Annotated in this window: 45 protein-coding genes and 2 pseudogenes; 26 read left to right on the forward strand and 21 right to left on the reverse strand. The window is 70.9% G+C overall.

Annotation, left to right across the window (positions count from 1 at the left end; genetic code table 11):
* Positions 1 to 97: 97 nt before the first annotated feature.
* Together ABZZ74_RS39960 and ABZZ74_RS39965 are read right to left on the reverse strand one after the other, a co-directional pair.
* Positions 98 to 694: pseudogene (locus tag ABZZ74_RS39960) on the reverse strand (DUF305 domain-containing protein); the annotation flags it as partial.
* A 1-nt stretch (position 695) separates the two neighbouring features.
* The gene (locus tag ABZZ74_RS39965) at positions 696 to 1,367 is read right to left on the reverse strand and encodes a DUF3105 domain-containing protein (protein ID WP_356949067.1); all 672 of its coding nucleotides are present in this window, start codon (positions 1,365 to 1,367) and stop codon (positions 696 to 698) included.
* Between the two features lie 162 nt (positions 1,368 to 1,529).
* On the opposite strand from ABZZ74_RS39965, the gene ABZZ74_RS39970 reads away from it, so the two are divergent.
* The 3 genes from ABZZ74_RS39970 to ABZZ74_RS39980 all read left to right on the forward strand — a co-directional run bounded on the left by ABZZ74_RS39970 (position 1,530) and on the right by ABZZ74_RS39980 (position 4,968).
* Entirely contained in the window at positions 1,530 to 1,967 is a 438-nt protein-coding gene (locus ABZZ74_RS39970; protein ID WP_356949106.1) for an Rrf2 family transcriptional regulator, read from the forward strand.
* Between the two features lie 351 nt (positions 1,968 to 2,318).
* Entirely contained in the window at positions 2,319 to 3,680 is a 1,362-nt protein-coding gene (locus ABZZ74_RS39975; protein WP_356949068.1) for a glutamine synthetase family protein, read from the forward strand.
* 397 nt (positions 3,681 to 4,077) lie between these two features.
* On the forward strand, positions 4,078 to 4,968 hold the full coding sequence (locus tag ABZZ74_RS39980) for a G1 family glutamic endopeptidase (protein ID WP_356949069.1): 891 nt from the start codon (positions 4,078 to 4,080) through the stop codon (positions 4,966 to 4,968).
* A 143-nt stretch (positions 4,969 to 5,111) separates the two neighbouring features.
* Here the strand turns inward: ABZZ74_RS39980 and ABZZ74_RS39985 are convergent, their stop codons facing one another.
* The 4 genes from ABZZ74_RS39985 to ABZZ74_RS40000 form a co-directional block, all read right to left on the reverse strand.
* Positions 5,112 to 6,329, reverse strand: a complete 1,218-nt coding sequence (locus ABZZ74_RS39985; RefSeq protein ID WP_356949070.1) for an MFS transporter — start codon at positions 6,327 to 6,329, stop codon at positions 5,112 to 5,114.
* Positions 6,330 to 6,426: 97 nt separating this feature from the next.
* Positions 6,427 to 7,476, reverse strand: a complete 1,050-nt coding sequence (locus ABZZ74_RS39990; protein ID WP_356949071.1) for an endonuclease/exonuclease/phosphatase family protein — start codon at positions 7,474 to 7,476, stop codon at positions 6,427 to 6,429.
* Between the two features lie 195 nt (positions 7,477 to 7,671).
* Positions 7,672 to 8,301: a TetR/AcrR family transcriptional regulator gene (locus ABZZ74_RS39995; protein ID WP_356949072.1), complete on the reverse strand. Its 630-nt coding sequence runs from the start codon at positions 8,299 to 8,301 to the stop codon at positions 7,672 to 7,674.
* Between the two features lie 64 nt (positions 8,302 to 8,365).
* A complete protein-coding gene (locus tag ABZZ74_RS40000; protein WP_356949073.1) occupies positions 8,366 to 9,955 on the reverse strand; it encodes an MFS transporter in 1,590 nt (529 codons plus the stop codon).
* 255 nt (positions 9,956 to 10,210) lie between these two features.
* Here ABZZ74_RS40000 and panB point away from each other — a divergent pair, with 255 nt between their 5' ends.
* The 3 genes from panB to ABZZ74_RS40015 all read left to right on the forward strand — a co-directional run bounded on the left by panB (position 10,211) and on the right by ABZZ74_RS40015 (position 13,106).
* Positions 10,211 to 11,077, forward strand: coding sequence for a 3-methyl-2-oxobutanoate hydroxymethyltransferase (panB, locus tag ABZZ74_RS40005; RefSeq protein WP_356949074.1), 867 nt, complete (start codon positions 10,211 to 10,213; stop codon positions 11,075 to 11,077).
* A gap of 191 nt (positions 11,078 to 11,268) precedes the next feature.
* Positions 11,269 to 12,294: an ATP-binding cassette domain-containing protein gene (locus ABZZ74_RS40010; protein ID WP_356949075.1), complete on the forward strand. Its 1,026-nt coding sequence runs from the start codon at positions 11,269 to 11,271 to the stop codon at positions 12,292 to 12,294.
* A complete protein-coding gene (locus tag ABZZ74_RS40015) occupies positions 12,291 to 13,106 on the forward strand; it encodes an ABC transporter permease (RefSeq protein WP_356949076.1) in 816 nt (271 codons plus the stop codon). The genes ABZZ74_RS40010 and ABZZ74_RS40015 overlap by 4 nt, the downstream gene beginning before the upstream one ends.
* Before the next feature lie 3 nt (positions 13,107 to 13,109).
* Here the strand turns inward: ABZZ74_RS40015 and ABZZ74_RS40020 are convergent, their stop codons facing one another.
* Positions 13,110 to 16,634: a BTAD domain-containing putative transcriptional regulator gene (locus tag ABZZ74_RS40020; protein ID WP_356949077.1), complete on the reverse strand. Its 3,525-nt coding sequence runs from the start codon at positions 16,632 to 16,634 to the stop codon at positions 13,110 to 13,112.
* Positions 16,635 to 16,823: 189 nt separating this feature from the next.
* On the opposite strand from ABZZ74_RS40020, the gene ABZZ74_RS40025 reads away from it, so the two are divergent.
* Complete coding sequence (locus tag ABZZ74_RS40025; RefSeq protein ID WP_133043013.1) at positions 16,824 to 17,624, forward strand: site-2 protease family protein; 801 nt, start codon at positions 16,824 to 16,826, stop codon at positions 17,622 to 17,624.
* On the opposite strand, the gene ABZZ74_RS40030 is transcribed toward ABZZ74_RS40025, so the two are convergent.
* The 3 genes from ABZZ74_RS40030 to ABZZ74_RS40040 form a co-directional block, all read right to left on the reverse strand.
* Positions 17,614 to 17,793 carry a hypothetical protein gene (locus ABZZ74_RS40030; RefSeq protein WP_133043014.1) on the reverse strand — a complete coding sequence of 60 codons (180 nt, stop codon included), beginning with the start codon at positions 17,791 to 17,793 and terminating at the stop codon, positions 17,614 to 17,616. The genes ABZZ74_RS40025 and ABZZ74_RS40030 overlap by 11 nt on opposite strands.
* Positions 17,794 to 17,880: 87 nt before the next feature.
* Positions 17,881 to 18,597 carry an NADPH-dependent F420 reductase gene (gene npdG / locus ABZZ74_RS40035; RefSeq protein WP_356949078.1) on the reverse strand — a complete coding sequence of 239 codons (717 nt, stop codon included), beginning with the start codon at positions 18,595 to 18,597 and terminating at the stop codon, positions 17,881 to 17,883.
* Between the two features lie 37 nt (positions 18,598 to 18,634).
* The gene (locus tag ABZZ74_RS40040; protein WP_356949079.1) at positions 18,635 to 19,708 is read right to left on the reverse strand and encodes a sialidase family protein; all 1,074 of its coding nucleotides are present in this window, start codon (positions 19,706 to 19,708) and stop codon (positions 18,635 to 18,637) included.
* Positions 19,709 to 19,832: 124 nt separating this feature from the next.
* On the opposite strand from ABZZ74_RS40040, the gene ABZZ74_RS40045 reads away from it, so the two are divergent.
* The gene (locus tag ABZZ74_RS40045; protein ID WP_356949080.1) at positions 19,833 to 20,435 is read left to right on the forward strand and encodes a hypothetical protein; all 603 of its coding nucleotides are present in this window, start codon (positions 19,833 to 19,835) and stop codon (positions 20,433 to 20,435) included.
* 60 nt (positions 20,436 to 20,495) lie between these two features.
* Positions 20,496 to 21,809: an MFS transporter gene (locus tag ABZZ74_RS40050; protein ID WP_356949081.1), complete on the forward strand. Its 1,314-nt coding sequence runs from the start codon at positions 20,496 to 20,498 to the stop codon at positions 21,807 to 21,809.
* Here ABZZ74_RS40050 and ABZZ74_RS40055 read toward each other — a convergent pair whose 3' ends face one another.
* Positions 21,810 to 22,040, reverse strand: a complete 231-nt coding sequence (locus ABZZ74_RS40055; RefSeq protein WP_356949082.1) for a hypothetical protein — start codon at positions 22,038 to 22,040, stop codon at positions 21,810 to 21,812.
* Positions 22,041 to 22,098: 58 nt separating this feature from the next.
* Here ABZZ74_RS40055 and map point away from each other — a divergent pair, with 58 nt between their 5' ends.
* Positions 22,099 to 22,956 (forward strand): type I methionyl aminopeptidase, encoded by an 858-nt coding sequence (map, locus tag ABZZ74_RS40060; RefSeq protein WP_356949083.1) that lies wholly within the window; start codon positions 22,099 to 22,101, stop codon positions 22,954 to 22,956.
* Positions 22,957 to 22,970: 14 nt separating this feature from the next.
* Here the strand turns inward: map and ABZZ74_RS40065 are convergent, their stop codons facing one another.
* Positions 22,971 to 23,627: a PhzF family phenazine biosynthesis protein gene (locus ABZZ74_RS40065; protein WP_356949084.1), complete on the reverse strand. Its 657-nt coding sequence runs from the start codon at positions 23,625 to 23,627 to the stop codon at positions 22,971 to 22,973.
* Positions 23,628 to 23,845: 218 nt separating this feature from the next.
* On the opposite strand from ABZZ74_RS40065, the gene efeO reads away from it, so the two are divergent.
* From efeO to ABZZ74_RS40085, 4 genes are read left to right on the forward strand one after another with little or no spacing between them, the layout of a single operon-like run.
* Entirely contained in the window at positions 23,846 to 24,997 is a 1,152-nt protein-coding gene (gene efeO / locus ABZZ74_RS40070; RefSeq protein WP_356949085.1) for an iron uptake system protein EfeO, read from the forward strand.
* 13 nt (positions 24,998 to 25,010) lie between these two features.
* Entirely contained in the window at positions 25,011 to 26,300 is a 1,290-nt protein-coding gene (gene efeB, locus ABZZ74_RS40075; RefSeq protein WP_356949086.1) for an iron uptake transporter deferrochelatase/peroxidase subunit, read from the forward strand.
* A gap of 3 nt (positions 26,301 to 26,303) precedes the next feature.
* Positions 26,304 to 27,176 carry an iron uptake transporter permease EfeU gene (gene efeU / locus ABZZ74_RS40080; protein ID WP_356949087.1) on the forward strand — a complete coding sequence of 291 codons (873 nt, stop codon included), beginning with the start codon at positions 26,304 to 26,306 and terminating at the stop codon, positions 27,174 to 27,176.
* A complete protein-coding gene (locus ABZZ74_RS40085) occupies positions 27,136 to 28,128 on the forward strand; it encodes a hypothetical protein (RefSeq protein ID WP_356949088.1) in 993 nt (330 codons plus the stop codon). Before efeU ends, ABZZ74_RS40085 begins: the two co-directional genes overlap by 41 nt.
* 11 nt (positions 28,129 to 28,139) lie before the next feature.
* Here ABZZ74_RS40085 and ABZZ74_RS40090 read toward each other — a convergent pair whose 3' ends face one another.
* Genes ABZZ74_RS40090 through ABZZ74_RS40110 form a run of 5 tightly spaced genes read right to left on the reverse strand, consistent with a single transcriptional unit; the run spans position 28,140 to position 33,047 of the window.
* On the reverse strand, positions 28,140 to 28,874 hold the full coding sequence (locus ABZZ74_RS40090; protein ID WP_356949089.1) for a bifunctional DNA primase/polymerase: 735 nt from the start codon (positions 28,872 to 28,874) through the stop codon (positions 28,140 to 28,142).
* Positions 28,875 to 29,570, reverse strand: coding sequence for a TetR/AcrR family transcriptional regulator (locus ABZZ74_RS40095; RefSeq protein ID WP_356949090.1), 696 nt, complete (start codon positions 29,568 to 29,570; stop codon positions 28,875 to 28,877).
* Positions 29,571 to 29,595: 25 nt separating this feature from the next.
* Positions 29,596 to 30,591 (reverse strand): small ribosomal subunit Rsm22 family protein, encoded by a 996-nt coding sequence (locus tag ABZZ74_RS40100; RefSeq protein WP_356949091.1) that lies wholly within the window; start codon positions 30,589 to 30,591, stop codon positions 29,596 to 29,598.
* Between the two features lie 12 nt (positions 30,592 to 30,603).
* Positions 30,604 to 31,797, reverse strand: a complete 1,194-nt coding sequence (locus tag ABZZ74_RS40105; RefSeq protein WP_356949092.1) for a serine hydrolase domain-containing protein — start codon at positions 31,795 to 31,797, stop codon at positions 30,604 to 30,606.
* Complete coding sequence (locus tag ABZZ74_RS40110) at positions 31,749 to 33,047, reverse strand: multidrug effflux MFS transporter (protein WP_356949093.1); 1,299 nt, start codon at positions 33,045 to 33,047, stop codon at positions 31,749 to 31,751. Before ABZZ74_RS40110 ends, ABZZ74_RS40105 begins: the two co-directional genes overlap by 49 nt.
* A gap of 86 nt (positions 33,048 to 33,133) precedes the next feature.
* Between ABZZ74_RS40110 and ABZZ74_RS40115 the strand changes: the two genes are divergently transcribed.
* Positions 33,134 to 34,162 (forward strand): Gfo/Idh/MocA family oxidoreductase, encoded by a 1,029-nt coding sequence (locus ABZZ74_RS40115; RefSeq protein ID WP_356949094.1) that lies wholly within the window; start codon positions 33,134 to 33,136, stop codon positions 34,160 to 34,162.
* Here the strand turns inward: ABZZ74_RS40115 and ABZZ74_RS40120 are convergent.
* The gene (locus tag ABZZ74_RS40120) at positions 34,149 to 35,792 is read right to left on the reverse strand and encodes an alkaline phosphatase D family protein (protein WP_356949095.1); all 1,644 of its coding nucleotides are present in this window, start codon (positions 35,790 to 35,792) and stop codon (positions 34,149 to 34,151) included. The two genes, ABZZ74_RS40115 and ABZZ74_RS40120, sit on opposite strands and share 14 nt — an antisense overlap.
* Positions 35,793 to 35,923: 131 nt before the next feature.
* Between ABZZ74_RS40120 and ABZZ74_RS40125 the strand changes: the two genes are divergently transcribed.
* Positions 35,924 to 36,682 (forward strand): SDR family oxidoreductase, encoded by a 759-nt coding sequence (locus ABZZ74_RS40125; RefSeq protein WP_356949096.1) that lies wholly within the window; start codon positions 35,924 to 35,926, stop codon positions 36,680 to 36,682.
* A 242-nt stretch (positions 36,683 to 36,924) separates the two neighbouring features.
* Here ABZZ74_RS40125 and ABZZ74_RS40130 read toward each other — a convergent pair whose 3' ends face one another.
* A complete protein-coding gene (locus ABZZ74_RS40130; protein ID WP_356949097.1) occupies positions 36,925 to 38,064 on the reverse strand; it encodes a serine hydrolase in 1,140 nt (379 codons plus the stop codon).
* Positions 38,065 to 38,264: 200 nt separating this feature from the next.
* Here ABZZ74_RS40130 and ABZZ74_RS40135 point away from each other — a divergent pair, with 200 nt between their 5' ends.
* Both ABZZ74_RS40135 and ABZZ74_RS40140 read left to right on the forward strand, forming a co-directional pair.
* The gene (locus tag ABZZ74_RS40135) at positions 38,265 to 39,731 is read left to right on the forward strand and encodes an FtsX-like permease family protein (RefSeq protein ID WP_356949098.1); all 1,467 of its coding nucleotides are present in this window, start codon (positions 38,265 to 38,267) and stop codon (positions 39,729 to 39,731) included.
* A 77-nt stretch (positions 39,732 to 39,808) separates the two neighbouring features.
* Positions 39,809 to 40,519 (forward strand): ABC transporter ATP-binding protein, encoded by a 711-nt coding sequence (locus ABZZ74_RS40140; RefSeq protein ID WP_356949099.1) that lies wholly within the window; start codon positions 39,809 to 39,811, stop codon positions 40,517 to 40,519.
* Between the two features lie 13 nt (positions 40,520 to 40,532).
* Here the strand turns inward: ABZZ74_RS40140 and ABZZ74_RS40145 are convergent, their stop codons facing one another.
* Together ABZZ74_RS40145 and ABZZ74_RS40150 are read right to left on the reverse strand one after the other, a co-directional pair.
* Positions 40,533 to 41,519 carry an aldo/keto reductase gene (locus tag ABZZ74_RS40145; protein ID WP_356949100.1) on the reverse strand — a complete coding sequence of 329 codons (987 nt, stop codon included), beginning with the start codon at positions 41,517 to 41,519 and terminating at the stop codon, positions 40,533 to 40,535.
* A 95-nt stretch (positions 41,520 to 41,614) separates the two neighbouring features.
* Positions 41,615 to 41,941 carry a nuclear transport factor 2 family protein gene (locus tag ABZZ74_RS40150; protein WP_133043036.1) on the reverse strand — a complete coding sequence of 109 codons (327 nt, stop codon included), beginning with the start codon at positions 41,939 to 41,941 and terminating at the stop codon, positions 41,615 to 41,617.
* 130 nt (positions 41,942 to 42,071) lie between these two features.
* Here ABZZ74_RS40150 and ABZZ74_RS40155 point away from each other — a divergent pair, with 130 nt between their 5' ends.
* From ABZZ74_RS40155 to ABZZ74_RS40190, 8 genes and pseudogenes are all read left to right on the forward strand, one after another.
* Positions 42,072 to 42,641 carry a DoxX family membrane protein gene (locus ABZZ74_RS40155; RefSeq protein WP_356949101.1) on the forward strand — a complete coding sequence of 190 codons (570 nt, stop codon included), beginning with the start codon at positions 42,072 to 42,074 and terminating at the stop codon, positions 42,639 to 42,641.
* Positions 42,642 to 42,664: 23 nt separating this feature from the next.
* Complete coding sequence (locus tag ABZZ74_RS40160; RefSeq protein ID WP_356949102.1) at positions 42,665 to 43,039, forward strand: MazG-like family protein; 375 nt, start codon at positions 42,665 to 42,667, stop codon at positions 43,037 to 43,039.
* Between the two features lie 114 nt (positions 43,040 to 43,153).
* Positions 43,154 to 44,770 (forward strand): MFS transporter, encoded by a 1,617-nt coding sequence (locus ABZZ74_RS40165; RefSeq protein ID WP_356949103.1) that lies wholly within the window; start codon positions 43,154 to 43,156, stop codon positions 44,768 to 44,770.
* 138 nt (positions 44,771 to 44,908) lie between these two features.
* Entirely contained in the window at positions 44,909 to 45,619 is a 711-nt protein-coding gene (locus ABZZ74_RS40170; RefSeq protein ID WP_356949104.1) for a DUF4232 domain-containing protein, read from the forward strand.
* A gap of 209 nt (positions 45,620 to 45,828) precedes the next feature.
* On the forward strand, positions 45,829 to 46,326 hold the full coding sequence (locus ABZZ74_RS40175; RefSeq protein ID WP_356949107.1) for an aldehyde dehydrogenase family protein: 498 nt from the start codon (positions 45,829 to 45,831) through the stop codon (positions 46,324 to 46,326).
* Positions 46,327 to 46,347: 21 nt separating this feature from the next.
* Positions 46,348 to 47,114: pseudogene (locus ABZZ74_RS40180) on the forward strand (TIM barrel protein).
* A 283-nt stretch (positions 47,115 to 47,397) separates the two neighbouring features.
* Positions 47,398 to 48,414 carry a Gfo/Idh/MocA family oxidoreductase gene (locus tag ABZZ74_RS40185; RefSeq protein ID WP_133043044.1) on the forward strand — a complete coding sequence of 339 codons (1,017 nt, stop codon included), beginning with the start codon at positions 47,398 to 47,400 and terminating at the stop codon, positions 48,412 to 48,414.
* Positions 48,411 to 49,280, forward strand: coding sequence for a sugar phosphate isomerase/epimerase (locus ABZZ74_RS40190; RefSeq protein WP_356949105.1), 870 nt, complete (start codon positions 48,411 to 48,413; stop codon positions 49,278 to 49,280). Before ABZZ74_RS40185 ends, ABZZ74_RS40190 begins: the two co-directional genes overlap by 4 nt.
* The last annotated feature ends 103 nt before the right edge of the window (positions 49,281 to 49,383 follow it).

The raw sequence follows: 49,383 nt of genomic DNA on the forward strand, positions 1-49,383 counted from the left end.
CAGCAGCGCCGCACCCCGCCACCCCGTCGGCAAACACCGGCATAAAAAGGACACCCATCGACCCGGAGGACCGAGGGGAAACCTTTAATTTCAAGTTGAGCATGTCCGCCATCAGCTTGATCTCGGACTGCTGCGCGTCGACCATGCCCTGCGCGAGCTGCTTCTCCACGCCGACCTGGCACTTGGCCACACAGCCCTCGGCCATGTGGATGCCGCCCTTGTGATGGTCCGTCATGAGCTGGAGGTAGAAGATCTCGGCCTGCTTGCCGTTGAGGGTGCCGAGCTTCCTCATCTCGGTGTCTGTCGCCATGCCGGGCATCAGCGAGCCGTCCCCGCGCTCGGGCATGTCTCCCATGCCCATCCAGGACATCGGCGGCTTCGCCGACACCTTCGGCAGCCCCCACAGATCCAGCCAGCCCAGCAGCATCCCGCGCTGGTTGGCCTGCGTCTGCGCGATGTCGTAGGCGAGGCGCCGCACTTCCACGTTCTTCGTGCGGTCGCGGACGATGTACGACATCTCGACGGCTTGCTGGTGATGGATCGCCATGTCGCGGGCGAACCCCGCGTCCGCGGACTCCGCGGCCGGCGTGCCCGCGCTCGAGCCGCCGTCCTCGGCGACCGCGTAGGTGATCGCACCGGCCGCGACGAGCGCCGCCGCGGCGGTTCCCGCGATCCAGCCGATGTGCTTCCTCATGTCACATCGTCCCGCCCGTGCACGAGGCACCCGGCTCCGGCGTCTGCTTCCCCTGGACGTACGTCTCGAAGAACTTGGCGACCTTCGGGTCGTCCGCGCTCGTCACGCCCAGCTGGTGGCCCCACGCCGTCAGCTCGATCGGCGAGGTCTGGTTGGTGTACGGGCTCATCAGTGAGTACGGCGTCTGCTTCACCTTCGCCGCGAGCGTGTCCACGTCGGACTTCTTCGCCTTGTCGGTGTACGTCACCCACACCGCGCCGTGCTCCAGCGCGTGCACGGCGTTCTCGTCCTTGACGGCCTTGGTGTAGACGTTGCCGTTGCAGTTGAGCCACACCGGGTTGTGGTTGCCGCCGACCGGCGGGTGCATCGGGTAACTCACCGTCCCCGGAACGTGGTTGCGGGACAGCTTGCCCGCCCAGGTCTGCACGCCGTCCTTGCCGGTGGTGAAGTGCCCGGAATCCCCGGAGCTGCCACCCTTGGCGTCGCTCGCGGTGTCGCTCTTCTTGTCCGACTGGTTGTTGACGAGGACCACACCGCCGACGACGAGGCCGGCGACGACGACCACGCTCGCGCCGATGACGAGGATGCGATTGCGCCGCTCACGGGCCTTCTCGGCGCGCCGCATCTCCTCTATGCGCGCCTTGCGAGCGGCACTGGTGGTCTTCGAGCCCATGGCGGGTGTCCTTATAGGGGGAAGGGACGTCGGGTGGGCTGATCGTAATGGGGACGGAGGGGCGATTCGCAGGCAGGGCACAGGAAAGGCCGGATCGATACGTATCCGACAGGAAGCGAGCGATAATTTGAACCACAGATGCGCATTATCTACGCTGCCCGTATGCGGCTGCTGCGCTCCACCGACCTCGCCCTGCGCGTCCTGATGCGGCTCGCCGTCGCCGGCGAGTCCAGACCGACGACCCGCGAGGTCGCGGCGGACATGGACGTGCCGTACACGCACGCGGCGAAGGTCGTCGCCGAACTCCAGCACCAGGGTCTGGTCGACGCCCGCCGCGGCCGGGGCGGCGGGCTGTCGCTGAGCGCGAAGGGCCGTACGGCCTCCGTCGGCGGTGTGGTGCGCGCCTTCGAGGGCGACGGTGACGTCGTCGACTGCGAGGGCGGCGCCTCCCCCTGCCCCCTGAGCTCCGCCTGCCGCCTCCGGGGCGCCCTGCGCCGGGCCCAGGAGGCCTTCTACGCCTCGCTGGACCCGCTGACGGTGGCCGACATGGTCGCCGCCCCGACCGGACCGCTCCTGCTGGAGATCGGCCGCGCCTCCTAGCCCCCGCGAGGAGGGCCGGGGCTGGTCAGGTCTGGGCGGCGAGCCAGGGGTCCGTCAGGCCTGGGCGACGAGCCAGATGCAAAGTAAGCGGGCGTGGCGATGGTCACGTGCGAGGCGGGGCGGGGCATTACGGAGGCGGGGCGGGGCATTACGGATGTCAGTCCGAGCAGGCAAGATGGGCGGCAGAGCCGTACACCTGGCATACGTGAGGCGTTCAGGCCGAGGTCGCTTCGACGATCAAGGTCCGCAACGCGCATGAAATGCTGTTGTGGTGTGATGCTCAGGTGCCCGACCGCCTCCTGTGGGACAGGGAGACAGGCGGCCTGACCAGCAAGGATGGGGAAGCGGAAGATGGACAAGCAGCAGGAGTTCGTGCTCCGGACGTTGGAGGAGCGCGACATCCGGTTCGTACGCCTGTGGTTCACGGACGTGCTGGGCTTCCTCAAGTCCGTAGCCGTGGCCCCCGCCGAGCTCGAGCAGGCGTTCGATGAGGGCATCGGCTTCGACGGTTCGGCCATCGAGGGCTTCGCCCGTGTGTACGAGTCCGACATGATCGCCAAGCCGGACCCGTCCACCTTCCAGGTCCTGCCCTGGCGCGCCGAGGCCCCCGGCACGGCGCGGATGTTCTGCGACATCCTCATGCCGGACGGCTCCCCGTCCTTCGCCGACCCGCGCTACGTCCTCAAGCGCGCCCTCACGCGCGGCTCCGACCTGGGCTTCACCTTCTACACGCACCCGGAGATCGAGTTCTTCCTGCTGAAGGACCGCCCGCTCGACGGCACGCGCCCCACCCCCGCCGACAACTCCGGCTACTTCGACCACACCCCGCAGAACATCGGCATGGACTTCCGCCGTCAGGCGATCACCATGCTGGAGTCGATGGGCATCTCGGTCGAGTTCTCCCACCACGAGGGCGCCCCCGGCCAGCAGGAGATCGACCTGCGCTACGCCGACGCCCTGTCCACGGCCGACAACATCATGACCTTCCGCCTGGTCATGAAGCAGGTGGCGCTGGAGCAGGGGGTGCAGGCGACCTTCATGCCGAAGCCCTTCTCCGAGCACCCCGGCTCCGGCATGCACACGCACCTGTCCCTCTTCGAGGGTGACCGCAACGCCTTCTACGAGTCCGGCTCGGAGTACCAGCTCTCCAAGGTCGGCCGCTCCTTCATCGCGGGCCTGCTGCGCCACGCGGCGGAGATCTCCGCGGTCACCAACCAGTGGGTCAACTCCTACAAGCGCATCTGGGGCGGCTCGGAGCGCACGGCCGGCGCCGGTGGCGAGGCTCCCTCGTACATCTGCTGGGGCCACAACAACCGCTCGGCCCTGGTCCGCGTCCCGATGTACAAGCCCGGCAAGACCGGCTCCGCGCGCGTGGAGGTCCGCTCCCTGGACTCCGGCGCCAACCCGTACCTGGCCTACGCCGTCCTGCTGGCCGCCGGCCTCAAGGGCATCGAGGAGGGCTACGAACTCCCTCCGGGCGCCGAGGACGACGTCTGGGCCCTCTCCGACGCGGAGCGCCGGGCGATGGGCATCGAACCCCTCCCCCAGAACCTCGGCGAGTCCCTGACCCTGATGGAACGCAGCGACCTGGTCGCCGAGACGCTGGGCGAGCACGTCTTCGACTTCTTCCTGCGCAACAAGCGGCAGGAGTGGGAGGAGTACCGGTCCGAGGTGACCGCGTTCGAGCTGCGGAAGAATCTGCCGGTGCTGTAGGGGCAGGTCAGGGTGGTTTCACGCTGATTCGGCAAGTGAGGCCGACGGTCCACGACCGTCGGCCTCATTGCGTCTCACTGACTCTGGGCCGTCTCTGAGCCGTCCGGCGCCGGATCGGTGCCCTCGTAGAGGCACGACCGTCGCGTGGTAGCGCTCCGGCAACGCTGCGGTACGGCCTGCTCCAACTCGCTGCGCCAGTCTCGGATGTGTTCCGGCTTGCCGCTGTCCAGGTTGCGCATAGCGGGCAGCAGTGTTCCGGTAGAAGTGATGGGGTGACCCCATGTGGTCTGAACCGAATGAGCGCGGGGCTTCGTGATCCCATAGAGGCTCATCCGTGAGCGGCGGACACTCAATCTCCCCAACCGCTTGTGCGGAATTCCCGAATCGGAATTGTGCCATGAAGTGTCGAATCTTTCTGGCCAGCGCAACAGCAGCTCTTCTTTTTTTGGCTTCTGCACCTGCAAGCGCAACAACGGAACCAGTTCCGAACCCGGAATGGGCTGGCCTCGAGATAGCCAGCCCGCAAGCCCAGTCGGTTGAAGGATCCTGGCGGGTCTCCAAGGTGAGGTGCCCTAACGTGCATAACCCCGATCACCAGCCCAGTTTCGCCGTATGGGTTGGCCTGGGCGGAGCAAAGAGGGTTAACAAGGCTGGAGAAACCGAACCGCTCATCAAAGCAGGGACAGTCACCGTTTGCCTGGCCGGCATAGCATTCCACCAACTCGTCTATGAATGGATCGACCGCACGGGGGCTCACGGTGAGACGCTGGGTGGCGTAGACGCGAATGCTCGAATCTCAGCAAAGATCGAGCACGTAAAGGACGCGAAGGGAAAATGGACCTATAGATTCGATGTAACAAAGAATGGGGAAAGCGTCGAGATCCCACCCGTGGCGATCGCACGAGACAAGGGAAGAGCCACTTCCTCAAAGGAGTGGATTGTGGAAAGACCCCACGGTGCTGAATGGTTTGGCTATGGTAGTCCGAATTGCCGGGATGTGCTGCCTGACTTCGGAAGCATAACGATTCACCGTGGACCGGGAGGCACTGGAACACGGAAACAGTGGGAGATCACCGATGACTCGAGTGATCCAAGTTCCACTCCTGTCTTGGCTGCGCCTGCGACGAAGCCGAGCGACTCGGACGTCACGGTAATCCATAAGGCCAAGGGATCTGAGCACATCTGCTCGAAGGTGTCGATCAGCAAGTCGTCGAGCGCCAAGCCATCCAAGCGCGGTAAACGTGGGCCGTCGAAGGACGGCCCACAGCGGTGTACCGCTCCGAGGTGACCGCGTTCGAGCTGCGAAAGAATCTGCTGGTGTTGTAGGGGCAGGTCACAGCGAAGGCACAGCTGGGCACGGGGGCGGTCCGGCGGGAGTGGCGCGAGGGGCTTCGTGCCGTTCCGGCGGCATGTGCACGGTCGAAGTGGGCGTCAGCGGTGCAGTGCTTCCGACGCCTCCGGCAGGTGTACAGCGACGAGTCGGCCCGTCCCGCTCTGCGGAACCCGGCGCCGGTCCACCCCGTAAGCAACCCCCGCCACGCCCAGCCCCAGCACCGCCAGCATCGCGCCCGCCAGTGACGGAGATGTCACTCCGAAGCCCGCGGCCAGGGCGACGCCGCCGATCCAGGCGCCCCCGGCGTTCGCCAGGTTGAACGCGGCCTGGTTCGCGGAGGACGCGAGGGACGGGGCCGCCGACGCCTTCTCCATGACCATCAGCTGCAGGGGCGAGCCGGTGATGAAGGCCGCCGCGCCGAGCAGGGCGACCGCCAGCGCGGCGCTCCACCGCGCGTGCATCAGGAGCGGGAAGAGGGCGAGTACGGCCGCCAGGGAGACCAGGCCGCCGAAGAGCGTGCCCCGCAGGGAGTGGTCCGCGAGGCGGCCGCCGACCAGGTTGCCGGCCGTCGCGCCGACGCCGAACAGGGCCAGCAGCAGGGTGACGCTGGACTCGGCGTATCCGGCGGCGCCGGTGAGCATCGGGGTGATGTAGCTGTAGGCGGCGAACAGCGCGCCGAAGCCGGCGACCGTGGTGCCGAGGGCGAGCCAGACGGGGAGCGAGCGCAGGGCCGACAGTTCGCGGCGCAGTCCGGCGGCGGGTGCGTGGGTGTGGTCGTGCGGGATCAGGGCTGCCAGCGAGGCGATCGCGGCCAGGCCGATCGCGCTGACGCCGAGGAAGGTGGCGCGCCAGCCCAGGTGCTGGCCCATGAGCGTGGCGACGGGCACGCCCGCGATGTTGGCGACCGTCAGGCCCAGGAACATCAGCGAGACCGAGCGGGCCTTGCGCTCCGGCGCGACCATGTTCGTCGCGACGACGGCGCCGACGCCGAAGAAGGCGCCGTGCGGCAGGCCGCTGAGGAAGCGGGCGGCCAGCAGGGAGTCGTAGCCGGGGGCGAACGCGGACAGCGCGTTGCCGGCGACGAACAGCGCCATCAGGCCGATCAGGACCGTGCGGCGCGACATCCGGGCGGTGAGCGCGGCGAGGAGCGGGGCACCGATCACGACGCCCAGCGCGTACGCCGAGACCAGATGCCCGGCGGTGGGGATCGAGATGTGCAGGTCGTCCGCGACGTCGGGCAGCAGGCCCATCATCACGAACTCGGTGGTGCCTATGCCGAAAGCGCCGACGGCCAGTGCGAGCAGGGCCAGGGGCATGAAGGGGCCTGTTCCTTTCGGGGGTGGAGGGGCGTGTGTTCCGCCCGTGTATGTTCACTGACGGAACAAAGCCTCTCAGGCCCGGTATTCCAGCGGGTTACGAGCTGGTGTCGAGGTTCACACGGGCGGCCACCGGAAGGTGGTCGCTGCCGGTCGCGGGCAGCGTCCAGGAACTCACCGGCTCGATGCCCTGCACCATGATCTGGTCGATCCGCGCCATCGGGAACGAGGCCGGCCAGCTGAACCCGAAGCCGTTGCCCGCCGCGCCCTGGGTGGAGCGCATCTGGGAGGTGACGCCGTTGAGGGAGCGGTCGTTCATGGTGCCGTTGAGGTCGCCGAGCAGGATCTTGCGCGGCAGCCTCTCGTCGGCGATGGCCTCGCCCAGCGCGTCGGCGCTCTTGTCCCGCTGACGGGCGGTGAACCCGGCCTCCAGCTTGACCCGGACCGAGGGCAGGTGGGCGACGTAGAAGGCGACCGGGCCCTCAGGTGTGGTCACCGTGGCGCGCATGGCGCGGGTCCAGCCGAGCTTGATGTCGACGGCCCGCACGTCGCTCATCGGGTACTTGCTCCACAGCCCGACGGTGCCTTGGACCGAGTGGTACTTGTACGTCGGCTCCAGCGCCCGCTCGTACACCGGGACCGCTGTCGCGGTCAGCTCCTCCAGGGCCACCACGTCCGCGCCGGAGGCGGCCACGTCACGGGCGGTGCCGGACGGGTCGGGGTTGTCGGCGTTGACGTTGTGCGTGGCGACGGTGAGGTCGCCGCCGCTGCCGGTCTTGTCGCTGAGCAGTCCGCCGAAGAGGTTCAGCCAGACGGTCACCGGCACCAGTAGCGCGATCAGCGCGGTGGCCGACTTGCGCACCAGGGCCAGCAGGAGCAGCACCGGGACCAGCAGGCCCAGCCAGGGCAGGAAGGTCTCGGTGAGACTGCCCAGGTTGCCCACCCGGTTGGGGATCCGGGCATGCAGCAGCATGACCAGGGCGAGGATCACCGCGAGCGCGGCGAGCACGATGCCGCGCCGCCAGATTCCGGGGTCGCCGCGCCAGCCGGAGAACAGATGTGACATCAGGCGCCGGAACCGGTCTCTACGGCGCTCGGGTCCCGAGCCTCCGTTGGCCGTCTCCGTCATGTACGCCTGCTGCGCCATACCGCGTCGCCTCACTGCCTGCCGTGCACACCATCCGTCACCCCCGAAGGGGCGTCCCTAAGACCCTAGGGGATGATCGGTTCCGTTCCGCCGTCCCATGACGGCCGTACGGGCGGTGGGACGTGGAAGCCGGTCCGAGAGGTTCCGGATCGGCGGGCGGTAAGCGTGTTCTGTGACGGAACGCGCACATTCGGGCTACGCGGCCGGTGAACTGACGGGCCGTAGTCCTTCGAGCAGGGTGTCGACGATCTCCTCCGACAGGCCGTCAGGCAGGTCGGCGTCCGGGCGCATCAGGGTCCGGAAGAGCATCGGGCCGACGAACATGTCGTTCAGCAGTTCGACGTCCAGGTCGGTGCGCAGTTCGCCGTCGGCCTGGCCGCGGCGCAGGATCGCGATCTGCAGCTCGCGGCGCGGCCTGACGACCGTCGCGTGATAGGCGGCCCATATCTTGGGGCTGCTCTTCATCTGGGCGTGCACGTTGTGCAGGATGGCCGAGGAACGGGTCATCAGGCCGCGTTGGCGCAGATGCTCCAGCAGGGCCACCAGGTCGTCGCGCATGGAGGTGCCCGGCAGCTGGGGGCCGGGCGGCTCGGCGCTGCGGACGACGTCGACGAACAGCTCCTCCTTGCCGCTCCAGCGGCGGTAGATGGTGGCCTTGCCGACCCCGGCCGTCCGCGCGATGCGCTCGATGGAGAGCTCGGCGAGCGGGACGCCGTCCTCCAGGAGCTTCATGACCCCCTCGATGACGGCGCGTTCGACCGCCTCGCTGCGGGGGCGTCCCCGGACGGGGGCGCCGGAAGCGGCTGGGCTGTCGGCGAGGCTCACGTGTGTCGTCCCTTCCTCGTGCTGGAGCGATTCTCCCTGCTGCCCCCCGGTGCGGCGGAAGAGGCTATTCCGCCGCGGCCACCAACTCCTGCTGCTCCTCGCCCTTCTGACGCGCCGGGGGCTTGCCCGGCAGGAACCAGAACGCCACCACCGCGCCGAGCAGCGCGACGACGGTGCCGCACAGGGCGGTGACGTGCATGGCGTGCAGGAAGGCCTCGTTGGCCGGGGTGACCAGCGCCTTGCCCTGGGGACCGAGCTTCGCGGCGACGCCGAGGGTGGCCTCGATGGACTCGGCGGCGGTGTCCCGCAGACCGGGCGGCAGGGAGCCCAGCTTGCCCTCGATGCCGTTGCGGTAGGCGGTGGAGAGCACCGAGCCGAGGACGGCGATGCCGAGGGCGCCGCCGACCTGGCGGAAGGTGTTGCTCAGCGCGGAGGCGGAACCGGCCTTCTCACGCGGCAGGGCCTGCATGATGACCACGCTGGTCGGGGTCATCACATGCGCCATGCCGGTGCCCATGAGGAAGAAGACGACCTCCAGCACCCAGATGGGGGTGTCCGCCTCGAAGCCCGCGAACGCGGCGAGCATGCCCGCGAGCAGCACCAGACCTCCGCCGGTGGTGACCTTGTTGCCGAACCGGTCGACCAGCAGCCGGGCGCGCGGCGCGAAGATCAGCTGCGCGGCGGCCAGCGGCAGCATCAGCAGACCGGACTGCAGCGGCGAGTAGCCGCGCACGCTCTGGGTGTAGAAGACGGCGAAGAACGTCACGCCCATCAGCGCGAAGAAGACCAGCGCGATGGCGGCCATGGCGGCCGAGAACACCTTGTTCTTGAAGTAGGTGACGTCGAGCGAGGGGTGGTCGCTGCGCTTCTCGAAGACCACGAACCCGGCGAGCACGAGGAGACCGGCGACGATGGTCGACAGCACCTGGGGGTCGGTGAAGTCGGCGAGCTGGCCGCCCTTGATGATGCCGTACACCAGCAGGACCAGGCCGACGACGGACAGCACGACGCCGATCGGGTCGAGCCGGCCGGGCCTGGGGTCGCGGGAGTCGGGGACCAGCCAGACCATCAGGACGAGCGCGAGGATCACGATCGGGACGTTGATCAGGAAGACCGAGCCCCACCAGAAGTGGTCCAGGAGCAGACCGCCGGTGATCGGGCCGATGGCGATGGCGAGGCCTACGCCGCCGGCCCAGATGCCGATGGCCTTGGGCTGCTCCTCGCGCTCGAAGACGTTCATCAGGACCGCGAGGGTGGCCGGCATCACGAAGGCGGCACCGAGGGCCATCAGCGCCCGGAAGGCGATGAGCTGGGTCGGGGAGCCGGACTCGGCGGCCAGCGCGGAGCCGGCGCCGAACACGACGAGACCGCCGAGCAGCACCTTCTTGCGGCCCACCCGGTCGCCGATGAGGCCGGAGGTGAACAGCAGGCCGGCGAAGACGAGCGTGTAGGCGTTGATCGCCCACTCCAGCTCGCTCTGCGTGGCGCCCAGGCCCGTGGGGGCCGGGGTGGAGATCGTCTTGATGGCGACGTTCAGGATGGAGTTGTCGAGCACCACGATCAGCAGGCTCAGCATCAGAACGCCGAGGATCGCCCAGCGCCGCCGGTGCACGGCTTCGGGTATCCGGGTGGCAGGGGCGGGTGCAGAGGTCATGAGGTCCAGACTAGGCATGTCCGACGCCATTCCGATACGAGACGGTGCCGTATCGGAATTGTTTTTACTCCATCCTTACGCGAGCGGCCGTCGAGCCTCGTGCGAACGGCCCTCGAGCCTCGTACGAGTGGCCCTCGCGTCACGTGACAGGTGTCCCTCGGGGAGCCTCTGGCCCTCCCCGGCACGAAGTGCCACCATGGGAGTGATCCGGGGACGCCGGCAGGGCGCCTCGAGATGACTGAAGGAGCCGTTGCAATGACGCAGCTTTCGGCTGCCCACGCGAAGCCCTCCGACGGCAGCAAGGCGCTGTACGGGGGCAAGGGCACCCGCCGTATCACCGTTCGCGACATCGCCCTCGCCAAGGAACGCGGCGAGAAGTGGCCCATGCTCACCGCCTACGACGCGATGACCGCGTCCGTCTTCGACGAGGCCGGTATCCCGGTGATCCTCGTCGGCGATTCGGCGGGCAACTGCCATCTCGGGTACGAGACGACCGTGCCCGTCACACTGGACGAGATGACCATGCTGTCGGCGGCCGTCGTCCGCGGCACGCAGCGCGCGCTGATCGTCGGCGACCTCCCCTTCGGCTCCTACCAGGAGGGGCCGGTGCAGGCGTTGCGCTCGGCGACCCGGCTGGTCAAGGACGCCGGCGTCGGGGCGGTCAAGCTGGAGGGCGGCGAGCGGTCGCACGAGCAGATCCGGCTGCTGGTGGAGTCCGGGATCCCCGTCATGGCCCACATCGGGCTGACCCCGCAGTCGGTGAACGCGATGGGCTACCGGGTGCAGGGACGCGGCGAGGAGGCGGCGCAGCAGCTGCTGAGGGACGCCAAGGCCGTGCAGGACGCGGGCGCCTTCGCGGTGGTCCTGGAGCTGGTTCCGGCGGAGCTCGCGGCCGAGGTGACGCGGGTGCTGCACATCCCGACGGTCGGTATCGGCGCGGGTCCCGAGACGGACGCGCAGGTGCTGGTGTGGACCGACATGCTGGGGCTGACGTCCGGCCGGGTCCCGAAGTTCGTCAAGCAGTACGCCAACCTGCGCGAGGTCATGGGCAACGCGGTCAAGGAGTTCGCGGAGGACGTCGTCGGCGGCACCTTCCCGCTCGACGAGCACTCCGTCCACTAGAACCACGACGAGCACTCGGCCACTAGAGCCACGACGAGCACTCCGTCACCAGAGCCACAGCGGCACAGAGGCAGCCCGCCGATCTTCCCCCGTCGGCGGGCTGCTGCTTTGTCGGCGCGGTGTAGGCACCGGCACGGGCCTGTAGGTGATGTGTCGGTGGTTTGTAGGCCGGGGCTGGCACCGTTCTCGGCATGACACGAATCGACAAGAACTCCAGCGGCGGCGAGAACGCCGTCACCGTACGGGGGATGGTCAAGCACTACGGCGAGACCAAGGCGCTGGACGGGGTCGACCTGGACGTGCGCGAGGGCACCGTGATGGGTGTCCTCGGGCCGAACGGCGCCGGAAAGACCACCCTCGTGCGGATTCTGTCCACCCTGCTGAGCCCCGACGCCGGTCAGGCGACGGTCGCCGGGTACGACGTCCTGCGCCAGCCCCGCCAGCTGCGCCGGGTCATAGGGCTGACCGGGCAGTACGCCTCCGTCGACGAGAAGCTCCCGGGCTGGGAGAACCTCTACATGATCGGGCGCCTGCTCGACCTGCCCCGCAAGGACGCCCGTGCCCGCGCCGACGAACTGCTGGAGCGGTTCTCGCTGACGGACGCAGCCAAGCGGCCCGCGAGCACCTACTCCGGCGGTATGCGGCGCCGGCTCGACCTCGCCGCCTCCATGATCGGCCGGCCCCAGGTGCTGTTCCTGGACGAGCCGACGACCGGACTCGACCCCCGCACCCGCAACGAGGTCTGGGACGAGGTCAAGGCCATGGTCGGCGACGGCGTGACCGTCCTGCTCACCACCCAGTACATGGAGGAGGCCGAGCAGCTCGCCTCCGAGCTGACCGTCGTCGACCGGGGCAAGGTCATCGCCGGCGGTGGCATCGAGGAGCTGAAGGCGAAGGTCGGCGGCCGGACGCTGCGGGTGCGGCCCGCCGATCCGGTGCAGCTGCGGCCGCTCGCCGCCGCCCTCGACGAGCTCGGCATCACCGGCCTCTCGACCACGACCGTGGACGCCGACAGCGGTACCGTCCTCGTCCCGATCCTCAGCGACGAGCAGCTGACCGCCGTGGTCTCGGCCGTGACCGCCCGCGGCATCACCCTCTCCTCCATCACCACCGAACTGCCCAGCCTGGACGAGGTGTTCCTCTCCCTCACCGGCCACCGCGCCAGTGCCCCGCAGGACACCGTGCCCGCCGACACCCGCGAGGAGGTCGCCGTATGAGCGCCGCCACCGTCACCGTCACCGCGTCCGACACCCGCATCCCGCTGCGCGGACACCTGCGCCACACCGGCGCCCTGATCCGCCGCAACCTGTTGTGGATCCGGCAGGACCCCGAATCGATGTTCGACGCGCTGCTGATGCCCGTCGTCTTCACCCTGCTGTTCGTGTACGTCTTCGGCGGCTCGATCGGGCAGGCGCTGGGCGGCGGTCAGGACGGGTACGTGCAGTACGTCATCCCGGGCATGATCGCGATGATGAGCATGACGCTCTCCCAGGGCGTCGGCACCGGGTTCAGCCAGGACTTCAACTCCGGTGTCATGGACCGCTTCCGGTCCCTGCCGATCGGACGCGGCTCCGTGCTCTTCGCCAAGATCACGGTGGAGCTGCTCCGGATGCTGTTCGCGACGACCGTGCTGATGATCGTCGCCGTGCTCGTCGGCTTCCACATCCACCACTGGGGCGGTCTGCTGGCGGCCGTGGGCCTGTCCGCGGTGTTCGCCTCGTCGATCATGTGGGTGTTCCTCACCCTCGGCGTGGTCCTGAAGAACGCCCAGTCCGTGCAGGCGATGGGCTTCCTGGTGCTGTTCCCGCTGCAGTTCGGCTCGTCGATCTTCGCGCCGACGAACTCCATGCCGGGCTGGCTGCAGACCTTCACCGACTACAACCCGCTCTCCACCCTCGCCGACGCGGCGCGCGGACTGATGGTGGGCGGTCCGGTCGCGCACGACCTGTGGGTGACGCTGGGCTGGTCGGTGGCGATCACGGCGATCGCCGCGCCGTACGCGATCCACAAGTTCCGCACCAAGAGCTGACGTTCAGCGGTCCCGGACCAGGGCGGTGGCCTCCGCGAGGGAGAGGCCGCCGCCCTCGGCGTACGCGGCCTCGTACTCCGCGTCGCCGAGCACGGCGCGGGTGTGCCGTCGGGCCCGGTCGTACACGTCGCGCTCCAGGCTCGTCGCCACATGGCTCGGCGGCAGGGCTGCCTCGGCCGCGCCCAGGGCGCGGGCGCCGTCCCGGGCACTGCGGCCGCCGTCGGTCTCGGCGAGGCCGACCGCGGAGAGGGCCAGGTACAGCGGGTTCATGTGCGGGGCGATGGCCACGGTGAGCGGGTCGGCGGAGTGTTCCAGGCACTGCCGGGTCTTGTCCAGCGAGAGTTCGTAGTTGCCGTCGAGCGCCTCGAGCCAGGCCTCGGAACCGAGGATGAAGGCTTCGAAGACGACGAAGTGCGCGATCTTGAACTCCTCGCGCAGAAGGCGCAGTTGCTCGCGCGCCTCCGGGATGCGCCCGGTCATGCCGAGGCGTCCGGCGAGGAACATCCGGGCGGCGGGCATGGCCTCGGTGCCCGAGCCCTCCTGACTGTCGATCACCTCCCGCAGAATCCGCTCACCCCGCTCGTTCTCCCCGGCCTCCATGAGCGCGCTGCCGAACCGGGCGCCCAGCACGGCCATCTGGGCGCGTGCGCCGAGGCGCCCGGCCTGCTCGATCGCGGCCTCGTAGTCGGCGGCGGCGAGACGGTACTCGCCGACGCGTTCATGGGCCTCCCCGCGCGCGGACAGCGCCTCGGCGGTGCCCCACAGGTCGCCGATCCGCCGGTAGATCTCCAGCGACTCGTCGGCGTCGCGGGCCGCGTCGCCCGCCCAGTCGCTGCGGTTGGCGAGGAGGTTGGCGCGCATCTGCAGTACGGCGGCGAGGTCCCACTCCATGCCCGGGGTGGTCCGGCAGGTCTCGACGCAGGCGTTCAGGATCACCGGCAGCCGCTCCACACTGCCGGACAGCATCACCGCGAAGAACCAGAGCAGGCCGGGGGAATGGCAGGTCTGCGGCAGGCCGGGCTCGTACACCTCGCTGATGATCCGCAGCTTCTCCTTCGCCGCCGGGGTCTCCCAGGCCTCCAACTCGGTGTCCATACAGGCCAGATGGGCGAGATGGACACCGCGCCGTGCCTCGTCGAGGAGGTCGCCGGTGTACGGCGGCGGGACCTCGCTGCAGCGCTGCCAGACGGGAGCGGCGCGCCGGACGGGGGCGGTGAACGGGTCGGGGCCCAGGGCCATGACCTCGGCGCACCAGTTGCGGGCCTCGATGCGCGCGTCGCGCATCTGCCAGTACCAGGCCAGCGACAGGACGAGGCAGAGGCCCTCCTGCTCGTCGCGTTCGGCGACCGCGTGCCGCAGGGCGGTGCGCAGGTTCTCGTACTCGCGCTCCAGCAGGGCGATGGCGGCGAGCTGACCGGGGCCACGCAGCAACGGGTCGGTGGTGCGGGCGAGTTCGCGGTAGTACGTCAGATGGGCGCGCTCCGTCTCCTGGCGCCCGCCCACCTCGTCGAGCCGCTCCCCGGCGTACTCGGCGACGGTCTCCAGGAGCCGGTAGCGCATGCCGCCGTCATCCGAAGGGGCGGCGACCACAAGGGACTTGTCGACGAGCGAGCCGAGCACGTCCAGGGCGGAGGGTCCGCAGACGGCCTCCGCGGCGGCGAGGTCACAGCCGCCGGCGAAGACGGACAGCCGGAGCAGCACGTCCCGCTCCTCCTCGTCGAGCAGGTCCCAGGACCAGTCGACGACCGCCCGCAGGGTCTGCTGGCGGGGCAGGACGGTACGGCTGCCGGAGGTCAGCAGCCGGAAGCGGTCGTCCAGCCGGTCCGCGATCTGACATGGCGTCAACATCCGTAGCCGGGCGGCCGCGAGCTCGATGGCGAGGGGCAGTCCGTCGAGCCGCCGGCAGATCTCGGCGCACGCCGCGGGATCGTCCTCGACCCGGAACCCCGGCCGTGCGGCCGCTCCCCGTTCGGCGAACAGCCGCAGCGCGACCGGCTCGGGCAGGGGCTCCACCGGGCGCAGCAACTCCCCCGGTACGCCGAGGGGTTCGCGGCTGGTCGCCAGTACCGTCAGCTCGGGGCAGCGCTCCAGCAGCTCCTCCACGAGCCGCGCGGCGGCCTCGACGACGTGCTCGCAGTTGTCGAGGACGATCAGCATCCGCCGCCTGCCGCAGTGCTCGGCCAGCCGCTCCACCGGGTCGTCGTGCCGGTCGTTCCCGGCCGCCCGCATGGCCTCGGCGCCGGCGCCGTAGAGCACGGTCTCCCGGGCGCCCACGGCGGTCAGCACCGCCTCCGGTACGGCGTCCGGGTGGTCGACGGGAGCGAGCTCCGCCAGCCACACCCCGTCCGGCGCACCGTCCCGCACGGCCTCGGCGGCCTCCTGCGACAGCCGCGTCTTCCCGGCCCCACCAGGCCCGAGCAACGTGACCAGCCGAGCCGCACCGAGGTCCCCCCGGATGGCCTCGATGTCCGCTTCCCGCCCGACGAAGGAGGTGAGCCGGGCTCGGAGGTTGCCGGGGGGTTGGGGGGTGGCAGGGCCCCTGGAGTCGGGGGCGGCGTGATCGGGGGCGAGTGGGATGCGGGCGGCGGTCGGGTGCGCGGTCGTGCCGGACGGGGCGCCGTCCGCGGTCGGAGCCGCCTGCGTGCCCGGGGCGGGTGTCGTGCCAGCGATGAGGATCGCGCCCGGACCCGACGCCGTGCCCGGCACTCCCCCGCCGAGGGTGCCGGTCGAACTCGCCCTCCCAGCGGCGGACTTCGCCTGGCCCGATGCGCCGCGCCCGCCACCCGGCTCCTGCCGCTCCTCCGGGCGGAGCAACTCCCCGTACAGGGACCTCAGTTCGGGTCCGGGGTCGGCTCCCAGCCGGTCCGCGAGCAGCTGTCGTACGTCCTCGAAGGCGGCGAGTGCCTCCGCCGTGCGGCCCGCGTCGCGCAGGGCGCGCAGGCGCAGGGACTGAAGGGGCTCGTCGAGGGGGTGGGTGTCGCACAGGGCGGTCAGTTCGGGCAGCGACTGTTCGGCGTGGCCCAGGGCGAGCGCGGCGGTGTGGCGGGCGCGCAGGGCGTCCAGACGGCGGGTCTCCAGACGGGCCGTCCGGGCGGTGCCGTCGGGGAGGTCGGCGAGGACGGGGCCCTGCCACAGGGCGAGGGCGTCGTCGAGGACACCGGCCGCCTTGGCGGGGTCGCCGTCGGCCAGGGCTCGGGTGCCCTCGCCGGTGAGCCGTTCGAAACGGTGCAGGTCGACGTCGTCGGGCGAGGCGGTGAGGCGGTAGCCGCCCTCCACCGAGGCGATCGCGTCGGCGCCGAGTGCCCGCCGCAGCCGTCCGACGAGCGCCTGCAGCGCGCCGGACGCGTCGGCGGGCGGGTCGCCGTCCCAGACCTCGTCGACGAGCGTGCGGACGGGCACCGTGCGGCCGGCCCGCAGGGCGAGCACGGTGAGCAGGGCACGCAGCCGCGCCCCGCCGACGGCGACGGGGCTGCCGTCCGGCCGGAACGCCTGAGCTGTACCGAGGATGCGATAGCGCACGGGGTCCATTGTCTCCGGTGGCTCGGGGCCGGTCACGGGATTCGGTCGGGCGGGGTGGCGGGGCGCAGCAGGAGCACACACCCTCGCCGGAGCCATGCCCCACCTTCCCCGGAACCTCGGCCCCACCGCGAGACGTTTTCACCTGTGCCCGGTACCGTCGGGCGTCCCATCGCGTGCACGTTCAGTCCAGGGAGCCCCATGACCACCGCGACCACCCGCCACAGCGACCGGCGGATGAGCCCCGTCTTCGTCGGCATTCTCGCCGTCACGGCGGTCACCGGCTGGGCCACCTGGTCCGGGTTCGCCGAGCAGCCGGGCGTGGCCGTGTTCCTGTTCGTGACCGCGGCCTGGGTGGTGTCCCTGTGCCTGCACGAGTACGCGCACGCGCGCACCGCCCTGCACAGCGGCGACATCACGGTCGGCAGCAAGGGCTATCTGACCCTGAACCCCCTGAAGTACACGCATGCCCTGCTCAGCATCGTGCTGCCGGTGCTGTTCGTGATCATGGGCGGGATCGGGCTGCCGGGCGGTGCCGTCTTCATCGAGCGCAACCGGATCCGGGGCCGCTGGCGGCACAGTCTCATCTCCGCCGCCGGCCCGCTGACGAACGTCCTGTTCGCCGTCGTCTGCACCGCCCCGTTCTGGCTGCACGCCCTGGACGGCGTCCCCCGCGACTTCCGCTTCGCGCTCGCCTTCCTCGCGCTGCTCCAGGTCACGGCCGCGCTCCTGAACTTCCTGCCCGTGCCCGGCCTGGACGGCTACGGCGTCATCGAGCCCTGGCTGTCGTACAAGGTCAAGCGGCAGGTGGAGCCCTTCGCGCCGTTCGGCCTGCTGTTCGTGTTCGCGCTGCTGTGGGTGCCGTCGGTCAACAGCGCCTTCTTCGACGTGATCGACTCGATTCTGCGCAGCCTGGGGATCAGCGACTTCGACTCGTACTGCGGTCAGGAGCTCTACCGCTTCTGGCAGGGCACGAACGAGTTCTGCTCGATCAGCTCGTGACCCGCCGGGCGTCCCGGGCCCGCTTGACGTAGTACCAGCACATGTTCGACGACAGGCTCGCCAGCAGTACCCACACGACGCCCAGCCAGCTGCCCTGGACGAAGGAGACCACCGCCGCGGCCACGGAGAGCACGCAGACGATCAGGGCGTAGAGGGCGAGGCGGGGCATTTCTGTCGGCTCCTGTCGGCGGACGGGGTGAACGGGGTCGTGGGGGTGGTCGGGGACACCGCCACGGATCCAGTGTCCCCCACCCGCTCACACGTCCGTGACCCGGAGCCCGGCGTGTGCCTTGTAGCGTCGGTTCACGGAGATCAGGTTGGCGACCAGGGACTCGACCTGGTGGGCGTTGCGCAGCCGGCCGGCGAAGATGCCGCGCATGCCGGGGATACGGCCCGCGAGCGCCTGCACGATCTCGACGTCGGCCCGCTCCTCGCCCAGCACCATCACGTCGGTGTCGATCTCGGCGATCTCCGGGTCCTGGAGCAGCACGGCCGACAGATGGTGGAAGGCGGCGGTCACCCGCGAGTCCGGCAGCAGGGCCGCGGCCTGCTCCGCCGCGCTGCCCTCCTCCGGCTTGATCGCGTAGGCGCCCTTCTTGTCGAAGCCGAGCGGGTTCACGCAGTCGACGACCAGCTTCCCGGCCAGTTCCTCACGGAGCGACTCCAGCGTCTTGCCGTGCCCGTCCCACGGTACGGCGACGATCACGACGTCGCTGCGGCGCGCGCACTCGGCGTTGTCGGCGCCCTCGACGCCGTGGCCGAGTTCCTCGGCGGCGGACTGCGCCCGCTCGGCGGCCCGCGAGCCGATGATCACCTTGTGGCCGGCCCTGGCGAGCCGGTAGGCCAGCCCTTTGCCCTGCGGCCCGGTCCCGCCGAGCACCCCGACGACGAGCCCGGAGACATCGGGGAGGTCCCAGGGGTCCTTGGCAGGGGCCTTCGCGGGGATCTGTGCAGCACTGTCGGTAGAGGTCATGGGCCGACTTTACGTCCGCCCCGTCCGCCCTCGGCGCTCAGGTGAGCCGCGTCACGGGCACCCGCCGGAAGGCGATGCGCTCGTACGGCCCGAAGTCCCCCGTCTCATAGAGGAGCCCGACGGTCGCGGGGTCGACGCGGACCAGGTCGGAGTACGCGGCGGGCAGGCCGTCGGCCGTGTGCGCGGGGCGCCAGGTCCGGCCGCCGTCGGTGGAGGCGCGGAGGGTCATGAGGGCGCGGGCGGACGGGAAGGCCGGGCCGGAGAAGAGCAGGACGTCGGGGTCGTGGAGGTGCAGGAGGCTCCCTTCGCAGACCGGGCCGTCGAGGCCGGCCTGGGGGCGGAAGGGGAGCTGCAGGGTTTCGCCGCCGTCCTCGGAGTGGGCGTCGGCGCGGTTGCCGGGGGAGGGTGAGTCGTTGCGGGTGTTGAAGTAGACGCGGCCGTCGGGGAGTTCGGCGGCGGTGGTCTCGTTGGCGTTGATGTAGCCGTCGGTGTTGTCGTCGACGTATCCGATGGACCAGCTCTCGCCGCGGTCGTCGCTGAGCAGGCAGTGGCCGCCGTTGTACCTGGCCTCGGTGCCGACGTCGGTGCCGGTGGGCGGGAGGGTGTGGTTGGCGGGGACGACGACCCGGCCGGAGCGCAGCTGGAGGGCGTGGCCGGGGGTGGTGGCGTACCAGCGCCAGTCGGGCCGCTTCACCTGTTCGGTGATCTCCCTCGGGCTCGACCAGGTCATCCCGTCGTCGTCGCTGTGCTGCACCCACACCCGGCGTCCGTCGGCCTCGCCGACCTGTCCGCGCAGGATCAGGTCCTCGGATGCGGAGGCGGCGGAGCGGACGTGGACGAGCAGGACGCGGCCGGTGTCGAGGACGACGGGGGCCGGGTTGCCGGCGAGGTCGGTGCCGTTGCTCGCGGCGACCTGGAGCGGGCCCCAGGTGCGGCCGCCGTCGGTGGAGCGCCGGAGCACGATCTCGATGTGCCCGTGGTCGCTCGCGGAGTCCACCCGGCCCTCGCAGAAGGCAAGGAGGGTGCCGGCGGCGGTGACGACGACCGCCGGGATGCGGTAACTGGCGTGTCCGTCGCGGCCGGCGCGGAAGGGGACGGTGGTCTCGGCCATGTTCGCGCTCCTCGGTGATCGTCTTCGCTCACTCACTCGCGGTAGGCCGCTCCCCTCCCCAGGTCGGGCGAATTCGGGGTGAACTGCGGGCCACGAGTGCCCGTTTGGGGCAGGATGCGGGCCCATGGACGCCGTACGTGTCGCGTTGCTGCGTGAAGTCCTCGCCGGGACCGAGTGGTTGGGGGCCACCCGGCGGTTCGCGGGCGCGTTGCGCGGGTCGGTGGTGTCGCACGGGGGCGGGCTGCTGCTGGTGGGCACGCCGGAGTACGAGCCCTGGCATCTGGCGGCGCATCTGGTGGACGAGGCCGCGTGGTCGGGCACGCCGGAGCTGGCGCCGACTCTCGTACGGCATGGGGCGCGCGCGTCGGATCCGGCCCATCTGTCGGTCGGGCTCGGGCGGTTGGCGGCGGCCCGGCGCGGCGAGACGCTGCTGCTGGTCTCCCCGAGCTGCCCCGACGTCCCGCTGCTGGAGCGGGTGCACGACGCGCGGCGGGCCGGGGCGACGGTCCTTGCACTGGGGGGTGGCGAGGGCGAGCTGGAGTCGATGGCCCATGAGTCGCTCGCCGTCCCGGACGGCTCCGAGCTGGATCTGGACACGGTGCAGCATCTGGTCAGCGCGGCGGCCGGCGAGAACTCCCTGCCGGCTCCACGCGTCCACCGGCGGCTGCGCGACCGCCTGTCCCGGCTGGCGGACCAGCTGACGGCACCGCCGCCGACCGGCTGGTAGCAGCCATGCCGCGGGAAAAGCGGTTGCTCCGGTCCGCGCCGCGGCCGACCATGACCGGTCGTGACCGACGACTCCCCCGCACCCGCCTCCCGACTCCGCGCCCTCCTGCCCGACCTCACGCCCTGGCGGGCCTCCGCCGACTTCCGGCGGCTGTGGGTGTCGGGGACGATCTCAACGTTCGGGAGCTTCCTGACGTTCGTCGCGCTGCCGGTGCAGTTGAAGGAGCTGACGGATTCGACGGCCGCGGTCGGGGCGATCGGAGCGGTGGAACTGCTGCCGCTGGTGTTGTTCGGGCTGTACGGCGGGGCGCTCGCCGACGCGCTCGACAAGCGGCGGCTGATCATCTGGACGGAGGCCGGGCAGGGGCTGCTGTCGGCCGCGCTGCTGCTCAACGCGCTGCTCCCGCGTCCCGCCGTGTGGCCGCTGTACGCCGTGGCGGCCCTGTCCTCCGCCCTGGTCTCGCTCCAGCGCCCGGCCATCGACTCCCTGTGGCCCAGGATCGTGGCCCACGAGCACCTGCCGGCCGCGGCCGCGCTGAACTCCCTGCGCTGGACGGTCGGCGGTGTCGCCGGGCCGGCGCTGGCGGGCGTGGTGGTGGCGTACGCGGGGCTCGGCTCGGCGTACGGCGCGGACCTGGCGACCTTCGTCATCTCGGTGGCGCTCATGATCCCGATCGCGGCGTCACCGGCCTCGCACGAGGCCGCGAAGCCGTCCCTCGCGGCCATCGCGGAGGGCGCCCGTTACGCCTGGAGCCGCAAGGAGCTGCTCGGCACCTACGCCGTCGACCTCGCGGCGATGTTCCTGGCGATGCCGCTCGCCGTGCTGCCGTTCCTCGCGGACGAACTGGACGCGAACTGGTCGCTGGGGCTGATGTACGCCACCGTGCCGCTCGGTTCGATGCTGGTGAGCCTGACCAGCGGCTGGACCTCGCGGGTGCACCGGCACGGGCGGATGGTGGTGCTGTCGGCCGCGCTGTGGGGCGTGGCGATCGCGGGCGCCGGGCTCGTGGGCAACGTGTGGCTGGTCCTGCTGTTCCTGACCGTGGCAGGGGGCTGCGACATGGTCAGCGGGATCTTCCGGGGCGCGATGTGGAACCAGACGATCCCGGACGAGCTGCGCGGGCGGCTCGCCGGGATCGAACTGCTGTCGTACTCCATCGGCCCCACCGTGGGCCAGGTCCGCTCCGGCGGATTCGCCGCCTGGTGGGGCGTACGGACGTCCGTGTGGTCCGGCGGCCTGCTGTGCGCGGGAGCCGTGGGCCTCCTCGCCCTGTGCCTGCCGGGGCTGATGACCTACGACGTCCGCACGAACGAGCACGCGCTACGGCTGCGCGACCGGCGGACGGCAGCCGCACCGGCCGAGGCCCAGGCCTGATCAGTCCTCGTCCGCGCTTCCCGCGGGGGCGTCATGCCACTTGGGATCGTTCTCCCACACGAGATTGCGCTCCCGCGCGATCTCCATCGCGTGCTCGGCCTCCTGCCGGGAGGCATAGGGCCCGAACCGGTCCTTGGCGGGACACTCCGGCCCCTCCTCCACCTTCTTGTGCTCGAGGCAGTAGAACCACTCCCCCGGCTTCCCGACCGTCCGCTTCTTGAACAAGGCCATGACCAGCTCCTCTCGCCTCGGACATGTTCCCCCGCCCCGGCTCGTTAGACTCCCTGGCATGTCTGGCCAGTCGCTGCTCGTTCCAGGGGAGCTCTCTCCCACCCGTTCCGTGCCCGGAAACATCCGCCGGCCCGAGTACGTCGGCAAGCCCGCGCCGGCGCCGTACACCGGGCCCGAGGTGCAGACGCCCGAGACGGTCGAGGCGATGCGGGTCGCCGGGCGGATCGCCGCCCGGGCGATGGAGGAGGCCGCGAAGCTCATCGCGCCCGGGGTGACCACCGACGAGCTGGACAAGGTGGCGCACGAGTACATGTGCGACCACGGGGCCTATCCGTCGACGCTCGGCTACCGGGGCTTCCCGAAGTCCCTGTGCACCAGCGTCAACGAGGTGATCTGCCACGGCATTCCGGACTCGACGCTGCTGCGGGACGGCGACATCGTCAACCTGGACGTGACGGCGTACATCGGCGGGGTGCACGGCGACAACAACGCCACCTATCTGGTCGGGGACGTGGACCAGGAGTCGCGGCTGCTGGTGGAGCGCACCCGGGAGTCGCTCACCCGCGCGATCAAGGCGGTCAAGCCGGGCCGGCAGATCAACGTCATCGGGCGGGTCATCGAGTCGTACGCGAAGCGGTTCGGGTACGGGGTGGTGCGGGACTTCACGGGGCACGGGATCAACTCGTCGTTCCACTCCGGCCTGATCATCCCGCACTACGACAGCCCGCACGCGACGACCGTGATGCAGCCGGGCATGACGTTCACGATCGAGCCGATGCTGACGCTGGGGACGCACGAGTACGACATGTGGGACGACGGCTGGACGGTCGTCACCAAGGACCGCAGGCGCACGGCGCAGTTCGAGCACACGCTGGTGGTGACGGAGACCGGCGCGGACATCCTGACGCTGCCGTAGCCGGTCGCCGGGGTTCAGCGCTCCGGCTGGCGTTCCAGGTAGACCCGGCCGCCGATCTCCACCCAGCCGTACGGCTGCTGGGCGGTGAGGATCTGGGAGCCGGCGCCCTGGGTGATGTTGAGGGCGCGGCCCAGGCGGTCGGTGAGCAGCAGGGCCGCGGCGCCGGTCGCCTCGTCCTCGTCGATGCCGTCGTCGCGGCCGGGGAAGCCGCGGGCGCGGATCCGGCCGGCCGCCTCGTCTTCCCAGGCCCAGGCGTAGATCCACTCGCCCTTCGGGGGTACGGGCAGGTCGTCGACCTCGGCGGCGGAGGCGTACTGGCGCAGGGTGCGCGGCGGGACCCACTCGGCCCGGGCCTCGATCCAGCAGAACTCCCCGTCCTGGCGCGCCCCGACGAGGCCGGCCGGTGTGACCAGCTCCTCCACGTCGAGCAGCCAGGCCGCGCCGACGCAGGGGTAGCCGGCGAAGGGCAGGCGTACGGAAGGCGTGTAGATGTCGATGACGCCGCGCTCGGGGTCGTCGACGAACACGGTCTCGCTGAACCCGAGCTTCGCGGCGAACGCCTGTCGCTCCGCGGGGTCGGGCATGACGGATCCCTCGCGGACGACGCCGAGTTCGTTGCCGTATCCGCCGTTGGGCGCGCAGAAGACGCGGAGCACGTCGTAGTCGGTCACGGGGGCATTGAAGCACCCCCGAACCTTTGACCTTCCTTTGACCATTCCTTGGGGTGCGTTTTAGGTCGGCGTGATCGCCCCGTGCTCATACGGCGTCCATGAGAGCTGAATCACCGTATGGCTGGGTATCACGCAGGTAAGCCTTAGGTAAGTTAGGCGAGCCTCACCAATCTTTGGTCCGTCCGACAAGCGATTTCTCGCCACCACTTGGAGCCTGCATGCGAGCCGCCAGACTCTCCGTCGTCACCGCCGTCGCCACAGCGGCGGCTCTGACCGCCGTCACGGGCTGCACCGAGAAGAGCAAAGCGGACACCAAGGACGCGATACGGGTCACCGCCGCGGACTCCACGTGCGACACCTCTGCGAAGTCGACACCGGCCGGTCATGTCACGCTGAGCATCGAGAACAAGGGCTCCAAGGCCACCGAGGTCGAGATCCTCTTCCCCGACGACCGGATCGTGTCGGAGAAGGAGAACATCGGGCCGGGGACGAAGTACACCCTGACCGCCGAGGTCAAGGCGGGCGAGTACGAGATCGCGTGCCGTCCCGGCATGAAGGGCCACGGCGTCCGTCAGAAGCTCACGGTCACCGGCTCCGGCGCGGTCGCCCAGCGCGACCCCCGGCTGGACAAGGCGGTCGCCGCCTACCGCGAGTACGCGCAGGAGCAGGCCGACCAGACCGTCCCCGCGGTGGAGACCTTCGCCGCCGCGATCAAGAAGGGCGACCTCACCGCCGCCCAGAACGCCTACGCCCCCTCCCGCGTCGGCTGGGAGCGCACCGAGCCCATCGCCGAGTCCTTCGGCGACATCGACCCCAAGACCGACACCCGCGCCGACGGCCTGGAGGCCGGCCAGAAGTGGACCGGCTGGCACGCGCTGGAGAAGGCGCTGTGGCAGGACAAGAAGATCGGCGCCGAGCAGAAGACCCTCGCCGACCAGCTGGTCACCGATCTGAAGGACTGGCAGCAGCGGGTCGGCAAGGCGGAGATCACCCCGACCTCCATGGCCAACGGCGCCAAGGAACTGCTCGACGAGGTCGCCACCGGCAAGGTCACCGGCGAGGAGGACCGCTACTCGCACACCGACCTGAGTGACTTCAAGGCCAACGTCGAGGGCGCCCAGAAGGCGTACGAACTGCTCAAGCCGGTCGCGCAGACGAACGACAAGACGCTGACCACCGAGCTGGACACGCAGTTCGCCGCGCTGAACAGCACGCTCGACAAGTACCGCTCCACCAAGGCGCAGGACAAGGCGCAGAACGGCTTCGTGTCGTACGCGACCGTCACCAAGGAGCAGCGCAAGGAGCTCTCGGACGCGGTGAACGCGCTCGCCGAGCCCCTGTCCAAGCTCGCCGCCGCCGTCGTGAAGTAGGGACGAGACGACCATGACGGACACTCAGGAAGCCACCAGCGCGGACACCTCCGCGCGGAAACAGCCCTCCCGGCGTTCCCTGATCGGCTGGGGCGGTGCCGGGCTCGCGCTCGGTGCCGCCGCGGCCGGCGGCGCGGTCGCGGTGAGCCGCGTCGGCGACGACGTGGACCCGGCCGCCGCCGAGACGGGCGCAGCGGTGGCCTTCCACGGCGCCAACCAGGCGGGCATCGCCACGCCGGTGCAGGACAGGCTGCACTTCGCCGCGTTCGACGTGCAGACCGACGACCGCGCCGCGTTCGTGCGGATGCTGAAGGACTGGACCGAGGCCGCGCGCCGGATGACGGCCGGGAAGGCGGTCGGCGAGGGCGCGTACGGCGGTCTGGCCGAGGCCCCGCCGGACGACACGGGCGAGGCGCTGGGCCTGAAGCCCTCCCGGCTGACCCTCACCATCGGCTTCGGTCCGTCCCTGTTCGAGAAGTACGGGGAGAAGTTCGGGATCGCGGACCAGCGGCCGGAGGCCCTGGTGGACCTCCCGCAGTTCGCCGGCGACAACCTGGACAAGTCCCGCACCGGCGGTGACCTGTGCGTCCAGGCCTGCGCGGACGACCCGCAGGTGGCGGTGCACGCGATCCGCAACCTCGCCCGCATCGGCATGGGCACGGTCAACATCCGCTGGTCGCAGCTCGGCTTCGGCAAGACCTCCTCCACGACCCCGGACGCGCAGACCCCGCGCAACCTGATGGGCTTCAAGGACGGCACCCGCAACATCGCGGGCACGGAGACCGACCGGCTGAAGAAGTTCGTGTGGGTCGGCGAGAAGGACGGGCCGGAGTGGATGACCGGAGGTTCCTACCTGGTCGCCCGGCGCATCCGGATGCACATCGAGACCTGGGACCGCACCTCGTTGCAGGAGCAGGAGGACGTCTTCGGCCGGGACAAGGGCGAGGGCGCCCCGGTCGGCAAGGCCAGGGAGCACGACGAGCCGTTCCTGAAGGCGATGAAGCCCACCGCGCACGTGCGGCTGGCGCACCCCGACTCCAACAACGGGATCACCATCCTGCGCCGGGGCTACTCCTTCACCGATGGCACCGACGGCCTCGGCCGGCTCGACGCGGGCCTGTTCTTCCTTGCCTACCAGCGTGACGTGCGCAAGGGGTTCATCCCGCTGCAGCGCAAGCTGTCGGCGCAGGACGCGCTCAACGAGTACATCCAGCACGTGGGTTCGGCGGTCTTCGCCGTCCCGCCGGGCGTCCGCGACCAGGACGACTGGTGGGGCAGCACGCTGTTCTCCGAGGAGGCGTAGCCCGTGTTCTCCAACTATCTGATCGGCCTGCGCGAGGGTCTGGAAGCCAGCCTCGTCGTCTGCATCCTGATCGCCTACCTCGTCAAGACCGGGCGCCGGGACGCCATCCGGCCCATCTGGATCGGCATCTCCGTCGCCGTCCTGATCGCGATGGGCTTCGGCTGCCTCCTGGAGTTCGGCTCCCAGGAGTTGACGTTCCAGGCGCAGGAGGCGCTCGGCGGCTCCCTGTCGATCGTCGCGGTCGGCCTGGTGACGTGGATGGTCTTCTGGATGCGGCGCACGGCCCGGCATCTGAGGTCCGAGCTGCACGGCAAGCTGGACGCGGCCCTCGCGATGGGCACGGGCGCGCTGGTCGCCACCGCCTTCCTCGCCGTCGGCCGGGAGGGCCTGGAGACCGCGCTGTTCGTGTGGGCGTCGGTGCACGCGGCGAGCGACGGCACCCCGCGGCCGCTGATCGGCGTGGCTCTCGGTCTGGCCACGGCGGTCTTCCTGGGCTGGCTGTTCTACCGGGGCGCCCTGAAGATCAACCTGGCCAAGTTCTTCACCTGGACCGGCGGCATGCTGGTCGTGGTCGCGGCGGGCGTACTGGCGTACGGCTTCCACGATCTGCAGGAGGCCGACATCCTGCCCGGCCTGACGAGTCTGGCCTTCGACATCTCCGGCACCATCCCGCCGGACAGCTGGTACGGGACCCTGCTGAAGGGTGTGTTCAACTTCCAGCCCGACCCGACCGTCCTCCAGGTCACGGTGTGGCTGCTGTACCTGATCCCGACGCTCGCGGTGTTCTTCGCCCCGGTAGGGTTCGCCTCCGGGAAGGGGAAGGTGAAGGCACCTGATGACCAGGGATCGCGGCCCTCGAAGGCTCCGCAGGCTTGACCGGAGGGTACTGATAGCGGCCACGGTGACCGCTTTGTCGCTCACGGCGAGCGGGTGCGTGGTGGTGCACGGGGAGCGCGAGGTGCTCCCCTCCTCCACCCGCGCGGAGGCCGCCAAGGCGCTGACGCAGTTCACGGCCGCGTACAACAAGGCGGACAAGGCGGACGACAGTTCGCTGGACGCCGACCATGTCACCGGCGCCCTCGGGGACATCGACGCGGCCCGGCTGAAGGCCGGTCACCGGACGAGCCCCGGCGGCAATCCCGCGCACACGCCGCTGGAGTTGACGAACGCCACGTTCATCATCCCCAAGAAGGCCGGCTGGCCGCGCTGGTTCGTCGCGGAGGCCAAGGGCAACAAGGGCGGCAACCTGCACTGGCTGCTGGTGTTCACCCGCGGCAGCCTGGCCGAGCCCTTCCAGGTGGCGTACCTGACGCTGATCACCCCGGGCTCGCTGCCGCGGATCAGGACGGACAAGGAGGGCTGGGCGCAGGCCGTCCCCGCGGACTCCGCCCAACTGGCCGTCGCGCCCCAGGACATGAGCCGCACCTACACCGCGTATCTGAAGAACGGCGGGAAGACGTTCGCCGACGGACCGCACACCAGCGGCTGGCGGGCCGACCGGGCGAAGGACGCGAAGAAGCCCGGCCTGGTCACGCAGTACATCGACGAACCGCTGACCAGCGGCGACTACGCCCCGCTGGCGTTGCGCACGGCGGACGGCGGCGCGCTGGTGTTCTTCACCACCCGCCGCTACGAGAAGGAGACCGCCGCAGCGGGCGCCTCGATCCCCACGCCGAACACGAGCGTGCAGGCGCTGACGAGCGGCGAGATCAAGCAGTCGCTGACGATGGAGTTCGTCTCGAACGGGGTCGCCGTGGACCCGAAGGGCAGCGGCCCGGTGACGGTGGTCTCCCGCCTGGAGGGCCTGACCTCGGCCCAGGGGTCCTAGGCCCCGGCCTCTCAGTGGCGCAGGGGCCAGGCCGTGCTCGCGTGGTCGGCGCCCTCGCCGGCGTGGCGGGCGCAGGCGTCGGTGAGGGTCTCCAGGAGGGTCAGCGGGTCGGGCAACGGGTGCTCGGGGCCGCGCACCCAGTGCACGCCCTGATCGCCGGGCAGCCGGGCGGGCGGTACGAGGACATAGGATCCGCGGCAGTGCCAGCGCAGGCCGTGGTGCTCGTCCATGGTCTCGGGGTGGCAGTCCAGCTCGCAGGGCCACCACTCGTCCTCGTCCTCGGGGGTGCCCCGGGTGAGGGTGAAGAACAGCAGCCGGCCGTCGTCGCTCTCGGCGACCGGGCCTACCTCGACGCCGGCGTCCAGCAGCCGCGCCATCGCCTCCCGGCCGGCCTCCAGCGGTACGTCCAGGACGTCGTGGACCATGCCGGTCGCGGTGATGAAGTTGGCCTGCGGCTGGTGGCGGGCCCAGCGCTCGATCTGGGCGCGGTCGGTGGTGGACTGCGTCTGCCAGGCGAAGGACACGGGATGGCGGGCGGGCGTGGGACAGCCCACGCGGTCGCAGGAGCAGCGGTAGCCGGGGGCGGGGTGGGCGGCGGGCGCGAGCGGCAGGCCCGCCCCGGCGGCGGCCAGCAGCAGGGCCTCACGGCCGCCGTCGTCGGCGCCGTCCTCCTTGGGGCGGCGTCCGCGCAGCCACTGGGAGAGTTTGCCCTGCCGGCCGGTTCGGCCGCCGAACTCCGCGCTCATCTATCCCCTCGCCTCGCTGTCGTGCGGAACAGCATGCCCTATGGTCCCATCTTCCTCCGCTTCGGGGGACCGGGCCCCCTTTCGGCGGGGGGCGAGACCGTACAGGGCGTAGTCGACGAGGGTGTCGGTGTACGCGTGGGAGATGGGGCCGGTGTGCTGCAGCCAGCGCTGGGCGAGGGGTGAGACGAAGAGTTCCAGGGCGATGCGCGGGTCGACGTCGGCGCGGACCTGCCCGGCGTCCTGGGCCGAGCGCAGCCGCTCGACGTACAACTGGAGCTGTGGCTCGAGCAGTTTGGCGACGAATTCACGGCCGAGCCGTTCGTTGACGAGGCCCTCGGCGGCGAGCGCGCGGGAGGGGACGTCGAAGCGGGGGTCGAGCAGTTCGTCCACGGTCGCCCGCAGCACGGCCCTGAGGTCGGCGGCGAGGTCGCCGGTGTCCGGGATCGTGTAGGGCTCCTGCCCGGCCTCCCGCGCGGTCCGCTCGCCCAGGTCCAGGAACGCCTCCAGCAGGACCTCCGCCTTGGAGGACCACCACCGGTAGATGGTCTGCTTGCCCACGCCGGCCCGCGCGGCGATCCCCTCGACGGTCGTCCTCGGATACCCGACCTCCGCGACGAGGGCGAGCGCGGCGTCGTAGATCGCGCGACGGGACCTCTCGCTGCGGCGGGCGGAGTCGGGCGCGGACTTCTTGACCATGGTCCGACGGTATCGGGTCGCGTTTCTACGGCCGTGCCGCGCCCGGCGGCCAGGCATCACCCCAGTCGGCGTCCCGGGCCGCCTTGTAGAGGTCGCCGTGACGTTTGGTGACGGTGGTGCGGCGCAGCTGTTCGTCGGGCTCGCACAGGTCGAGGAGGACCTGGCCCTTCCTGATCTGCGGGCGCCGGATCACGCGGGAGGGGGCGGGGGCGGCGGGCAGGCGGGTGGCGGCGACGTAGCTGAACTTCTCGTCCTCGTACGCCAGCGAGCCGCCCTTGACCTGGCGGTGCAGGGAGGAGCGGCTGACCCGGGCGGAGAAGTGGCACCAGTCGGTGCCGGGGGCGATCGGGCAGGCGGCGCTGTGCGGGCAGGGCGCGGCGACGTGGAACCCGGCGTCGATCAGCCGCTGCCTGGCCTCGATGACGCGGGCGTATCCGGCGGGGGTGCCGGCCTCGACGATCACGACGGCCCGGGCGGCGGCCGCGGCCGCGTCGACGAGGGCGGCGCGGTCGCGCTCGGTGAGTTCGTTGAGGACGTAGGAGACGGTGACGAGATCGGTGCTCTCGAGGGTGAGCGCCGCTCCGATCCGGGAGCGCCGCCAACGGGCGCCCCGCAGCGCGGGGTTGTCGGCGGCGAGTTCCTCGCCGAGGGCGAGAGCGGGTTCGGACCAGTCCAGCACGGTGACGTCGCGCCCGCCGGCCCAGGTGGCGCTGACGGCCCAGGTGGCGGCCCCGGTGCCCCCGCCGACGTCGGTGTGGGTGGCGGGCACGAACCCGGGCACGGCCGCCGCGAAGGCGTCCAGGGCCGCCCGCACCGCCTCGAACGTCGCCGGCATCCGGTACGCGGCGTAGGCGGCCACGTCGGCGCGGTCGCGCAGGATGGGCGCGTCGGTGGGGGTGGCGCCCCGGTAGTTCGCGATCAGCCGGTCGACGGCGTTCGCGGCCTGCTTGGGCGGCAGCCCGTCGAGGAGCGCGGCGAGGGTGGAGCGGAGGGTCTCGGCCGGGGGTACGGGGGCGTTCACCGGGGGATTCTCTCAGGTTCTGGCGACCGGTCCGATCTCGCGTACGGCCCGTGCCAGTCGGGTGGCCGCGGCCGCCCGCGGTCTGCTGTCCGGCTGCCGTCTGCGGGGGTGGACGGTGTTCGCCAGCAGCACCAGGAAGGTGTCCGTCGCCGGGTCCAGGACCAGCGACGTGCCCGTGAAGCCGGTGTGGCCCGCCGCCCCGCGTCCCGCCAGTTCGCCCATGAACCACGGCTGGTCCACCGCGAAGCCCAGGCCGGGGGGCGTCAGCAGCAGCTCCACGAAGTCCGGGCCGAGGATGCGGGCGGGGCCGTAGGAGCCGCCCGCCAGCAGGGTGCGGCAGAAGACCGCGAGGTCGCGGGCGGTGGAGAAGAGCCCGGCGTGCCCGGCCACTCCCCCGAGCGCCCAGGCGTTCTCGTCGTGGACGACGCCCCGCAGCATCCCCCGGTCCGCCTTGCCCCACGGCCGCCGCTGGTCCTCGGTCGCCGCCGCGCCGGGGCAGGGCCCGAAGTCGGTGGCGGTCATGCCCAGCGGCCTGGTGATGCCCTCGTGGACCAGGACGTCCAGCGTGCGGCCGGTGACGCGTTCCAGGACGTACTGCAGGAGCAGCATGTTGAGGTCGGAGTAGGTGTAGGTGCCGGGCGCGCCGATCGGCGCCTCGGCGTGCAGCATCGCCATGCGCTCGGTGTCGTCCGCACAGTCGTACAGCGGCAGTTCGGGCCGCAGTCCCGAGGTGTGCGTGAGCAGTTCCCGCACGGTGATCCCGTGCCGTGCCGCCGCGCGGAACTCCGGCAGGTAGGCGCCCACCCGGGCGTCGATGCCGAGGGTGCCCCGCTCGATCTGCTGGACCGCGGCGACGGAGGTGAACAGCTTGGTGAGGGAGGCCAGGTCGAAGGGCGTGCCGACGGTCATCGGGACGCGTGCCGCGGCCGGCAGCTCGATGCCGGCGTCGGTCTCCTCGTCGTAGCCGGAGTACCGTACGGCCCACCCCGCCGCCTCCTCGACGGCGATCACCGGCCCGCGTCCGGCGACCACGACAGTGCCCGCGGCCCAGGGGCGTGGCCCGGTGGTGAGGTCGGTGACCTCCTGGACGAGGTGACGCAGCTCCACGGGATCGAGTCCGGCCCGTTCCGCGGTGTCGCCGCGCAGTCTCGGCGCGCTCAGCTCCCTGCTCCCTCCGTATCCGCACGTGTGTTCCAGGGACGGCACATTCCCATGAAACAGGCCAGGGCCACCAGTGCGGCCGCCAGTTGGACGACGGCCATCGGGACGGCCGTGTGCTCGCCGGCGATCCCGACCAGCGGGGAGGCGACGGCGCCGATGAGGAAGGAGGAGGTGCCGAGCAGCGCGGAGGCGGAGCCGGCGGAGTGCCGGGTGCGCATCAGGGCGAGCGCCTGGGCGTTGGGCAGTGTCACGCCCATCGCCGACATCAGGACGAAGAGCGCGGCAGCGACGGGGGCGAGGCCCACCGCGCCGAGGGCGCCGGTCGACATCAGCAGCAGCGCGGTGGCGGCGGCGATCACGACCGCCAGGCCCACGCCCATGACCTTCTCCAGGCTGACCCGCCCCACCAGCACCTTGCCGTTGATCTGCCCGACGATCACGAGTCCGACGGAGTTCAGGCCGAACAGCAGGCTGAAGGTCTGCGGGGAGGCGCCGTAGATGTCCTGGATGACGAACGGGGAGGCCGAGATGTACGCGAACAGCGCCGCGAACGCGAAGCCGCCCGCCAGCATGAAGCCGGTGAAGGGCAGGTCGGCGAGGAGCCGCCGCATCGAGTGCAGGGCCTCTCCGACACCGCCCGCGTGCCGCTCGGCGCGCGGCAGGGTCTCGGGCAGCCGCGTCCACACCAGCGCGCCGAGCAGCAGGCCCACGACGGTCAGGACCACGAACACCCCGCGCCAGTCCGTCACCCGCAGGATCTGTCCGCCGATCAGCGGCGCGACGATCGGGGCGACCCCGGAGATCAGCATCAGGGTGGAGAAGAAGCGGGCCATCGCCGTGCCGTCGTACAGGTCGCGCACGACCGCCCGGGCGATCACTATGCCCGCCGCGCCCGCGAGGCCCTGCACCAGCCGGAAGGCGACCAGGACCTCGACGTTCGGGGCGAACGCGCACAGGGCGGTGGCGAGGACGTACACCGCGAGGCCGGTGAGCAGCGGGCGGCGGCGGCCCCACTTGTCGCTCATCGGGCCGACCACCAGCTGTCCGAGCGCCATGCCGAGCAGACAGGCGGTCAGGGTGAGCTGGACGGTGGCGGCGGGGGCGTGCAGGGCGTGGGTGACCTCGGGCAGCGAGGGGAGGTACATGTCCATCGCCAGCGGGGGTGTGGCGGTGAGGCCGCCCAGGATGAAGGTGACGAGCAGACCGGTCCGGCGCACGGCGCGGACGGCGGCCGGTTCCGCTTCCGCTCCGGCCGCCTGTGTCATCGGTGGTGTCGAGGCCCCCTGCTCGGCCATATGCCCCTCCCTTTCCGTTCGATACGCCACCTATGCTCTCAGCTCGTACACAGTGGCGAGGATCGCACGAGCGAGGGTGGGGCGGCATGACGGCGGAGAGTGTGCGGTGGGGCATCCTGGCGACCGGTGGGATCGCGGCCGCTTTCGCGGCCGATCTCGTCGATCTGCCGGATGCCGAGGTGGTGGCGGTGGCCTCGCGGACCGAGGCGTCGGCGAAGGCGTTCGCGGAGCGGTTCGGCATCGAGCGGGCCTACGGCGACTGGGCCGCCCTCGCCGCGGACGCGGACATCGATGTCGTGTACGTGGCCACCCCGCACTCGGCGCACCGGGCGGCCGCCGGTCTGTGTCTGGAGGCCGGGCGGAACGTGCTGTGCGAGAAGGCGTTCACGCTGAACGCGCGCGAGGCCGAGGAGCTGGTCGCGCTGGCGCGGGAGCGCGGGAGCTTCCTGATGGAGGCGATGTGGATGTACTGCAATCCGCTGGTGCGGCGGCTGAAGCGGATGGTGGAGGACGGCGCGATCGGCGAGGTGCGCCATGTGCAGGCCGACTTCGGGCTGGCGGGCCCCTTCCCGCCCGCGCACCGGCTGCGCGATCCTGCGCAGGGCGGCGGCTCGCTGCTGGATCTCGGGGTGTACCCGGTGTCGTTCGCACAGTTGCTGCTCGGGGAGCCGTCGGACGTGACGGCGAGAGCGGTGCTCTCCGACGAGGGCGTCGATCTCCAGACAGGTGCGCTGCTCTCCTTCGAGAGCGGCGCTCTCGCCTCGGTGCACTGCTCCATTGTCGGCGGTACGGCGACCTCGGCCTCCGTCACCGGCTCGCAGGGCCGCATCGACATTCTGCACGGCTTCTTCTTCCCGGACCGGTTCGTGCTGCACCGGGACGGCCGTGATCCGGAGGAGTTCGCCGCCGACCCGGCGGACGGGCCGCGCAACAGTCTCCGGCACGAGGCCCGCGAGGTCATGCGCGCGCTGCGGGCCGGTGAGACCGAGTCGCCGCTCGTGCCGCTCGACGGCACCCTCGCGGTGATGCGGACGCTCGACGCCATCCGTGACCGCGTCGGCGTCCGCTACCCGGGGGAGGACGGCGCGCCGGACTCGGCCCTCACGCCGGCTTGAGTCCCTGCGCGCCCACCTCCGTCACGAAGGAGGCGGCGGTGGAGACGGGCGCGCCGGTCGTGGTCACGTACGGCACGGCCCTGAAGTCGGCCCGCGCCGCCGTCTCGTCCAGCGTGACCTTCACATAGCCGCGCCGGCCGTCGTAGAACTTCAGGTGCGGGTTGGCGGTCATGTACGTGTCCCAGTTCGCGGGCTTCTCGGTGCCGTCCTGGCCGCTGGCGATCGAGGTGGCCACGATCTCGGTGCCCAGGGTGCGCGAGGACGGGTCGTCGAAGTCGTCCTTGATGTCGAAGGCGTACGCCACGTGCACATCGCCGCTGAGCACCATCAGGTTGGCCACCCCGGCCGCCTTGGCGCCGTCCAGCACGCGGCGGCGGGAGGCCGGGTAGCCGTCCCAGGCGTCCATGGAGACCTTGGCGACGGGGTTGAGGTCCAGCTTGCGCTGGGAGAAGCAGACCTGCTGCGGTACGACGTTCCACAGCGCCCTGGAGGCCCTCCAGCCGTCGATCAGCCACTGTTCCTGGGCGGCGCCGGTCATGGTGCGCGCCGGGTCCTCCGACTCGGGGCCGGGGACGTGCTTGCCGTCGCCGTAGGCCTGGTCGGAGCGGTACTGGCGGGTGTCGAGGACGTCGAACTGGGCGAGCAGGCCCCACTGCAGCCGCCGGTAGAGCCGGGCGTCGGGGCCGACGGGCAGCTGCGGGGCGCGCAGGGGCTGGTTCTCCCAGTAGGCGCGGTAGGCGGCGGCCCGGCGCAGCAGGAAGTCGGCCGGCGGGGTGCCGTCCTCGGGGATCGGGCCCGCGTAGTTGTTGTCGGTCTCGTGGTCGTCCCAGGTGACAACGAAGGGGTGCGCGGCGTGCGCGGCGCGCAGGTCGGGGTCGGAGCGGTAGAGGGCGTAGCGCAGCCGGTAGTCCTCGAGGGTCTCGGTCTCGTGGTTGTAGAGGTCCGGGAGCACGCGGTCGGTGTAGTTGCGGGCGCCGCCGACCCCGTCGACGGGGTATTCGTACATGTAGTCGCCGAGGTGGAAGACGAGGTCGACGTCCTCCTGGGCGAGGTGGCGGTGGGCGGTGAAGTAGCCGTCCTGGTACTGCTGGCAGGAGACGGCGGCGAGGGAGAGCGCGGGGGCGGCGGTGTCGTCGGCGGGCGCGGTGCGGGTGCGGCCGGTCTCGCTGAGCCAGGTGCCCGTGCGGAAGCGGTAGTAGTAGGCGCGGCCCGGGTCGAGGCCCTGGACCTCGACGTGAACGGCGTGGTTGAACTCGGGGTACGCGGTGGTGGTGCCCTTGGCTGCGAGGGTGGCGAAGGTCTCGTCCTGGGACATCTCCCAGTCGACGTCGACGGGATGGGCGGGCAGTCCGCCGTCGGCCTGGTAGGGGGCGGGCGCGAGCCGGGTCCACAGCACCACCGAGGTGGGCAGCGGGTCGCCGGAGGCGATGCCGAGGGTGAAGGGGTCGTTGTCGATGCGGGCCGCGTCCAGCGTGGCGGCCGCAGCGATGCCGGTCGCGGGCAGGTCGACGGTGAAGGCGAGGGCCGCGGCGGCCGCGGTCAGGGTCAGGAAGCGGCGCCGGCCGAGCTGCCGGGCGGCGGCGCGGTACTCGGGGGCGTGCCAGCGCGAGCGGCGTGTGGTGATGGTCATTCAGTCCTCCCGTCACAGTTGAGGGAGCGGACGTGCGGCGGTCCCGGGGCGACACGCTTTGTCGGGTCCACAACACCCGGATGGCGGACGGGCCGGTTCCACGTGCCGGACGCTCGCCTACGCTGCCGGACATGACGGAGAGGGAATCGAAGACCGCTGTGGTGACCGGTGCGGGCTCCGGGATCGGACGGGCGGTCGCCGTGGAGCTGGCGCGGGCGGGCTGGTCGGTGGCGCTGGCGGGGCGGCGGCCCGAGACGCTGGCGGAGACGGCGGCGCTGGTGCCCGAGGGGGCCTCGCTGGCCGTACGCACCGACGTGTCGCAACCGGGGGACGTCGCCGCGCTGTTCGCTGCCGCCGTGGAGCGGTTCGGGCGGGTGGACCTGCTGTTCAACAACGCGGGGACGTTCGGACCGGGCGGGGTGCCGGTGGAGGAGCTGCCGTACGACGCGTGGCGGCATGTGGTGGACACCAACCTCAACGGGGCGTTCCTGTGCGCGCAGGCGGCCTTCCGGCAGATGAAGCAGCAGGACCCGCAGGGCGGACGGATCATCAACAACGGCTCGATCTCTGCGCATACGCCCCGGCCGCTGTCCGTCGCCTACACGGCGACCAAGCACGCGCTGACCGGCCTGACCAAGTCGCTGTCCCTGGACGGGCGGCCGTACCGGATCGCGGTGGGGCAGATCGACATCGGCAACGCGGCGACCGACATGACGCGGCGGATGGAGACGGGGGCGTTGCAGGCGGACGGTTCGGTGGTGCCGGAGCCCGTGATGGACGTCGCCGATGTGGCGCGCACCGTGCTGCACATGGCGGAGCTGCCGCTGGAGGCGAACGTGCAGTTCGCGACGGTGCTGGCCACGGCGATGCCGTACGTGGGGCGGGGCTGACGGCGCCGACAGAGCGTCAACTCGTCAACTCTTACAAACGGAATTTCAGCATCCGGACCATTGCGGCCGGTCGCAGGCCTATGCTCAAATCGTCTACACAGGAACTTCACACTTGGGGGGATGGAGTTCCGCAGGCCACACCGAGGGGGGTGGCGGCAGCCGTTCCACCGCACCGGGTGGGGGTGGATCCCGCGCGGGACCGCGGGGTACGCACCGGTGCGTCGGAACGGCTGCCGCGAACGTCAACCGGCCTGTTCCGCCCCGCCCTTGCGCCGTCGGCGCAGCGCCCACGCCCCGCCCGCCAGCAGCGCGACCGTGCCGCCCGCGCCCTCCAGCAGCTTCCACGACGAGCTCGCCCCCGCCGCCGCCCCTGGCGCCCCGGCCGCCGCGTGAGCGCTCTTCCCGCCCCGCGCCGCCTTCGCCCCGCCCTCGCTCAGCGGCTCGACCAGCGTGCCGACCGCCGCCGCCGCCGAACCTCCTTTCTCGAAGCCCCAGTCGAGCAGCGCGGCCGTCTCCTCGTAGACGGCGTTGTAGCCGCTCCTCGGATGCATCACGGTCACCAGCAGGGTCCGGCCGCCGCGGGTGGCCGCGCCGGTGAAGGTGTTGCCGGCGCTGCTGGTGTAACCGTTCTTGACGCCGATCAGCCCGTCGTACGTCTTCACGCCCCACGCGCCCGTGAGCAGGCGGTCGGTGTTCTGGATCTGGAAGGTCTTCCTGCCGCCCGCCGGGAAGTCCGCGGTCCGGGTGTGGCAGTACGCGCGGAAGTCGGAGTCCTTCAGGCCGTGCCGGGCGAAGAGGGTGAGGTCGTAGGCGGAGGAGAGCTGTCCCTTGTGGTCGAAGCCGTCGGGGCTGACCACATGGGTGTCCAGGGCCTGCAGGTCCTCCGCCTTGGCCTGCATCTCCTCGACCGTCCTGGCGATACCGCCGTTCATGTGGGCCAGGACGTGCACGGCGTCGTTGCCGGAGCGGAGGAAGACGCCCTGCCACAACTGCTCGACGGTGTAGGTGATCCCGGCTTTGACACCGACCAGGCTGGAGCCGGAGGGGACGTCGGCGATCTCGGCGTCGGTGACCGTGTGCCGCTCGGTGGGAGCGAACTTCTTCAGCACCGTGTCGGCGAAGAGCATCTTCAGCGTGGACGCGGGCGCGAGACGCCGGTGCGCGTTGAAGGAGGCGAGCACTTCTCCGCTGTCGCAGTCGGCGACCAGCCACGCGGCGGCGGTGAGTTTCCGGGGCAGTGCGGTGCCCTGAATTCCGGCGCGGGCGAGACGGGCACCGCCGACGACGGTCGTGGCGTGCGCGGGGGTCGCCGGGGCGAGCGGAATCGCGGCGGCGGCAAGACCCAGCGCGGCACGCCGGGAGAGCGGGGAGGAACCATGCATCCGGGGACGCTAACACCCACTCAACAGGGGTTTCCTGGCAGTAGCCCCTCTACTGCTCAGGAATTACCTGTCTTACGAAAGTTTGAAGTCATACCCCGCTTTCTCAGCTCCGACACATCCTTTACTCAGTGCGACGCAAAGGTTCCTCCATAACTTGTGGCAGCGCCCACAGCGGGCGCCAAGAACCTGCGAGGAACGGGATGTTTGGCATCTATCTCAAGCGCGAACTGAGCCGCAGAAAGAAAGCGGCTCTGGTCATCGCCATGGGTCTGGCGCTCGGTATCGCGCTGGTGATCACCGTCAACTCGGTGTCGGCCGGCATGACTCAGGCCCAGGGCAAGGTCCTCAAGTCGCTGTACGGTCTCGGGACCGACATGACCGTCACAAAGGCGCAGTCGGCGCCCAAGGCGGGCAGCTCCCAGGGCCCGAACTTCCAGTTCGACGCCAAGTCGAGCAGCAGCACCCAGCAGAGCTCGGACCGGGTGATGACCCAGGGCGGTCAGACTCTGGCGTCCTCCCTGGTCACCAAGGTCGCCGCGCAGCAGGGCGTGTCCGCCGCGGTCGGCGCGCTCACCCTGAACGTGACCAAGGTCGACGGCTCCTTCACCCAGGGCAAGGCGAAGAGCTCCACGAGCGGCAGCGGCAGCCGGCAGCAGAGCGGGCCCGGCGGCAGCAGCAACGGCGGCAGCCAGCCGCAGGTCCAGGGAGGCGGCGCCTCCTTCGACGTCAACTCCTACTCGGTGGCCGGCGTCGACGTCACCGACCAGGAGCTCGGCCCGCTGGCCACCTCGAAGATCACCTCGGGGAAGACGTTCACGTCCTCGCAGGCCACCGCCAAGGTCGCCGTGGTCAGCGCCTCGTACGCCAAGTCCAAGAAGTACAAGGTCGGCACGGCCTTCAAGATCTCCGGCACCACGTACACGGTCATCGGCATCGCGACGCCCGACAGCGGTGATTCCACCGTCGACGTCTTCCTGCCGCTGAAGCAGGCGCAGACGCTGGGCGACGCGAAGAACAAGGTCACCACGATCTACGTCAAGGCCACCGACTCGCAGCAGATCTCCACCGTGAAGAAGGAGATCCAGTCCAACATCTCCGGTACGACGGTCACCACCTCCGCCGACCTGGCCTCCACCGTCTCCGGTTCCCTGTCCACCGCGTCCGACCTGGCCACCAGCGTCGGCAAGTGGCTGTCGATCGCGGTGCTGGCGGCGGCGTTCCTGGTGGCGGCGCTGCTGACCTCCTCGGCCGTCTCCCGCCGGGTGCGTGAGTTCGGCACGCTGAAGGCGCTGGGCTGGCCGAGCCATAAGGTGACCCGGCAGGTCGTCGGCGAGTCCATGGTCAACGGCCTGATCGGCGGCGCCCTCGGTATCGCGCTCGGTCTCGCGGCCGCCTACGCGGTCACCGCGATCAGCCCGAAGCTGACCGCGCAGCTCGGCAGTGCGGGCGGCGGCACGGGCGGACCCGGCGGCGGTCCGGGCGGGGGCGGCCCCGGCCGGCAGTCGGCCTCCACCACCATGGAGATCGCCCTGTCCGCACCGGTCTCCCTGACCACCATCGCCCTCGCGGTGGCCCTGGCGGTCACCGGCGGGCTGATCGCCGGTGCGATGGGCGGCTGGCGCGCCTCCCGTATGCGCCCGGCGGACGCCCTGCGCAGCGTCTCGTAACGCACCCCAAGCCTGGGCGCCGCCTCTCCCTCCCCCCGGGCGCGGCGCCCCACCCCTACGTTCCTGTGGAGAACCCCATGTACAGACTCACCGGCGTCACCAAGCGCTACACGCGGGGCAAGGAGACGGTGGAGGCGCTGCGCGGCATCGACCTCACCATCGAGGACGGCGACCAGCTCGTCATCCAGGGCCCGACGGGCAGCGGCAAGTCGACGCTGCTGCAGATGATCGGCGGGCTGGACCGTCCGACCGAGGGCAGCGTCGAGTTCGAGGGCGTCGACCTGGCCCGCATCGGCGAGACCAGGCTGACCCGGGTGCGGGCCGAGAACATCGGCATCATCTTCCAGTCGTTCAACCTCATCCCGACGCTCACCGCCCAGGAGAACGTCGAAACGGCCCTCGTGCCCCTCGGGGTGAAGCCCGCCGAGCGCCGCGAGCGGGCGGCGGAGGCCCTGCGCTCGGTGGGCCTCGGCGAACGCCTCAGTCACGCGCCCGCGGAGCTCTCCGGCGGCCAGCAGCAGCGCGTCGCGATCGCCCGCGCGCTGGTCAAGCGGCCCAAGGTGCTCCTGGCCGACGAGCCCACCGGCAACCTCGACGAGGGCACCCGCGACGACATCATGGCCCTGCTGGAGGGGCTGTGGCGCGAGCACGGGCTGACCTTCGTCATGGTCACCCACGACTCCTCCATCGCCCGCCGAGCGCCCCGCCTTGCCACCATCAGGGCCGGGCAGCTGACCCTGACGGAGCAGGGCGACGGACGGTACGCACAGCAGTCGTACGTGTCCTGACGGCCGGGGCCCCTCACCTCCCGAGGATCGTGTCGACCTCGGCCAGTTGGGCGGGGGTGAGTGGGCCCTTCTCGAGGGCGGCCGCGTTCTGCTCGGCCTGGGTGACCGAGCGGAAGCCCGGGATCGGGACCGTGCGCGGGCTGCAGGCCCAGATCCAGGCGAGGGCGCCCTGCGCGGGCGTACGGCCGTCGCTGGTCAGTACGTCCCGCAGCGCGTCCACGCGGGCGACCCAGTCCTCGTCGGCGCCGCCGTTCTCCGTGAAGCCGGGCAGCCAGGCGGGCGGCCGGCTGCGGATGTCCCCGGCCTCCAGGGCCTGCCCGCTGCGGTGTTTGCCGGACAGCAGCCCCATGGCGAGCGGACTGCGGTTGACGCCGGCGAGGTCCAGCTCGTCGCACAGGGCGAGCATGTCGGGTGCCGGCTGGAAGATGTTGAGCGCGTGCTGCACGGCCGTGCAGTGCTCCCCCTCGGCGAACACGGCGGCACGGGCGGGGTCGTCGGTGCTCCAGGCGTAGGCACGGATCAGCCCCTCGTCCACCAACTCCTCGCAGGCCTCGCGGAGTTCGGCGGCCCGCTCGGGATCGGCGTCGGAGATGTGCAGCTGGTAGAGGTCGACATGGTCGGTGTCCAGGCGCCGGAGCGAGGCGGTCAGGGCGCGGCGGACGTACTGCGGGGAGTCGTCGCTGCCGGTACGGGTGCGGGTGTCCTCGTCGAAGAGGTTGCCCCACTTGGTGGCGATCACCACCTCGTCCCGGCGCTTGCCGAGGGCGCGCCCGAGGACGCGTTCGCTGTGCCCGGCGCCGTAGGTGTCGGCGGTGTCGAAGAAGGTCACACCGAGGTCGAGGGCGCGCCGGATCGCCCGTACGGACTCCTCGTCGTCGACCTTGCCCCAGCCGAGCGGCTGCCCGTCGGTGTCCTGCCACTCCCCGCCGATGGCCCAGCAGCCGAAGCCGAGAGCGCTTACTCGGATACCGCTGCGGCCCAGTGTCCTGTTCGTCTCCATGCCCACGGACCCTAGGAGTTGGAGCGCACTTCAGCACAAGGGGTCAGCGCAAAAGGCCAGCACAGGGATGCACAAGGGGATGCGCAAAGGGTCTGCTACGCCTGGCCGGTCTCGAAGCGGGAGATCCGGCCGTCCTCGGTGACGTCGAAGCTCCACCGGGTGCGCATCTCGCCCCAGGTGTCGTTGCGGTAGTTCGCGATCAGCGCGCGGCCGCCCTGGGACTCGTTGTCGACGTCCAGATGGCCGTTGGAGGAGAAGATCTCCCGGTCGATCCACTCGCCGAGGTCGCGGTCGGAGCCGTCGTCCGACATCGTCGCGTCGTCGGTGAGCAGCGACAGGAACGCCTCACGGTCATGGGCGTTGACGGCGGCGACGAACGCGCGGACCGCCGGGTCGCTGAGTTTGGCGGGCTGAATCGTCATGCCAGTCAGACTCACACCGCTCCCCCGGGACCGCCACCCGAACGGCCGCGCGAACAGGCTGGGCAGGTGTCGGCGATGCGACGGTGGATACGCGGAGGGGACCGACCTGTTGCCTGCCCCGGGAGTCATCGTGAGTGCATTCGACCGTCGTGATCTGGGCCTGCTGCTGCTCCGGCTGGGCACCGGTGGTGTGCTGGCGGCACACGGCGCGCAGAAGCTGCTGGGCTGGTTCGGCGGCCACGGCATCGAGGGGACCGGGCAGTTCATGGAGTCCGTCGGGTACGCGCCGGGCAAGGCGAGCGCCACGGCGGCGGGGCTCGCCGAGGCCGGTGGCGGCACCCTGCTGGCACTGGGCCTCGCGACACCGGCGGCGGGCGCGGCGGCGGCCGGCGCGATGGCGGGGGCGTCCGCGGTGCACGCGCCGAACGGCTTCTTCAACCAGGAGGGCGGCTTCGAGTACGCGGCCACGCTGGGCCTCGCCGCGGCCGGACTGGCGGTCACCGGACCGGGCAGGCTCTCCCTCGACCACGCCATGGGCCATGCCATGGACCGCGGCTGGATGGTCCCGGCGGCACTCGGCGCGACGGCGGCGGCGACGGCTCTGGTCGTGGGGGCGCGGAACAAGCGGCTGCGCAAGCCGGAGCAGGACGAGGCGGCAGAGGACCGGTTCGAGTCGCAGGAGCCGCTGTCCGGGGAGTGACCCGCTGGGGCAGGGTTGCGCCCATGACTGATCGGAACACCTCCCCCGGCGCCCCCGCCTCCCCCGACGACCTCTGGTCCGCCGTCGACGCCCTGTGGGCCTGGCTGGAAGAGGGCAGCCCGCACGGCGGCCGCGAGAGCCTGCTGCTGCGCGTCCTGAAGATGTCCGAGGAGGTCGGCGAGGTCGCCGAGGCGGTGCTCGGCGCGACCGGCCAGAACCCGCGCAAGGGCGCCAGCCACACCTGGGACGACGTCCAGGCCGAACTGTGCGACGTCGTGATCACCGCGCTCATCGCCCTGCGCACCCTCACCCCGGACACCCGCGAGACCTTCAACCGGCATCTGGCCCGGGTGACGGAACGCTCCCTCAGCACCCGCCGGCCGGGCACCGCGACCTGACCGGACTCCCCCAATGTTGGGCACGCTATTGACCGCCGTTGAAAAACCGCCCTACATTCGCAGCGTTTCACGGCGCCGTCGTCCCCCGTACACCCGCTCAAAGGGGAGCCCCTCGTGTCCACGGAAACGCATACCCAACCCGGGTCCACCGCCGCCGGGCCCGCGTCGGCCGGCCTGCCCGTCGGCACCCTGGTCGCCGGCTGCTTCGCGGTCTGCCTGGCCCAGATCGCCCTCGCCATGCCGGCCACGCTCAACGGCCTGTTCCAGCAGGACCTGCATCCGGTCGGCTCCCAGTTGACCTGGATCTCGGACGCCTTCCTGCTGCCCGTGTCCGTTCTGGAGCTCACCTTCGGCGTCCTCGGCGACCTCTTCGGCCGCAAGCGGCTGCTGGTCGGCGGCGGCGGTCTGCTGGTGGCCGGCGAGGCGCTGGCCGCCGCCAGCACCGGCATCCACATGCTCTGGGTGGGCCAGGCCATCGCCGGCCTGGGCGCGGCGGCGCTCTTCCCGACCTCCCTCGCGATGATCGCCGCGGGCACCCACTCCGCCCGCGACCGCGCCCGTACGATCACGATCTGGGCGGCCGCCCTGTCCAGCGGCGGTTTCGTCGCCCCGGTCCTCGGCGGCATCACCGGCAACTACGGCTCCTGGCGCTGGGCGTTCATCGTGGTGACCGGCCTCGCCCTGGTCAGCACGCTGCTCAGCCAGCTCTTCGCGCAGAACTCCAGCGCCCCGGAAGGCCGTTCACTCGACCTCGCCGGCCAGATCACCATCGGCATCGGCATGTTCGCCCTGCTGTACGCGGTGATCCAGGGCCCGGCGGACGGCTGGACGGCGACCCCCGTGGTGATCGCGTACGTGGTCTCGGCCCTGTTCATCGGGCTGTTCCTGCTGGCCGAACACCGGGCCGCCGCCCCGCTGCTCCGGCTCGACCTGTTCAGGAACCGGGCGTTCGCGGTGGCGTCGTTCGTCGCCGTGGTCGGCATGTTCAGCTACCTCGGCACCGCCTACGCCACCAGCATCCGGCTCGGCCCGATCCAGCACCAGAGCCCCCTGCGCGGCTCGTTCGCCTTCATCCTGCTCAACGCCTGGACGCTGCTGCTGATGCCGCTGATCTCCCGGCTGCTGGAGAAGGTCAGCCCGCGCTGGGTGCTCGGCGCGGGACTCGCCCTGATGGCCACCGGTGACTTCATCGCCGCGACCCTCTCGGTCCACGACCGCGCGCTGACCTCCCTCATCCTCCCCATCGGCCTGGTCGGCATCGGCTTCGCGCTCACCGTCTCCTCCATCACCGCGACCGCCGTGAACACCGTGGAGGTCCACTACGCGGGCATGGCGAGCGCCTCGACGAGCCTGCTGCGCGACTTCGGCTTCACGCTCGGCCCGGCGGTCATCGGCGCGATCGCGCTGAGCCACGCGGCCGACGAGTTCACCCGCAACCTGACCTCCTCCGGCCTCTCCGCCCAGGTCAAGGCGGCGGCCGGACAGGTCGCGGCCGAGGGCGGCCCGCTCGCCTCCAACTCGGTCCCGCCGACCTCCCCGCCGGGTGGCGCGGTCCCCATCGCCCTGGAGGCCCTCGGCAACGGCTACGCCATCGGTTACGTCGTCTGCGGCATCGCCGCCCTGGCGTGCTGCCTGCTCAGCGTGGTCGCCCTGCGCGGCAAGGGCGACCAGGACGCGACGGTGGGCATCGAGAAGGAGGAGGAAGCGGCGGCGGCCACGGCGATCCGATGACCAAGGTCTTGGAGCGACGGTGATCTCGTCACCGCCACGTCACAGCTGACGCACAGGGGAACCCCACGTGAGGCCGTCCGGTCTCCATCGGCGAGCGCCGGCGGAGACCGGCGCCGCGTATCCACCTCGGGGGACCTCATGCCGTACGTCAGCATCCGCAAGACCGCACTCGCCGTCGCCGCGCTCTCGGCCGCCTTGTCGCTCTCGGCCTGCCAGAGCAGCGACACCGCCTCCGGCACCACGTCCTCCTCGACGGCCCCGACCAGCAAGGCGCCGTCGTCGGCGTCCTCACCGTCCACGCCGTCCACGCCGTCCTCGGTTTCGTCGCCGTCCACGGCCCCGTCGTCCGCGCCCCCCAAGACCAGCGCGAGCGCCTCCCCCATCTCCGGCACCACCGGCACGAAGGTCAAGACCTGCACCGCCTCCGCGCTGAAGGCCACCGCGCACCAGGCCGCCGACCGCCCGGCCGGCACCGGGACGGGCGCTGCGATCGTGGAGTTCACCAACACCTCCACCCACCCCTGCCTCCTCCAGGGCCACCCCACGGTGGCCGGAGCGGCCAACGGCTCCCCCGAGCACAACGCCCCGCTGAAGGTGACCCCCGTCGGCCCCGCCCCCGTGATCCGCCTCGCCCCGGGCGGTACGGCACGGGTGAAGCTGACGTTCGTCCAGGTGCAGGGCGAGGCCGACGGCTACTGCAAGTCGGGCGCGCAGCCGGTGACGTACCCGACGCTCGTGGTGGGTCTGCCGGGCGCCGGTGCGCACCAAGTCGCCCTGGACGACGGGGTGTTCGCCGAGTGCGACAACACGGTGACGGCCACGGCGGTGTCGGCGGCGGCACTGTCGTAGGCCCACACACCCGTTCAAACGATCAAGAGCCCATCCATGCCATGGATGGGCTCCCCCATGCCGGCGCCCGGCGGCCTCGAAGTCTCACGGTGACAAGGTATTGACATGACATTTGAACAGGGGTCATCGTACGGAGACTAGAGCGCGCTAGTAGAGCGCGCCGGAGATACCCGTGAAGGGGACCCGCGATGCCGTTCGACGTGCTGACCATGGGCCGGGTGGGAGTGGACGTGTATCCGCTCCAGACCGGTCTCGGGCTGGCCGAAGTCACCTCGTTCGGCAAGTACCTGGGCGGCAGCCCGACGAACGTGGCGGTGGCGGCGGCCCGGTACGGCCGGTCGGCCGCGGTGATCACGAAGACCGGCCGGGACCCGTTCGGCGACTTCGTGCGCACCGCGCTGGACGAGGCCATCGACGTCATCAACGCCAACCCCTACGGCAACGGCACCGCCCTGTTCACCGCCTCCGGCGAGGCCGCCCGCCGCTTCCAGCGCCGGGTCAAGGTCGGCATGATCGGCATCACCGTCCCCGTCCCGATGTCGTACTACTCCTTCGGCGGCTGGAAGGACTCCCTCATCGGCGACTCCCCCATCCACGGCCCCGAGGGCATCCGCTTCTACACCCGCCCCAAGGTCGTCACCACCCGCCGCTGGCCCCAGCAGAGCCAGCAGGTCGCCGCCGGCTTCACCTTCCCCACCTCCAACTGACCCTCCCCTTAAGGAGACGCCATGGCAACGGCGCCATCCCCGCTCCGCACCGTCGCAGGCAACCTCTGCCTGGGCTCCGCGCCCGACTCCTGGGGCATCTGGTTCCCCGAGGACGAGCACCAGGTGCCGTACACCCGCTTCCTGGACGAGCTGGCCCAGGCCGGTTACGAGTGGCTGGAGCTCGGCCCCTACGGCTACCTGCCCACCGACCCGCGGCGCCTGAAGGAGGAGCTGGACGCCCGTGGCCTGAAGGTCTCCGGCGGTACGGCCTTCGGCGCGCTGCACCGGCCCGAGGCCTGGGACTCGATGCTCGCGCACGTCCGCCAGGTCGCCGCGCCCACGCCGACAGCCACATCCAGACGCAGGCCGAGATCGAGCGGCTGCTGAATGAGTCTGACTCCCGCTGCACCAACCTGTGCCTGGACACCGGGCATGTGGCGTACGGCGGCGGAGACAACCTCGACCTGATCCGCCGGTTCGGCGAGCGCGTCGGGTACGTGCACATCAAGCAGATGGACCCGGCGGTGCTGGCCCAAGTGGCCGCCGAGGACCTGTCGTTCGGGGAGGCGGTCAAGCGCGGGGTGTGCGTGTCGCCGCCCGCCGGGGTGCCCAACCCGGCCGAGGTGGTGGGCGAACTGGCCAAGCTTGACGCCGAGTTGTTCGTGATCGTGGAGCAGGACCTGTACCCCTGCGCGCCCGAGGTGCCGCTGCCCATCGCGGTCAGCACCCGCGAGCATCTGGCCGACTGCGGTCTGTCGGGTACCCGGCGTCCGAACGTCCCCCAGTAGGAGGTGGCCATGGACGTCAGGGGCGACGCGACCAGGACCCCCACCCTCACGCCCGACGCCCCGCCGGCGGTCGCCCGCCGGCTGCGGCTGATCACCGTCATCGCCAGTCGTGGCGGGGATCTTCTCCCTGGCCTTCGTGAAGCTCTACGTCCCCGAGACGCAGGGCCGCACGCTCGAAACCCTGGAAGCCGAACTCCGGTCGCGCTTCTCCTGACTCACCTTTCTGCCCCCCCTTCTGCCCCCCTTCTGACTCCCTTCTGACTCCCCCTTCGAAGGACTGACCATGACCGTACGTGTTGGAGTCATCGGCGCCGGCTGGATCGGCCATGAACACATCCGGCGTCTGACGCACCAGGTAACCGGTGCCCGGGTCACCGCGGTGACGGACATCGACGCGGCCCGCGCCGAGGAGGCGGCGGCGTCGGTGGGTGCCCGGGTGCTGCCGGACGGCGCGGCCGTGGTGGCGGCGGACGACGTGGACGCCGTCCTCGTGACGTCCTGGGGCCCCACCCACGCCGAGCACGTCCTGAACGCCATCGCGGCGGGAAAGCCGGTGTTCTGCGAGAAGCCTCTGGCCACCACCGCCGAGGACTGTCTGAGGATCCTGGAGGCGGAGACGGCCCACGGCCGCCGTCTGGTCCAGGTCGGCTTCATGCGCCGCTACGACGCCGGCTACCGCCAGATGAAGCAGGTGATCGACTCGGGCCGGATCGGCGAGCCGCTGATCGTGCACTGCGCCCATCGCAACCCGACGGTCCCGGAGTCGTACACCTCGGCGATGGCGGCGCTGGACACGGCGGTCCACGAGGTGGACGTGCTGCGCTGGCTGCTGGACGACGAGATCGTCTCCGCGCAGGTGGTGACGCCGCGATCGACGAGCAAGCGGTTCGAGCATCTGAAGGACCCGCAGATCATGCTCTTCGAGACGGCGAAGGGCGTCCGCATCGACCTCGAGGTCTTCGTCAACTGCCAGTACGGCTACGACATCCAGTGCGAGACGGTGGGCGAGGAGGGTCTGGTGCGGCTGCCCGACCCGGCAGCGGTGGGCGTCCGTACGGCGGCCCGGCACAGCACGGAGGTCCTGACGGACTGGGTGGGCCGTTTCGCGGAGGCCTTCGACACGGAGTTCCGCGAGTGGATCGCCACGGTGGCGGCCGGTGAGGAGCCGACGGGCCCCTCCGCCTGGGACGGCTACGCCGCCACCGTCATCACGGCCGCGACGGTCGAGGCCCTCGAAACGGGCCGCGTCGTCGGCACCGACCTCAAGCCCCGCCCGACCCTCTACGGAGGCACCGCGTGAAAATCGCCCTCGATCCGTACATGTTCCGCGCCCTGCCGATCGACGACATGGTGCGCACGGTGGCCGAACTGGGTTACGAGTACATCGAGTTGTCGCCCCGCGACGACTTCATGCCGTTCTTCCTGCATCCGCGCGCGGACGACGAGCGGGTGACGGAGCTGAAGAACTCTCTTCGCCGGCACGGCGTACAGCTGTCCTCGGTGCTCCCGCTGTACAAGTGGTCGTCCCCGGACGAGACGGAGCGCCAGGCGGCGGTCCGGTACTGGAGGCGGATGATCGAGATCACGGCGGACCTCGAATGCCCGCTGATGAACTCGGAGTTCAACGGTCGGCCCGAGCGGGCGGCGGAGAGCGAGGCGGCGTTCTGGCGCTCGCTGGAGGAACTGCTGCCACTGTTCGAGCGCGAGGGGATCGCCCTGAACCTGGAGGCCCACCCGGACGACTTCTGCGAGGAGAACACGCCGGCGGTGGACCTGGTCCGCGCGATCAACAAGCCCTGGGTGAACTACCTCTACTGCGCGCCGCACTCGTTCCATCTCTCCGGTGCGACGGAGGTCGGCGCGGACATCGCGTCGATGATGCGGTACGCGGGAGACAAGCTGCGGCACGTCCACATCGCGGACTCCTTCAACCACAAGGGGTCGTCGGGCCTGCGCTACATCCTCAACCCGCCCGGGACGGCGGCCCGTATCCACCAGCACCTGGACATCGGCCAGGGAGAGGTGGACTGGGACGCCTTCTTCGGCACCCTGCGCGAACTGAACTTCGACGGCGTGGCGACCGCCTGCGTCTTCGCCTGGGAGGAGCGGGCACGGGAGTCGTCGACGTTCATGCTGGACCGGATCCGCAAGGAACTGGCGGGCTGAGAGCGGGATTCACGGGATCCGGATCCACGGACGGGGCCGCCGAAGAAGGCCTCGCGGCCCGGCATGCAGATCGCGGTCGGTGGCTGCCTGGCGCAGAAGGACC

Source organism: Streptomyces sp. NPDC006476 (assembly GCF_040612015.1).
GTDB lineage: Bacteria > Actinomycetota > Actinomycetes > Streptomycetales > Streptomycetaceae > Streptomyces > Streptomyces griseorubiginosus_B.

Bases quoted from the DNA above. Each gene is read 5' to 3' on its own strand.
- ABZZ74_RS40095 (WP_356949090.1), bottom strand. From the start codon at position 29,570: ATGGTCAAGAAGTCCGCGCCCGACTCCGCCCGCCGCAGCGAGAGGTCC.
- ABZZ74_RS40170 (WP_356949104.1), top strand. From the start codon at position 44,909: ATGCCGTACGTCAGCATCCGCAAGACCGCACTCGCCGTCGCCGCGCTC.
- ABZZ74_RS39965 (WP_356949067.1), bottom strand. From the start codon at position 1,367: ATGGGCTCGAAGACCACCAGTGCCGCTCGCAAGGCGCGCATAGAGGAG.
- ABZZ74_RS40115 (WP_356949094.1), top strand. From the start codon at position 33,134: ATGACGGCGGAGAGTGTGCGGTGGGGCATCCTGGCGACCGGTGGGATC.
- ABZZ74_RS40030 (WP_133043014.1), bottom strand. From the start codon at position 17,793: ATGCCCCGCCTCGCCCTCTACGCCCTGATCGTCTGCGTGCTCTCCGTG.
- ABZZ74_RS40110 (WP_356949093.1), bottom strand. From the start codon at position 33,047: ATGGCCGAGCAGGGGGCCTCGACACCACCGATGACACAGGCGGCCGGA.
- ABZZ74_RS40015 (WP_356949076.1), top strand. From the start codon at position 12,291: ATGAGCGCCGCCACCGTCACCGTCACCGCGTCCGACACCCGCATCCCG.
- ABZZ74_RS40055 (WP_356949082.1), bottom strand. From the start codon at position 22,040: ATGGCCTTGTTCAAGAAGCGGACGGTCGGGAAGCCGGGGGAGTGGTTC.
- ABZZ74_RS39990 (WP_356949071.1), bottom strand. From the start codon at position 7,476: ATGGCGCAGCAGGCGTACATGACGGAGACGGCCAACGGAGGCTCGGGA.
- ABZZ74_RS40185 (WP_133043044.1), top strand. From the start codon at position 47,398: ATGACCGTACGTGTTGGAGTCATCGGCGCCGGCTGGATCGGCCATGAA.
- ABZZ74_RS40120 (WP_356949095.1), bottom strand. From the start codon at position 35,792: ATGACCATCACCACACGCCGCTCGCGCTGGCACGCCCCCGAGTACCGC.
- map (WP_356949083.1), top strand. From the start codon at position 22,099: ATGTCTGGCCAGTCGCTGCTCGTTCCAGGGGAGCTCTCTCCCACCCGT.
- ABZZ74_RS40020 (WP_356949077.1), bottom strand. From the start codon at position 16,634: ATGGACCCCGTGCGCTATCGCATCCTCGGTACAGCTCAGGCGTTCCGG.
- ABZZ74_RS40175 (WP_356949107.1), top strand. From the start codon at position 45,829: ATGGGCCGGGTGGGAGTGGACGTGTATCCGCTCCAGACCGGTCTCGGG.
- ABZZ74_RS40150 (WP_133043036.1), bottom strand. From the start codon at position 41,941: ATGACGATTCAGCCCGCCAAACTCAGCGACCCGGCGGTCCGCGCGTTC.
- ABZZ74_RS40125 (WP_356949096.1), top strand. From the start codon at position 35,924: ATGACGGAGAGGGAATCGAAGACCGCTGTGGTGACCGGTGCGGGCTCC.
- panB (WP_356949074.1), top strand. From the start codon at position 10,211: ATGACGCAGCTTTCGGCTGCCCACGCGAAGCCCTCCGACGGCAGCAAG.
- npdG (WP_356949078.1), bottom strand. From the start codon at position 18,597: ATGACCTCTACCGACAGTGCTGCACAGATCCCCGCGAAGGCCCCTGCC.
- ABZZ74_RS40010 (WP_356949075.1), top strand. From the start codon at position 11,269: ATGACACGAATCGACAAGAACTCCAGCGGCGGCGAGAACGCCGTCACC.
- ABZZ74_RS39975 (WP_356949068.1), top strand. From the start codon at position 2,319: ATGGACAAGCAGCAGGAGTTCGTGCTCCGGACGTTGGAGGAGCGCGAC.
- ABZZ74_RS40025 (WP_133043013.1), top strand. From the start codon at position 16,824: ATGACCACCGCGACCACCCGCCACAGCGACCGGCGGATGAGCCCCGTC.
- ABZZ74_RS39985 (WP_356949070.1), bottom strand. From the start codon at position 6,329: ATGCCCCTGGCCCTGCTCGCACTGGCCGTCGGCGCTTTCGGCATAGGC.
- ABZZ74_RS40040 (WP_356949079.1), bottom strand. From the start codon at position 19,708: ATGGCCGAGACCACCGTCCCCTTCCGCGCCGGCCGCGACGGACACGCC.
- ABZZ74_RS40140 (WP_356949099.1), top strand. From the start codon at position 39,809: ATGTACAGACTCACCGGCGTCACCAAGCGCTACACGCGGGGCAAGGAG.
- ABZZ74_RS40000 (WP_356949073.1), bottom strand. From the start codon at position 9,955: ATGACCTCTGCACCCGCCCCTGCCACCCGGATACCCGAAGCCGTGCAC.
- efeO (WP_356949085.1), top strand. From the start codon at position 23,846: ATGCGAGCCGCCAGACTCTCCGTCGTCACCGCCGTCGCCACAGCGGCG.
- ABZZ74_RS40130 (WP_356949097.1), bottom strand. From the start codon at position 38,064: ATGCATGGTTCCTCCCCGCTCTCCCGGCGTGCCGCGCTGGGTCTTGCC.
- efeB (WP_356949086.1), top strand. From the start codon at position 25,011: ATGACGGACACTCAGGAAGCCACCAGCGCGGACACCTCCGCGCGGAAA.
- ABZZ74_RS40160 (WP_356949102.1), top strand. From the start codon at position 42,665: ATGACTGATCGGAACACCTCCCCCGGCGCCCCCGCCTCCCCCGACGAC.
- ABZZ74_RS40145 (WP_356949100.1), bottom strand. From the start codon at position 41,519: ATGGAGACGAACAGGACACTGGGCCGCAGCGGTATCCGAGTAAGCGCT.
- ABZZ74_RS40135 (WP_356949098.1), top strand. From the start codon at position 38,265: ATGTTTGGCATCTATCTCAAGCGCGAACTGAGCCGCAGAAAGAAAGCG.
- ABZZ74_RS40085 (WP_356949088.1), top strand. From the start codon at position 27,136: ATGACCAGGGATCGCGGCCCTCGAAGGCTCCGCAGGCTTGACCGGAGG.
- ABZZ74_RS39970 (WP_356949106.1), top strand. From the start codon at position 1,530: ATGCGGCTGCTGCGCTCCACCGACCTCGCCCTGCGCGTCCTGATGCGG.
- ABZZ74_RS40090 (WP_356949089.1), bottom strand. From the start codon at position 28,874: ATGAGCGCGGAGTTCGGCGGCCGAACCGGCCGGCAGGGCAAACTCTCC.
- ABZZ74_RS39980 (WP_356949069.1), top strand. From the start codon at position 4,078: ATGAAGTGTCGAATCTTTCTGGCCAGCGCAACAGCAGCTCTTCTTTTT.
- ABZZ74_RS40045 (WP_356949080.1), top strand. From the start codon at position 19,833: ATGGACGCCGTACGTGTCGCGTTGCTGCGTGAAGTCCTCGCCGGGACC.